This window comes from Zoogloea sp., assembly GCF_041911615.1.
Classification (GTDB): domain Bacteria; phylum Pseudomonadota; class Gammaproteobacteria; order Burkholderiales; family Rhodocyclaceae; genus Zoogloea.
Genome location: NZ_JAYROR010000082.1, coordinates 1 through 52,475, shown reverse-complemented (window position 1 = coordinate 52,475; position 52,475 = coordinate 1). Strand labels below are relative to the sequence as shown.

The window sequence follows — 52,475 nt, the reverse complement described above, 5'->3', positions numbered from 1 at the left end:
TCTACCTGCTGATGGTGCTGGTGCCCCTGTCGGGCTGGCTGATGAGCTCGGCCAAGGGCTTCCAGGTGGTGTATTTCGGCGTGCTGCCGCTGCCCGACCTGGTGGCCAAGAACGAAGGCCTCGGCGATCTGCTGAAGGAAGTCCACGAAGCGCTCAACTTCGGCCTGCTGCTGCTCGTCGGCCTGCACGTGGCCGGCGCCCTCAAGCACCAGATCATCGACAAGGACGCCACCCTGCGCCGGATGCTGCCCTTCGGCAAATAACCCCCCGAATTCCCAGGAGAGAACCATGCAAACCCGTCATCTCGCCCTCACCGCCGCCGCCCTCCTGCTGGCCGGTGCCGCCCACGCCGTCGAATTCAAGCAGGTGGACACCGCCCGCAGCAGTCTCGCCTTCACCTCCAAGCAGATGGGCGTGCCGGTGCCGGGCAGCTTCAAGAAGTTCACCAGCCAGATCAGCTTCGACCCGGCCAAGCCGACCGCCGCGAGCACCACCCTCGAGATCGACCTCGCCAGCATCGACGCCGGCTCGAAGGACGCCAACGACGAAGTGGTGGGCAAGCAGTGGTTCAACGTCAAGGCCTTCCCGACCGCGAAGTTCGTGTCCACCGGCGTCAAGGCGCTGGGCGGCAACAAGTACGAGGCCGTCGGCAAGATGACCATCAAGGGTCAGACCCGCGACGTGGTGGCCCCCTTCACCTTCAAGCAGGACGGGGCGAACGGCGTCTTCGACGGCGCCTTCGTGCTCAAACGCATGGACTACGGCATCGGCGAAGGCCCGTGGGCCGACGTTTCCGCCGTCGCCAACGAGATCGAGATCAAGTTCCACGTGGTGGCCGCGCCGGTCGCCGCGCCCAAGAAGTAAGCCCGCTCCCAACCCCCAAACCCCATCCCCAATCGAGAGGAAAACAGCATGAAGAAGCTCACCGTCCTGGCCATCGCCGCCACCCTGTCCAGCGCCGCCTTTGCCGCCCCCGAGACCTACACCCTCGACGGCACCCACACCCTGCCGCGCTTCGAGTACAACCACATGGGCTACTCCCAGCAGCTGTCGCGCTTCGACAAGGCCACCGGCACCATCACCCTCGACCGCGCCGCCAAGACCGGCTCGGTGGACGTGACCATCGACACCACCTCGGTGAACACCGGCTACGGCCTGTTCAACCAGCACATCCAGGGCGAGGACTTCCTCGACACCGCCAAGTACCCGACCGCCACCTACAAGTCCACCAAGGTGAACTTCGACGGCGACAAGGTCGCGTCGGTGGAAGGCAACCTGACCCTCAAGGGCGTCACCAAGCCGGTCACCCTCACCGTCAAGTCGTTCCAGTGCATGCCGCATCCGATGCTGAAGAAGGACGCCTGCGGCGCCACGGCCACCGCCATCGTCAAGCGCACCGACTTCAACATGGGCAAGTACGCCCCCTACGTCGGCGACGAAGTGACCATCACCCTGCCGGTCGAAGCGATCAAGCAGTAAGCCGCGCGACCCGCCCCGCGCGGGGTGCGTCAGCCACGGGGGCCTGGCCGCAAGCCGGCCCCCGTGGTCTTTCCGGCGGCGCGGGCACGCGGCGCCGGCCCCGCCGCCCGGCGCAGTGCCGCATCGAGCACCGCGTCCTGACCGTAGATGTCCTGGAAGAAATAGACCTTGCCGTCACCCTTCGCCAGCGCGGTGGCGTAGGCGATCACCACCGGCAGCGGCTCGCGCAGACGCAAGGTCGCCGAGCTGCCCTTCTCCATCGCGTCACGGATGCGCTGCTCGGTCCACTCGGGCTGATCCTTCAGCACGAACTTCGCCAGTTCCACCGGTGACGCCACGCGGATGCAGCCGTGGCTGAAATCGCGCCGGGTCCGCGCGAACAGCTGCGGCGCCGGGGTGTGGTGCAGGTAGATGTTGTCGTTGTTCGGAAACACGAACTTGATGTCGCCCAGCGCGTTCTTCGGCCCCGGCCGCTGGCGGATGCGCAGCTGGCCGCGCATCACCGCATCCAGATTCTCGTCGCTCAGCGTGCCGACCACCCGCCCGTCGCCGCCCACGAACTCGAAGCCCTGGGCCGCGAAGTAGCCCGGCTCGCGACGCAGGCGAGGCACCAGTTCGGCCTGGGCGATGGACGGCGGCACGTTCCAGTTGGGGCTGAACTCGATGAAGCGCATGTCCTCGGCGAACAGCGGCGTACGCGTATCGAGCGCCTTGCCGACGATCACCTTCATCTGCTGCCTCACCGTCACCGTGCTGCCCTCGACCGAATAGGCCCGCAGCACGAACTCCGGCACATTCACGAAGATCATCCGCGACGCCTGCAGCAGCGGCGTCCAGCGCAGGCGCTCAAGGTTGAGGCCGATCTGGCGCACCCGCGCCGCCGGCGGCACCTCCAGCCGCGCCAGCGTGTCCTGCCCCAGCACGCCGTCCGGGGCGATGCCGTGGCGCACCTGAAAGGCCTTCACGCCCTCGACCACCGCGCCGTCGTAGCGCGACGACGGGCTCGCCTGCGGCGCCATGTCGCCCAGCGCCGCCAGCCGCGCCGCCAGCGCCGGCACGCCCGACCAGCTCTGACCCGGTTCGAGCTTGCGCGGCGCGGTCGGCAAGGGCGCGCGCCACAGCCGGCTCACCGCCGGATCGTCGGCCATCGCCCGATAGCGGATCAACGCGCGGCGCAGGCCGGTGTAGAACGGGTTGGCCGGCACGGCGCCAGCGACGGCATCGGGCACCCGGCCATTGGCCAGCGCCTCGCGCAGCACCGCGGCGGCGTCGAAACGGTCAGCAGCGGTGGACGGAAAGTTGGCCTGGATCGCCCGTGGCGAAATCCGCCCGCCGTGCAGATCGGCGAGGAAGCGCTGCATCGCCGACGACAACGCCCCGTCGAGGGCCGCCAGATCGGCGTCGGGCAGGCTGGTGCCGCCTTCGAGAGCGGTGAGCACGCTGCGCAGGCTGGCGGCGTCGTAATCGTCCGGGTCCAGCCCGTCGTCGGGCGCCTTCTGCAGGGCATCGACCGCCTGCCAGGCCACGTTACGCGGGCGGCCGGACTCGAACCATTGCAGCGCGGCCGACGCCTCGCCGTTGCCGGCGCCGGCCCAGCCGGAGGCCGTCAGCAAGGCGGCCAGGGAGAAGCTTCGGAAAGCAGAGGCCAGCGGCGAGAAGGGCCGCCGGCCGGCGGTGAAACAGGACAAGATCATGACGTGCAGGACAGTTCGGACGCTCGGGGCGGCATAGCCTACCCCGAGCGCGCCCGCGATGCACGAGGCGCGCGGTTCAGGCGACGCGCGGCTGCGGCATCCGCGTCGCGCCGCCGCGCCTTTCGACCAGCCGCAACAGCCCGAACAGCGCGGCGCCGACCGCCATCACGCCCGACGCCAGGAAGAAACCCGCCGCGTAGCTGCCGCTCGGCCCCGCCAGCAGCCCGGTGATCGCCGGCGCCGCGATCTGCGCCACCCCGTAGGCCGCGGTGAGCTTGCTCATCATCTTGGCCGGCCGGGTCGGGTAGAAGCGCCCCGCCATCGCCATCACCAGGCTGACGATGCCGGCAAAGGTGCCGCCGAACAGCACCGCCCCGGCCATCGCCGCGAGCAGCCCGTCGCCGATCACCGGCAGCAGGATGCCGAAGGCCTGCAGCCCGCTCGCCAGCATCAAGGCCTGCAACTGGCCGGTGCGACGGGCGATCAGATCCCACACGACGCACGCCGGCGCCGCCGCGATGCCCGCCACCAGGAACACCCACGCCCCCTTGCCCGCCATGCCCGGCAGGCCGTTGACAATGGCCACCATGAACGTCGCGCTCACCACGAAGCCCGCGCCGGCACAAAAGTAGGCGCCCATCAGCAACGACAGGAACAGGCGGCTCGGCGGCCGATCCTCCATGTGCGCGCCGGCGCCCGCCAACGGCGTCACCACTGGCCGCGGCAGCCAGCGCCACGCCGGCACCGCCACCAGCGCCCCCAGCGCCGCCAGGGCGAACCACTGCGCACGCCAGTCGAGCCACAGGCTCAGCAGCGCCACCGCCACCGACACCCCGGCAATGCCCAGCCCGATGCCCGAAAAATGGATCCCCAGCTCCGCACGATGCCGGTTGCGCATCAGCCAGTTCATGATCAGCCCCGAGCCCAGCAACATGCCGCCGGCCGTGGCCAGCCCGGCCAGGAAGCGCGACACCGCCCACACCCCCTCGCCGCCGCCGAGCCCCATCAGCACCGTGCTCGCCACCGCCAGCACCATGCTGGCGCGGTACAGACGGTCCTTGAGCGCCAGATCGGAGATCGTCGCGGCGAGCAACGCGCCCGACAGGTAACCGGCGTAATTCACCGCCGCCAGCCAGCCACCGGCACTCACCCCGAGTCCAGCCTGCTCGCGCATCAGCGGCAACAGCGGCGTGTATGAAAAGCGGGCGATCCCCAGGAACAGCAGCAGCCCGAGGATGCCGGCGCCCAGCACCTTCAGACGCTGACGGTCTTCGTCGTTCATGAACAGTCTCCAGATCGTTCTTGTCATGCGGCGCATGCATTCGACAGCCCATGTCGCGCGCGACGCCACCCGCGAGCGGATGCCGTCCACTTGATTATTGACGGCACAAGGCTTACAAGCAAACGCTCAATCCTCATCCGTCGAATGCGAAAAACGCATGCAGAACACGCTCCGCCAACTGGCTTTCCTGGCGCCGCTGCAGGGCTTCGAAGCCACCGCCCGCCACCTCAGCTTCACCCTCGCCGCCAGCGAGCTGTGCCTCACCCAGTCGGCGATCAGCCGCCAGGTGCAGGGCCTCGAGGCACAGCTCGGCGTCGCCCTCTTCGCGCGCCACCACCGCCGCCTCGAACTCACGCCGGCCGGCGAGCGCCTGCTGGCCACGGTGCAGGACGTGTTCCGCCAGCTCTCGGCCACCGTGGCGGCGATCCGCGTCGACCAGCGGCGGCCGGTCACGCTGTCCACCACCATCGGCGTCGCCGCCATGTGGCTGGTGCCGCGCCTGTCCCGCTTCCTTGCCGAGCACCCCGAGGTGGACGTGCGCATCTCGGCCAACAACCGGCTGGTGGACATCGAGCGCGAAGGCATCGACCTCGCCCTGCGCTACGTGCCGCCCGAGCAGCAGCCCGCCACCAGCCACTTCCTGTTCGGCGAGGACATCTTTCCGGTGGGCGCACCATCCCTGGTCGGCGAACTCGCCACGCGGGTGCCCGACGCCGACGACTTCGCTCGCCTGATCTTGCTCAACTACGACGACCCCAGCCCCGACCCCTGGCTCGACTGGACGATCTGGCTCAAGCAGCTCGGCGTACCCGACGCCAAGCCCAAGGCCGTGCTCCACTTCAACCACTACGACCAGCTCATCGCCGCCGCAGTCGCCGGCCAGGGCGTCGCCCTCGGACGCAGCGTGCTGATCACCGAGCACCTGGCGAGCGGCCGCCTGCAGCCCCTCGCCAGCCCCTACCGCCACGCCTCGCTGCGCGCCTACCACCTGATCGAGGCCGCCACCGAGCCGCGCCCCGAGGTCCGCCTGCTGGCCGACTGGCTGCGCGCCGAAGCCCTCGCCTGCCGGGGCGCGACAGGTGCCTGAAGCCCCCCGCCTACGCGTTTTCCCGGGGCTGCATGGCCCGGGCCGGAAATGTCATCATTCGCCGCCACCCGGGCTCCGCCCAGCCGCGGTCGATAAAAAACACTTCAGGAAGAACAGGATGAGACACCTCTTGCCCCGCGCGTGCCGTCTTGCCGCGCTCCCCCTCCTGCTGGCGCACGCCGGCCTCGCCTCGGCCCAGAGCGCCGACCCGGCGCTGCTCGACAGCCTGACCCCGCGCTTCGACGCCATCCAGCCGCGCATGGTCGCGTGGCGCCGCGACATCCACCAGCACCCCGAGCTCTCCGGCCAGGAAGTGCGCACTGCCAGGCTGGTCGCCGATCACCTGAAGCAGCTCGGCCTCGAGGTGAAGACCGGCGTCGGCGGCACCGGCGTGGTCGCGCTGCTCAAGGGTGGCAAGCCGGGCAAGGTCGTCGCCCTGCGCGCCGACATGGACGCCCTGCCGGTGGCCGAGCAATCCGGCGTGCCCTTCGCCTCCACGGCCAAGCAGATCAACATGGGCGTCGAATCGCCGGTGATGCACGCCTGCGGCCACGATGGCCACACCGCCATGCTGATGGGCGTGGCCGAAGTGCTGGCCGGCCTGCGCGCGCAGATCCCCGGCACCGTCAAGTTCATCTTCCAGCCCGCCGAGGAAGGCCGCTCCCGCCACGAGGACATCGGCAAGCCGGTCGGCGCCAAGGCGATGGTAGACGCCGGTGCCCTCGAGAACCCGAAACCCGACGCCGCCTTCGCCGTGCACATCATTCCCAACCTGCCCTCCGGCATGATCGGCTACCGCAGCGGTCCGCTGTTCGCCAGCGGCGACACCGTGCGCATCACCGTCACCGGCAAGCAGACCCACGGCGGCTTCCCGTGGAACGGGGTCGACCCCATCGTCGCCTCGGCCCAGGTCATCACTGCCCTGCAGACGGTGGTGAGCCGCCAGCTCAACATCACCAAAGAACCCGCGGTGGTGTCCATCGGCCAGATCAACGGCGGCAACCGGGACAACATCATTCCCGCCACCGTCGAGATGGCCGGCACCCTGCGCACCTTCGACGAAGGCATGCGCGCCGACGCCCGGAAGCGCATCGTCCAGGCCGCCGAATCGGCCGCCGCCGCCAATGGCGCCAGCGCCAAGGTGAGCTTCGACCCCTTCGGCTATCCGGTGACGATCAACGACGCGGCCCTCACCCAGTCGATGATTCCAGTGCTGGCGCGGGTCAGTGGCGGCACCGCCCGCGAGGCCTCCAAGTTCATGGCCTCGGAGGACTTCGCCGAGTTCGCCAACACCGTGCCCGGGATGTACGTCGTGCTCGGCGCGGCCCCCGACGGCAAGACGCCGGCCACCGCCGCGCCCAACCACAGCCCCTACTTCGACTTCGACGAGAAGGCGATGCCAGTCGGCGCCCGCGCGCTCGCCGCCCTGGCGCTCGACTTCCTGGCCCGCCCCTGAGCGGATCGCCAAGGTAAAAAAGCCGGCGCGGACGGGTCTCCCCGTGCGCGCCGGCCTGTCGGTGCAGCCTGAACCGTCGCGGCCGATCCGCGCCGGGATCAGGCGATCAGATTCACCGCCGCCCGCAACCCGAGCAGGTAGCTGTCGGGCCCGAATCCACAGATCTGCCCCTTGGCGATCTCGGCCAGCACCGACTGGTGGCGAAACGCCTCGCGGGCGTGGATGTTCGACATGTGCACCTCGACGACGGGCGCCTTGAGGATCGCCAGCGCGTCACGCAGGCCATAGCTGTAGTGGGTCCACGCTCCGGCGTTGATGACCACCGCGTCCACCCCCTCGTTGTGGGCGGCATGAATGCGCTCGACCATCTCGCCCTCGTGGTTGGTCTGGAAGCACTCGACCTTCACACCGAGCTGTTCGCCCAGCGCCACCACGCTGGCGTCGATCTCGGCCAGCGTCGCCGTGCCGTACTGGGCCGGATCGCGCTTGCCGAACATGTTGAGATTGATGCCGTTGAGCACCAGGATGGTCTTCACGGAAGGTCCTTTCGGGCCAGCACGGCCGGATTCGTTATTTGATGAGGGTCACCGGCACGTCGGCCAGGCGAACCACCTCGCGGGCCACCGAGCCGAGCAGCAGGCCGACGACGGCGCCATGACCATGGCTGCCCATGACGATCTCGTCCACCGCCTGTTCGCGGGCAAAACGGACGATGGCCTGGGCCGGCTGGTCGTCGATCACCACGTGGGGCACCGGCGCGAAGCCCGCGGCCTCGAGGTGCGCGCGCGCCGCCGCGAGGGCTTCGAGGCCCTGCTGACGGTGAAAATCCTGCAACGCCGGCTTGTCCACGAACTGTCCCACGTCGTGGCTGACCGGGCGCTGGACGTTGAGGAGGTGAATCTCCGGCGTCCGGGGATATCCCGCCAGGCGATGGGGCAGCGCCTCCGCCATGCGGAGCGACACGGCGGAGCCGTCGACGGGCAACAAGAGCTTGGGCATGGTCATCCTTTGCGCATCCGCTCAGCGCGGCGTGTCGGCGCCGGGCTGAGCCGTCTCGCCGAGATCGATTTCGAGGGAAGCCCGCGCAGCTTCCCGGGCCCGGACGCGGCTGGCGAGCAGCTTGCCCACCGCCACCACGAATATCGCCCCGGCAACCGGCAGCGCGGTGTGCAGCCACGGCGCATGGGCATCCACCCACGGCCCCAGGTAAAGGTCGGAAACCAACATCTCGCCAGCCACGTAGCCGAGTAGCGCGGCGCCCGCGGTGACGACGACGGGAAAACGCTCCATCACCTTCATCAGGAAAGTGCTCGAAAACACCACCAGCGGAATCGACAACCCGAGACCGAAGATCAGCAACAGCAGGCTGCCCTTCGACGCGCCGGCAATCGCCACCACGTTGTCCATGCTCATCACCAGGTCGGCCAGCATGATCGTCTTGATCGCCGCCGCCATGCCCGACACCGCCACGCCGCCCTCGCCTTCGCCCTCGTCCTCGGGCACCAGCAGTTGAATGGCGATCCACAGCAGCAGCAGCGCCCCTGCCGCCTTCAGGAGCGGCAGGCGCAGCAGTTCGGCCGCCACGACGGTCAGCGTCACCCGCATCGCCACCGCCGCCGTGCTGCCCCACATCACCGCCCGCCGGCGATCCTCGGGCGCGAGGCCGCGGGCCGCCAGCGCGATCACCACCGCGTTGTCGCCGGAGAGCACGATATCGATGCCGACGATCTGGACGAGCGCAATCCAGAACGCCTGACTGGACAACATTTCCTGCATTTTCTTTCCTCGGGCCGGTCACCGGCGCAAAGACGGATTCTGACATGAAAGCCCGCCTTTCCGCCGCCACGCCCCCGTCACGAATGTGTCACACGCCCGTCGTAGCCTCGTGGGCATGTGGATCCTCAGCCTGCTGAAGCCCGATCGCGCCCCCCAGCCCGCACCACCCCAGGCGCGGCCATCCCAACCGCCCGAAGCGCCCTCCGCCATGCTCTTCTTCGAACTGTTCTCCCACGCCCCGGACGTCCTCCGCGTGCCGGCCGGGCAGCCGCTGTTCGCCGAGGGCGACAACGGCCGCGAAATGTACGTACTGATCCTGGGCAGGGCCGACGTCACGGTCGGCCAGCGCCTGGTGGAAGTCCTGCTACCCGGCAACGTCGTCGGGGAGATGTCGCTCGTCGCGCCCGGCCCACGCGCCACGACGGTCACCGCGAGCGTCGACTGCGAGTTCATCGCCGTGGATGCGCGCCGCTTCAGCGCACTGGTGCGTCAGGCGCCGGATTTCGCGCTGCTGGTAATGCGCGCGCTCGCCGATCGGCTGCGCCGGGCCGACGGCGGCATGTAGTTCAGGTCAGTCGCACGGGGCGTGCCGCGAGCGCTTCGTCGAGGGTCGCAAAAATCCGCTGCGGGTCCGCACTGAGGCGGAAATAGCGCCGATCGTGCTCGGGCCGGCCGCTGTAACTGCGCACGGTCACACGCTGGATACCGGGAAAACCCGGGTTGGCCTCGACGGTCCGGATGGAGCCTGCGCCGGTGTCGTACACGCCGGGCCGGTCGTGGAGCCAGTCGGGGATCAGGGACGCGTTCTTGTTCATGGGCGCCTCACGAAGGGGAAATGGGAACGGCGCACACCGCATCGCGCACTTCCGTCAGTCAGGCCGCGACGACCGAAAGTTCCACCGCCAGGATACGAAAAAGGCGCCCCGCAGGACGCCTTGTTTAGATCCCCGCACACGCCTGCGGAACGCTACTCCGCCACCGCCTCGCTGCGCGTTTTGGTCACGAAGCGCGCCAGGAAAATGCCCAGTTCGTAGAGCAGGCACATGGGAATCGCCAGCATCAGCTGCGACACCACATCCGGCGGCGTCACCACCGCCGCTACCACGAAGGCGCCGACGATCACGTAAGGCCGCGCCTCCTTGAGCTTGGCGACGTCCACGACGCCCATCTTGACCAGCACGATCACGAACACCGGCACCTCGAAGGTGATCCCGAAGGCCAGGAACATCGACATCACGAAAGACAGGTACTGCTCGATGTCCGGGGCCGGCGTGATGCTCTTCGGGGCAAACTGGGCGATGAACTTGAACACCGTGCCGAACACGAAAAAGTAGCAGAACGCCATGCCGGCGAGGAACAGCACCGTGCTGCCGATCACCAGCGGCAGGCCCAGGCGCTTTTCGTGGGCGTAGAGGCCAGGGGCGATGAAGCACCAGGCCTGGTAGAGGACGAAGGGCAGCGCGATCACGAAGGCCACCAGCAGGGTGACCTTCATCGGCACGAAGAACGGCGTCACCACGCCGGTGGCGATCATCCGGGTGCCGTCGGGCAGCGCCTGCATCATCGGATGCGCGAGGATGTCGTAGATGTCGCCGGCCCACGGCATCAGGCACGCGAACACCACCACGATCGCCACCACCGAACGCAGCAGGCGATCGCGAAGCTCGACCAGGTGGGAGATGAAGGTATCTTCCTGGGCACTCATGACTGGGTTTTCTTGGGTTCGGGCGGCGGGTGGCCGAAATCGAAGCCGAGCTGGTTCTCAGGAACCTCGGGCGCGGCGGCGGAGCCGTCGGCGACCGGCGCGGCTGACGACGGGCTGTCGGCGGCCGCCAGTTGGCGATCGAGTTCGGCCGACGCGTCGGTCACCGACGGCTCCGCGGCTTCCGGCGCGGGCTTGAGGCTGCTCTCGAGTTCGGCGACGGCAGCCGAGGCCGACTGCAGCGACGAGGTCACGCCGCTCTCGACGCTCGCCATCTCGCTGCGCACCGAGGATTCGAAGGCCATCGCGGACTTGCGGGCCTCTTCCTGCAGCTTCTTGAGCTCGTCGAGCTGCATCTCGCGATTGATGTCCGACTTCACGTCGGAGACGTAGCGCTGCAGCCGTCCCAGCAGATGCCCGGTGGTGCGCGCCACCTTGGGCAACCGCTCCGGGCCGAGCACCAGCAAGGCCACGATGCCGATGACTATGAGTTCGGAAAAACCGATATCGAACATCCGGATCGCCTAACTATGCAAAATGTCGAAACGGGCGACACCACAAACGAAAAAGGGGCGACACGATGCGCCCCTTCCGCGCCGGCAGCGGCACCGGAATCAGGACTTGTTCTTTTCCCGCGCTTCTGCGTCGATGGTCTGCTTGCCACCCTCGGCGATCTTCTGGCTGGACTCGCCCTCGGCCTCGCGCATGCCCTCCTTGAAGCCTTTGACCGCACCGCCCAGATCCTGGCCGATGTTGCGCAGCTTTTTCGTGCCGAACACGAGCATCACGATGACCAGAACGATCAGCCAGTGCCAAATGCTGAAGGAACCCATTGAAACTCTCCTGGAAAACTACCGTTTAAGCATCGGCCCGACCGGCTCCTGCCCACCTACGATGTGCATGTGCACATGCATGACTTCCTGCCCGCCTACGCGGCCAGTGTTGATGATGGACCGAAAGCCGTCGGGACTTCCTTGATCGACGGCAATCTGATTCGCCACGGCGAGCATCCGCCCCAGCACCGGCGCATCGGCCTCGCCGACGTGGGCCAGCGACGTGATGTGCTTCTTGGGAATCACCAGCACATGAACCGGACGCTGCGGCTGGATGTCCTTGAAGGCCAGCACGTCGTCGTCCTCGAAAACCTTGGCGGCGGGAATCTCGCCGCGCACGATACGGCAGAACAGACAATCCTGCATGGATGAGCGTCCCGTTTATCCTTAGTTTGCGCTGCGCGACTTCTTCTCGTCGATGCCCGACACGCCTTCGCGACGACGGAACTCGGCAAGAACATCATCGACCGACAGGCCGAAATGGGCCAGCAACACCATGGTGTGGAACCACACGTCGGTGACTTCCCAGACCACATGCAACAAATCCTTGTCCTTGGCGGCCATGATCGTCTCGGCGGCCTCTTCGGCGACCTTCTTGCAGATGGCGTCGGTGCCCTTGTGGAACAGGCTGGACACGTAGGACGAATCCGGGCTGGCTTCCTTGCGCGCGGCGAGGGTCTCGGACACCCGGTGCAGCACTTCGATGTCGATCATTTGTAAATCTCCTTCGGGTCTTTCAGAACCGGATCGACGGCCTCCCAGCGGCCGTCCGCGAGGTATTTCTGGAAGAAGCAGCTACGCCGCCCGGTGTGACAGGCAATCCCGCCCACCTGTTCGATCTTCAGAAGCACCACGTCGTTGTCGCAGTCGATGCGGATCTCGCGGATCTTCTGGGTGTGGCCGGACTCCTCGCCCTTGTGCCACAGCTTGCCGCGGGAACGTGAAAAATAAACGGCTTCGCCGAGTTCGGCGGTGCGGGCGAGTGCTTCGCGGTTCATCCACGCGAACATCAGCACGTCGCCGGTGTCGGCATCCTGGGCGATGGCGGGGATGAGCCCGTCCTTGTCCCAGGCGAGTGCGTCGAGCCAAGCGCTGGAAACGGGCGTGTTCATAGGCGTACCTCGATCCCGCGGGCACGCATCAAGGCCTTGGCCTCGCGCACCGTGTGATCGCCGAAGTGGAAAATGCTGGCGGCCAGCACGGCGTCGGCGCGGCCCTGGGTCACCCCGTCGGCCAGGTGCTCGAGGCTGCCGACACCACCGCTGGCGATGACCGGAATCGTGATCGCGTCGGACACCGCGCGGGTCAGGCCGAGGTCGAAGCCGTTCTTGGTGCCGTCGCGGTCCATGCTGGTGAGGAGGATCTCGCCCGCGCCCAGCTCGGCCACCTTCTGGGCCCACTCGACGGCGTCCAGCCCGGTTCGGTTACGCCCGCCGTGGGTGAAGACTTCCCACTTGCCCGGCGCGACCTGCTTGGCGTCGATGGCGACGACGATGCACTGGCTGCCGACCTTGTGGGCGGCGTCGGCCACCACTTGCGGGTTATTGACGGCCGCCGTGTTGATGCTGACCTTGTCGGCCCCGGCGTTGAGCAGGCGCCGCACGTCGTCGACGGTGCGCACGCCACCGCCGACGGTGAGGGGAATGAAGACCTGCTCGGCGACCTGCTCGACCACGTGCAGGATGATGTTGCGCGCGTCCGAGCTGGCGGTGATGTCGAGGAAGGTGATTTCGTCGGCGCCCTGCTCGTCGTAGCGGCGGGCGACTTCGACTGGATCACCGGCATCCCGAAGTTCGACGAAATTGACGCCCTTGACCACGCGGCCGGCGTTCACGTCGAGGCAGGGGATGATGCGTTTGGCGAGCATGGATCAGGCGGCCCCGTTGAGCGCGTCGGCGCGGGCCTGGGCGGCGGCGAAATCGAGGGTACCTTCGTAGATCGCACGGCCGGTGATGGCGCCGGTGATGCCTTCGGATTCGACCGCGCAGAGCGCTTCCACATCGGCCAGCGCCGCGATGCCACCGCTGGCGATGACGGGAATGCGCAGCGCCTGGGCGAGCTTGACGGTGGCTTCGATATTGACGCCGGAGAGCATGCCGTCACGACCGATGTCGGTGTAGATGACGCCCTCGACACCGTAGTCCTCGAACTTCTTGGCGAGGTCGATGACGTCGTGACCAGTGAGCTTGGACCAGCCATCCACGGCCACCTTGCCGTCCTTGGCGTCGAGACCGACGATGATGTGGCCGGGGAAGGCGCCGCAAGCATCGTGCAGGAAACCGGGGTTCTTGACCGCGGCGGTGCCGATGATGACGTAGCTGAGACCGGCGTCGAGATAGCGCTCGATGGTGTCGAGATCGCGGATGCCGCCGCCCAGCTGGACCGGAATTTCGTCGCCGACTTCGGCGAGGATCGACTTGATCGCCGCCTCGTTCTTGGGCTTGCCGGCAAAGGCGCCGTTCAGATCCACCAGATGCAGACGGCGGGCACCCTGCTCGACCCAGTGACGGGCCATCGCCCTGGGGTCTTCGGAGAAGACCGTGGCAGCATCCATTTCGCCTTGTTTCAGGCGCACGCAGTGACCGTCCTTGAGGTCGATGGCGGGAATGAGCAGCATATGAAGAAGTGCAGTAAGGAGGAGGACAGGGAACGTCGGACGAAAAAGGATACGCAGGCAGCGCGGATCAGGGCTTCCAAGACATGAAATTGGACAGCATCTGCAGGCCGGCCTGGGCGCTCTTTTCCGGGTGGAATTGGACGGCGAAGATATTAGCCTGCGCTACCGCCCCGGTAAAGGGGATGCCGTAGTCGGTACTGGCCGCGACGAGCGCGGGATCGGCCGGGTCCACGTAGTAGCTGTGCACGTAGTAGAAGCGCGCGCCGTCGGGGATGCCGGCCCACAGCGGATGGGCCTGCTTCTGCCAGACCTCGTTCCAGCCCATGTGGGGCACCTTGAGGCGGGCGCCGTCGGCGGCCACCATCCGTTCGGCCGGGAAACGCCGCACCTCGCCCTTGAAGACGCCGAGGCCGGGCACGTTGCCCTCCTCGCTGTGCTCGAACAGCATCTGCTGACCGATGCAGATGCCCAGGAAGGGCTTGCTGCGCGCCGCTTCGAGCACCGCCGGACGCAGGCCGCGGGCATCGAGCTCGCGCATGCAGTCGGGCATCGCCCCCTGGCCGGGGAAGACCACCCGTTCGGCCGACAGCACTTCGGCCGGATCGGCGGTGACGACGACGGTGGCACCGGTCGCGACGTGCTCGATGGCCTTGGCCACCGAACGCAGGTTGCCCATGCCGTAATCGATGATGGCGACCTTGCTCACAGGGCCCCCTTCGTGGACGGAATCACGCCGGCCTGGCGCGGGTCGGGCGTGACGGCCATGCGCAGCGCGCGACCGAAGGCCTTGAAGACGGTCTCGCACTGATGGTGCGCGTTGCGGCCCTTCAGGTTGTCGATGTGCAGGCTCACGCCGGCGTGATTGACGAAGCCCTGGAAGAATTCGTAGACGAGCTGGGTGTCGAGCGCGCCGATCATGCCGGCCGTGAAGGGCACATCGAACTCCAGCCCCGGCCGGCCCGACAGATCAACCACCACGCGGGACAGCGCCTCGTCGAGGGGCACGTAGGCGTGGCCGTAGCGGGTCAGACCCTTCTTGTCGCCGACCGCCTTCGCGAAGGCCTGGCCGACGCTGATGCCCACGTCTTCCACCGTATGGTGCCCGTCGATGTGCAGGTCGCCGACCGCTTCGATCTCGAGATCGAATGCACCGTGACGGGCGATCTGGTCGAGCATGTGGTCGAAGAAACCGATACCGGTGTTGAGCTGGCGCTTGCCCGAGCCGTCCAGGTCGATCCTGACCCGGATCTTGGTCTCGAGGGTATCGCGGGTGATTTCAGCTTGCCGCATGGGGTGATTTTCCAGGAAAAACAGTCGAAACGAGGTAATCGGAACGGCCATGATAGCATTTCACGTTTTCACCGTCCCTTGCGGCACGTGCTGCCGCGGAGCCGATCTGCCATGAGCCGTTTCTGGAGCCCCGTCGTCCACGGCCTGACCCCGTATGTGCCGGGCGAGCAGCCCAAGCTCGCCAACCTGGTCAAGCTCAACACCAACGAGAACCCCTATCCGCCCAGCCCCCGCGTGCTGGCCGCGATCCAGGCCGAACTCGGCGCCGACGCCGACCACCTCAAGCTCTACCCCGACCCCCTCGGGAGTGAGCTCAAGGTCGCCGTCGCCCGCCATTTCGACGTGCCGGCCGAATGGGTGTTTGTCGGCAACAGCTCCGACGAGGTGCTGGCGCACACCTTCCAGGCCCTGCTCAAGCACGACAAGCCGCTGCTCTTCCCGGATATCACCTACAGCTTCTACCCGGTTTACTGCGGCCTGTACGGCATCGACTACCGGGCCGTGCCGCTGGCCGACGACTTCTCGATCCGCATCGATGATTACCTCGCCAAGGGCGCCGGCGCGGTGATCTTCCCGAACCCCAACGCCCCGACCGGCCGCCTGCTGCCGCTGGCCGAGGTCGAACGCCTCGCCGCCGCGCTGCCGGACGCGCCCATCGTGATCGACGAAGCCTACGTGGATTTCGGCGGTCTCGACGCGATCCCCACGGCGGTGGCACTGATCCGCAAGCATCCGAACATTCTGGTCACCCAGACGTTGTCCAAGTCGCGTTCGCTGGCCGGGCTGCGAGTCGGCTTCGCGATCGGCCAGCCGGAGCTGATCGAGGCCCTCACCCGCGTCAAGGACAGCTTCAACTCATACCCGCTCGACCGCCTCGCCCTGGCGGGCGCCAGCGCCGCGATGGACGATGCGGCGTGGTTCGACGCGACCCGCCGCAAGGTGATCGCCAGCCGCGAACGCCTCAGCGCCGACCTGACTGCGCTCGGCTTCGAGGTGCTGCCGTCGGCCGCCAACTTCGTGTTCGCCCGCCATCCGGGCCACGACGCCGCCACGCTGTCGGCCCGCCTGCGCGAGCGCAGCATCATCGTGCGCCACTTCAAGGCGGCGCGGATCGACCAGTTCCTGCGTATCACCGTGGGCACCGACGCCCAGTGCGCGCTGCTGGTGGCGGCGCTGAAGGCCATCCTCGGCTGACCTGTCGGACCCCGCCAGCAAAAAGCCGCGTTCGAGGACGCGGCTTTTTGTTGATCGCCCCCACCGATCATTCGGATTTTTTGAATGACCGGGGGGATGGCAGCAGGGCTGCTCACGCCTTCAGGCGCATCTCCGCCGAGCGCGCATGCGCCTGCAGCCCTTCGCCGTGGGCAAGGACGGACGCGATCCGGCCGAGCGTCTGGGCGCCCGCCTCGGAGACGTCGATCAGGCTGGTGCGCTTCTGGAAATCGTAGACACCCAGCGGGCTCGAGAAACGGGCGCTGCGCATCGTCGGCAACACGTGGTTGGGGCCGGCACAGTAGTCGCCGAGCGCCTCGACCGAGTAGTGACCGATGAAGATCGCGCCGGCGTGGCGGATCTCGTCGACCCACTGGTAGGGATCGGCCAGGGACAACTCGAGGTGCTCGGGGGCGATCCGGTTGGCGATCTCGCAGGCTTCGGCGAGGTCGCGCACATGGATCAGCGCCCCCCGGTTCTTGAGCGAGGTGGCGATGGTGTCGCGGCGCGGCATCTCGGGCAGCAGGCGGGCGATGCTGGCTTCGACGCGGGCGATGAAGGCTTCGTCGGTGCACAGCAGGATCGACTGGGCGAGCTCGTCGTGTTCGGCCTGGGCGAAGAGGTCCATCGCCACCCAGTCGGGTTCGCCGGAGCCGTCGGAGATGACCAGCACCTCGGAGGGGCCGGCCACCATGTCGATGCCGACGGTGCCGAACACGCGGCGCTTGGCGCTCGCCACGTAGGCGTTGCCGGGACCGACGATCTTGTCCACCTGGGGAATGCTCGCGGTGCCGTAGGCCAGCGCGGCCACGGCCTGGGCGCCACCGATGGTGAACACCCGATCGACGCCGGTGATCGCCGCGGCGGCCAGGACCAGCGGGTTCTTCTCGCCGCGGGGCGTCGGCACAACCATGATCAGCTCGCCGACGCCGGCCACCTTGGCGGGAATGGCGTTCATCAGCACCGAGCTAGGGTAGGAGGCGCGGCCGCCGGGCACGTAGAGGCCGACCCGATCCAGCGGCGTGACCTTCTGGCCGAGACGGGTGCCCTCCATGCCGGGTGCGGTGTCGCTGTAGCGCCAGGATTCCTGCACCTGACGCTCGTGGTAGCTACGCACGCGCGCCGCGGCAGCCTCGAGGGCGGCGCGCTGCTCGGCGGACAAGCCGGCGAGGGCCGCGTCAAGCTCGGCCCGCGGGAGTTCGAGCGCGGCCATGTCGGCCACGTCGAGGTGGTCGAAGCGACGGGTGAATTCGACCACCGCCGCGTCGCCGTCGCGACGCACGGCCTGCAGGATGTCGGCAACGGCCTGCTCGATGGCGGCGTCGGCGCTGCCCTCGAAGGCCAGCAGGGCGTCGAGGGTGGCGGTGAAGTCGGGCGCGGCCGACGACAGGCGGCGGATCTGTTCGCTCATGGCTTGATGGCTCCGGCAAAGGCATCCAGCACCGGCTGGATGAGGTCGCGTTTGAGCTTGAGGGAGGCCTGGTTGACGACCAGGCGCGAGCTGATCGGCATGATGTCCTCGACCTCGACCAGGTTGTTGGCCTTGAGGGTGCCGCCGGTGGAGACGAGGTCGACGATGGCGTCGGCCAGGCCGACCAGCGGCGCGAGCTCCATCGAGCCGTAGAGCTTGATGAGGTCCACGTGCACGCCCTTGGCGGCGAAATGCTCCTTGGCGGCCTTGACGTACTTGGTGGCGACGCGGATGCGCGCGCCGCGCTTGACCGCCGCGGCGTAGTCGAAATCCTTGCGCACCGCCACGCACAGCCGGCATTTGGCGATGTTGAGGTCGAGCGGCTGGTAGAGCCCGCTACCGCCGTGCTCGATGAGGGTGTCCTTGCCGGCGATGCCCATGTCGGCGGCGCCGTACTGCACGTAAGTCGGCGTGTCGGTGGCGCGCACGATGACCAGACGCACGTCGGGCCGGTTGGTGCCGATGATGAGCTTGCGCGACGACTCGGGGTTGTCGGTCGGCGTGATCCCCGCGGCAGCGAGCAGCGGCAGGGTTTCCTCGAAGATTCGGCCCTTCGAGAGGGCGAGCGTGATGCCGTTCAAGATGATGATCTGTCTGAGCAAAAAGTGATTTTAGCCGATCGGAGGGCCGCCCGTCAGGGGGCCGAGCCAGCCGGCGGCGGCAGGTCGAAGCAGGCGAAGGCTTCGGCGGGGGTGCGCGCCTTGAGCAGGCGCTCCTGCACCGTCGCGGGCGAGAGGGTGACGTCGGGCAGCGCCGCTGCGAAGGCCTCGGCAAGGACGGGATCGTCGTGGAACTTGCGGAACATGCCGGCGAGCTGGTGCCGATCGCACAGGCCGAGTTCCATCCGGAAATCCACCCGGCCGGAACGGATCAGCGCCTCGTCGAGGGTTTCCGGGTGATTGGTGGTCATGAAGACCACCGAGCCTTCGTGGGCGGCAACGCCGTCGAGGGCGTTGAGAAAACCCGAGAACGACAGGCGCACCTGCTGGCTCTGCTGTTCGCGCTGGCGGAAGAAGGCGTCCACATCCTCGATCAGGATGATCGAGCGCGGCGGCACGCTGGCGAGCAGGCTGCCGATCTTGTCGTCGGTGATGCCGGAGGCGGCGAGCGACAGGCTGCATACGTTGAGGCGCATCTCGGAAGCGAGCGCGGTGACCAGGGACGTCTTGCCGGTGCCCGGCGCGCCGTACAGCAGGTAGCCGCGCCGCCACGGAATGCCCAGGTCGTCGTAGCGCGCCTTGTCGGCGAAGAAGCGCCCCAGGTCGGCCAGGATCTGCTCGGTCTGCCCGGCCTTGAGGACGATGGAAGCGAGCCGACGGTTGTTGCCCAGCCGCGCCCGCGACCAGTCGCCGTGGGTGTAGGGGTTGGGAATGTAGATGGCGATCTTGTCGAGTTCGCGGGCCACCCGGGCGTCGATCGCGGCGTGAATGAAGGCTTCGAGCACCGATTTGTCGCGCCCGAAGGTGGACAGCGCGATCTTCTCGAAGATGGTCTGCCCGACGCTGATCTCGCGGCGCATCCACATCAGCCGGCCGTCGAGCCAGAAGAGGTGGAAGCCCTCGGCCGGCGACAGGAAGGCGCGGGGCCGAATGCCCTGGCGCAGATCGTCGGCGAGGCTCTGGTACGCGTCGGACTCCTTCACCGCGCGCACGGTGAACTGGTTGATCCGCCGCAGCACGTCGCGGGCGTGCATGTACTCGACGACGGTGGGAAAGAGGATTTCGTCGCGGTTGTCGATGGTGACCGTCGAGACGACGTAGCGGCTGAGAAAGGCCAGCGCGGCCGGCACCGCCTCCTTCAACCAGTAGGCCAGCGCCCCCAGCAAGCCCAGGGCGAGCCCGCCGGAGAACACCGGATTGCCGCCCGCCAGCGAAACGATCCACGCTTCCATGGCGGGCCGCGGGTCAGCTCAGGCGGCGGACGTTGGCGCCCAGTGCCGCGAGCTTGGCTTCGAGCTTCTCGTAGCCGCGGTCGAGGTGGTAGATGCGTTCGACGGTGGTCTCGCCCTCGGCCACCAGGCCGGCGATGATGAGGCTGGCCGACGCACGCAGGTCGGTGGCCATCACGGTGGCGCCCTGCAGGCGGGCGACGCCCTTCACGAAGGCGGTGTTACCGTCGATCTTGATGTCGGCGCCCAGACGCTGCAGCTCAACGGCGTGCATGAAGCGGTTCTCGAAGATCGTCTCGCGGATCACGGCCGTGCCGTCGGCCACCGCGTTGAGCGCCATGAACTGCGCCTGCATGTCGGTCGGGAAGGCCGGGTACGGGGCGGTGCGCAGGCTCACGGCGGCAAGCCGCGCCGGCGCCTTCAGGTGGATCGCGTCGCGCTCGCCGGTGATCTCGCAGCCGGCATCCATCAGCTTGTCGATGACGGCGTCGAGGTAACAGGCCGACGTGCCGGTCAGGCGCACTTCGCCGCCGGTGACAGCCGCGGCACACAGGTAGGTGCCGGTCTCGATGCGGTCGGGCATGACACGGTGGGTCGCGCCATGGAGGGCCGGCACGCCCTTGATGCGGATCACGTCGCCACCGGCGCCGGAGATCTGGGCGCCCATCGCCACCAGGCAGTTGGCCAGGTCGACGACCTCGGGTTCGCGGGCGGCGTTTTCGATGACGGTCTCGCCGTCGGCCAGACAGGCGGCCATCATCAGGTTTTCGGTGCCGGTCACCGTGACCATGTCGGTGAAGATGCGGGCGCCCTTGAGGCGCGGCACCTTGGCATTGACGTAGCCGTGCTCGACCTTCACGTCGGCGCCCATCGCCTGCAGACCCTTGATGTGCTGATCCACCGGGCGGGCGCCGATCGCGCAGCCGCCGGGCAGGCTCACGCGGGCCTCGCCGAAGCGCGCCACCAGCGGCCCGAGCACGAGGATCGAGGCGCGCATGGTCTTGACCATCTCGTAGGAGGCGACCGGGTTGTTCACGCCACCGGCATCCAGGGTGACGGTATCACCGTCGCGGGTGACCTTGACGCCCATCTGTTCGAGCAGGCGCAGCAGCGTGCCGATGTCGTTGAGGCGCGGCACGTTGGTGAAGGTGACCGCTTCCTTGGTGAGCAGCGCAGCGCACAGGATGGGCAGGGCGGCGTTCTTGGCGCCGGAAATGGCGATCTCGCCCGACAGGCGGGTGCCGCCGGCAATCAGCAGTTTATCCATCGACAATCCGGGCGGTCAGCCCAGTTCCTTCTGAAATTCAGCCCACTGGGCGGGGGTGTAGGTGGTGAGCTGGAGGGCGTGGATCTCGTTGCCCATCAGCTTGCCGAGGGTGGCGTAGACGGCCTGATGCTGGCGGACCTTGGGCTTGCCCTCGAAGGCGCCGCTCACGACGATGCCGGAGAAGTGCACGCCGTCGTCGCCTTCGATCCGCAGGAAGTCGCAGTCGAGGCCGGCGGCGATCAGGCGTTCGATTTCGGTTGCTTGGAACATGGTTTTCGATCCTCAGGCACGCAGCTTGTAACCCCGCGCAAGCATCTGCAGGGTGACCGCCGCGAGCACGACAAAACAGGCCGTCACGACGCCGATGCTGGTCCACGGGGACACGTCGGAGACGCCGAAAAAGCCGAAACGGAATCCGTCGATCATGAAGAAGAACGGGTTGAAATGCGACACGCCCTGCCAGAAGGCAGGCAGGGAATGTATCGAATAGAAGACGCCCGACAGCATCGTGAGCGGCATGATCAGGAAGTTCTGGAACGCGGCGAGCTGGTCGAACTTGTCGGCCCAGATGCCCGCGATCACCCCGAGACTCGCCAGGAAGGCGCCACCGAGCAGCGTGAAGGCGACGATCCAGGCGGGCTGGGCGACGTTGAACGACACGAAGGGCAGCGACACCAGCAGCACGCCGAGTCCGCAGGCGGCGCCGCGCAGCACCGCGGCGATCACGTAGGCGGCGTAGAACTCCCGGTACGAGATCGGCGGCAGCAGCACGAACACGATGTTGCCGGTGATCTTGCTCTGGATGAGCGACGACGAGCTGTTGGCGAAGGCGTTCTGCAGCACCGTCATCATCACCAGCCCGGGCACCAGGAAGGCGGTGTAGCTGACGCCCGGATACGGCTGGACGTGGTCTTCGAGCACGTGGCCGAAGATCAGCAGGTACAGCACCGCGGTGAGCACCGGCGACAGCACGGTCTGGAAGCCGACCTTCCAGAAGCGCAGGCACTCCTTGTAGAGCAGGGTCTTGAAGCCTTCCATGGGTCTCTCAGTTCTGGTTCATGATGCCGACGAAGACCTGCTCCATGTCCGGCGTACCGAGTGCGATGTCGGCGATGGCGCCTCCCGCCGACTGGACGCCCGCGAGCAGTTCGGCCACTTCCTCGAAGCGCTCGAAACCGAACTCCAGCACCGCGCCCTCGGACCGCGTGAGCTTCTGCGCCAGCGCCGGGGGCAACACCACCGGGGCCGCGACGGTCACCTTGAGGGCGTGGCTGGCGAAACGCTGCAGCAGGTTGGCAGTGGTGTCGAGGGCGACGATGCGACCGCTCTTGAGCATCGCGATGCGCCCGCACAGGGTTTCGGCCTCTTCGAGGTAATGGGTGGTGAGGACGATGGTGTGGCCGTCCTGGTTGAGCTTGCGGATGAACTGCCACAAGCCCTGGCGCAATTCGACGTCGACCCCGGCGGTGGGCTCGTCGAGGACGATCACCGGCGGCCGGTGCACCAGCGCCTGAGCCACCAGCGCACGGCGCTTCATGCCCCCCGAGAGCATCCGCATGTTGGCGCCGGCCTTGGGGGTGAGGTCGAGGTGGTGGAGGATCTCGTCGATCCAGTCGTCGTTGTGCTTGAGCCCGAAGTAGCCGGACTGGATGCGCAACATCTCGCGCACCGAGAAGAACGGGTCGAAAACGAGTTCCTGAGGCACCACGCCCAGCGCCATGCGAGCGGCGCGGTAATCGCGCACCACGTCGTGGCCCATGACTTCGAGGGTACCGGAATCGGGCCGCGCGAGGCCCGCGAGACAGGAGATGAGCGTCGTCTTGCCGGCGCCGTTTGGGCCGAGCAGACCGAAGAACTCGCCCTGGCCGATCTCCAGATCGACCCCGGCGAGCGCCTGCAGTGAACGGAAACGCTTGGTGACGCCGGCTATGCGGATCGCTGGACTCATGACGGAAACGGGAAAGCGGCGCTGGGGCTCAGCGTCCGAAAGACAGAATGGTATCGACGTCGTAGAGGGACGCCAAGCTCACCAGCGGTGCCGGCGCACCGACGATGGTGAGCCGCCGGCCGGCGCCGCGGGCGACCCGGGTCCAGCTCAGCAGCAAGGCCAGGGCGGAGGAGTCCACCTGACTGACGGCAGAGAGATCGACGCTGCGATCGGCCGCGGCGACCAGATCGCGCCCGGCCTCCGCCAATGCGGCGACGGTGGCGAGGGTGAGCGGGCCTTCGAGCGCGAGGCAGGCGCCGTCTTCGCGGATCATTTCTTGGCGGAAACCGTGGTTTCGAGCTGCTTGTTCTTGTCCTTGAGGGACTTGATCAGGCCGTCGATGCCGCCGGCGCGCACTTCCTGGCCGAAGCTGTCGCGATAATTGGTGACGAGGCTGACGCCGGCCACCATCACGTCGTACACCTTCCAGCTGTCGCCTTGCTTGTCGAGGCTGTAGTCGATCTGCACCGGCTTGGCGCCGGGCTGACGCACCTCGGTGCGAACCACCACGTCGGTGTCTTCGGGCTTGGCCTTGAGCGGCTTGAAGTCGATCTGCTGATTGCGGTACTGGGTGAGCGCGTTGGAATAGGTGCGAACCAGCAGATTCTTGAACTCCTGGGTCAGCGCGGCCTTCTGCTCGGGGGTCGCCTGGCGCCAGTCCTTGCCCACCGCGAGGCGGGTCATGTGCGCGAAGTCGAAGTACGGCAGCACCTTGCTCTCGACCAGATCGACGGCCTTGCGAGTGTCGCCGGACTGGATTGCCTTGTCCTGACGGACGATGGCGATGACGTCGTCGGTGACGCCCTTCACGAGGGTGTCGGGGGCGACGCTCTGGGCGAAGGCGGCGGCCTGGAGGCCGAGCCCGAGGACGAGGGTGGCGAGCAGCGAAGCGATCTTCTTCATTGGGCGGTCTCTTTCTTGTCGGGGGACGGCGCGACCGGATCGTCGGCGCCGGGATCGTCGTCCAGATCCTTGTCGCGCGGCGGGCGACCGTCGTAGATCTGGCTCTTCCGATACTGCATGTAGAAGCTGCGCAGGTAGTCGTACTTGTCGAGGGCTGCCTGCTCCGCGGTGGTGTCCGCGCCGAGCAGTTGGGCGCGCCGGTTGATGAAGCGCAGCGCGGTCAGCCGGTTGCGGTTGCCCATGTCCTCGACGGCCCGCACCGGATCGACGCGCAGGTCGCCGACGAGGCCGACGGTATCGCGCACGTTGCTGGCGCCGAGGAAGGGCAGCACGAGGTAAGGCCCGTCGCCCACCCCCCAGCGGCCGAGGGTCTGGCCGAGGTCTTCGTCGTGCTTCTCGAGCCCCAGCTCGGAAGCGATGTCGAAGATGCCGAACATGCCGATGGTGGTATTGACCAGCACCCGCCCGCCATCGGACAACCCGTCGAGGAACTTGCCCTGAAGCAGGTTGTTCACCCCGATCCAGATGTCCGCCAGGTTGCCGAAAACGTTGCCGACGCCGACCTTGACCGGCAGCGGCGCCAGGTCATAGACCTCGGCGGCGGGGCGCATCACGTAACGGTCGGCTTCTTCGTTGAAGCGGAAGGTGGCCCGGTTGAGCGGCTCCAGCGGATCCTTCGGATGACCGCCAGGGCCGGCACAGGCGGCGAGGCCGAGCGCCAGCAGCAGCGGGGCAACGCGGCGCAGCACGGCTTTCGAGTCGGTTTTCCTGTTGTTCATGGTGCTCTGCCGACGGCCGGTAGGCCGTCATGCGCTCTCCGTCGGAATGGGGTGGCGGCTGGGACGCCGCCTTATTTTGCCGGGGCCGCGTCGCCGTCGGCCGCCTTGCCAAACATGAATTGGCTGATCAGCTTTTCGAGGACAACGGCCGACTGGGTCTTCTTGATGACTTCGCCGGGCGCCAGGTTTTTTTCCTCGCCGCCGGGATCGAGGCCGAGATACTGCTCGCCAAGCAGACCGGAGGTGAGGATGCTGGCAAAGGTATCCACCGGGAACTTGTAGCGCCCATCCACCTTGAAGACCACCTCTGCCTGGAAGCGTTCATTGTCGTAGCGGATCTCCTCGACGCGCCCCACCAGGACGCCAGCGCTCTTGACCGGCGCACGCAGCTTGAGCCCACCGATGTTGTCGAAATGGGCGCTGAGGGTATAGGGCGACTTGATCTCCGAGCCGGAAATACTGCCGACCTTGAGCGCCAGGAACAACAGCGCGGCGATCCCCATCGCCACGAAGACTCCGACCCACAGATCGAGCGTCGTGCGATTCATCATAAACCTCGGAACATGAAAGACGTCATTACAAAATCGAGCGCCAGGATGGCCAGCGCCGAACTTACCACGGTGCGGGTGATCGCTCGTGACACGCCTTCGGCGGTGGGCACGCAGTCGTAGCCCTCGAAGACGGCGATCAGCGCCACCGCGACGCCGAAGGCGCAGCTCTTGATGACGCCGTTGAGCACGTCGTAGCGGAAGTCGACCGCCGCCTGCATCTGCCCCCAGAAAGCGCCGTCATCAACGCCGATGAAGACCACGCCGATGAGCCAGCCGCCGAAGATGCCCATCGTCGAGAACAGCGCCGCCAGCAGCGGCATCGAAATCACGCCACCCCAGAAACGCGGCGCCACGACCCGGGCGATCGGACTCACGGCCATCATGTCCATCGCCTTCAGCTGCTCGGTGACCTTCATCAAACCGATCTCGGCGGTCACCGCCGAACCGGCACGGCTGGCGAACAGCAGCCCCGCCACCACCGGCCCCAGCTCACGCAGCAGCGACAGCGCGACCATCGTGCCCATCGCCTCGGTCGAGCCGTAGCGCTGCAGGATCTCGAAGCCCTGCAACCCGAGCACCAGCCCGACGAACAACCCTGACACCAGGATGATGAGCAGCGACAGCACGCCGCTGAAATACAGCTCGCGGATCGTCAGGTGCAGGCGCGAGAACGACTGCCCCGAGTACAGCAGGATCAGCCAGAAGAAGCGGGCGATGAAGCCCAGCTGCCAGACACCATTGACCGTCACCCGGCCCAGCTTGCGGAACACGTCGCCCATCAGGCACCCCCTCCGGTGAGGGCGGTGGCGTAGTCGCCGGCCGGGTAGTGAAAGGGCACCGGGCCGTCGGCCTCGGCCTGGACGAACTGATGCACGAAGGGATCGGTGGAATTGCGGATTTCGTCCGGCGTGCCCTCGGCCACCACGCGCCCTTCGGAGATGAAGTAGATGTAATCGACGATCTGCAGCGACTCGTGGATATCGTGGGTGACGATCACCGAGCTCGCGCCGAGAGCGTCGTTGAGACGGCGGATCAGCTGACCGATCACGCCGAGAGAAATCGGATCGAGGCCGGTGAAGGGCTCGTCGTACATCAGCAGCATCGGGTCGAGGGCGATCGTGCGGGCCAGCGCCACGCGCCGCGCCATGCCGCCGGAGAGCTCGCCCGGCATCAGCCGCGCAGCACCGCGGAGGCCCACTGCATGGAGCTTCATCAACACGAGATCGTTGATGAGCTCGGGCGGCAGATCGGTGTGCTCGCGCAGCGGAAAGGCCACGTTGTCGAACACCGTCATGTCGGTGAACAGCGCGCCGAACTGGAACAACATGCCCATGCGCCGGCGCATCGCGTAGAGCGCGTCGCGCCCCAGCGTGGCCACATCCTGCCCGGCCACGACCACCCGCCCGCCAGCAGCGCGTTCCTGACCGCCGATCAGGCGCAGCAGGGTCGTCTTGCCGCTGCCGCTGCCCCCCATGATCGCCACGACCTTGCCGCGCGGGATCGACATGGAGACATCGCGCAGGATCGTCCGCGCGCCGTAGGCGAAGCGGACGTTTTCAAGGCGGACAAGGGGTTCGGACATGGAGAAATGTTGCATTGCGGGATAACAATTGTAGCAGAGGCATCGCTGCGTGACATGCGCACAAACCCGAGGCCCACTCGAAATATCTCGTGACATCAAGGCGTTGAGCATCGCAAAGCGGGCTCAGCCGGAGCGGTTTATAATACGGGGTTTGGGCTCGTCCGCGACGGCCGTGCGCGACACGGTTTTCACCGCGCCGCGCGCCATTCTCTTCGATCTCCCCCGCCGATGCAGGAAAAAATGCAGGACAAATACCTCCCCGCCGACATCGAACGTGCCGCCCAGCAACACTGGGACGACAGCGCCGCCTTCCGCGTCACCGCCGACGCCACCAAGCCCAAGTACTACTGCCTGTCGATGTTCCCGTACCCGTCGGGCAAGCTGCACATGGGCCACGTGCGCAACTACACGATCGGCGACGTGCTGTCCCGCTTCCACAAGATGAAGGGCTACAACGTCCTGCAGCCGATGGGCTGGGACGCCTTCGGCCTGCCCGCCGAGAACGCCGCGATCAAGAACCAGGTGCCGCCCGCCAAGTGGACCTACGACAACATCGCCTACATGAAGCAGCAGCTCAAGTCCCTCGGCTTTGCCATCGACTGGAGCCGCGAACTGGCCACCTGCACGCCCGAATACTACAAGTGGAACCAGTGGATCTTCCTGCGCATGCTCGAAAAGGGTATCGCCGAGCGCAAGACCCAGGTCGTCAACTGGGACCCGGTCGACCAGACCGTGCTCGCCAACGAGCAGGTCATCGACGGCCGCGGCTGGCGCACCGGCGCGCTGGTCGAGAAGCGCGAGATCCCCGGCTACTACCTCAAGATCACCGACTACGCCGACGAGCTGCTGGCCGACCTGGACACCCTCGGCGGCTGGCCCGAGCGCGTCAAGCTGATGCAGGCCAACTGGATCGGCAAGAGCACCGGCGTGCGCTTCGCCTTCAAGCACGACATCGCCGATGAAACCGGCCCGATCGGCGATGGCAAGCTGTGGGTATTCACCACCCGCGCCGACACCATCATGGGCGTCACCTTCTGCGCCGTGGCCGCCGAGCACCCGCTGGCGCTGCACGCCGCCAAGGGCAAGCCCGAGCTCGCCGCCTTCATCGAGAAGTGCAAGCACGGCTCAGTGATGGAAGCCGACATGGCCACGATGGAAAAGGAAGGTCTGCCCACCGGCCTCTACGTCACCCATCCGCTCACCGGCAAGCAGGTCGAGGTGTGGGTCGGCAACTACGTGCTGATGAGCTACGGCGACGGCGCCGTGATGGGCGTGCCCGCCCACGACGAGCGTGACTTCGCCTTCGCCAAGAAATACGGCATCGCCATCGAGCAGGTCGTGGCGGTGGGCGACAAGCCCTACTCGCTGGACGCCTGGGAAGAGTGGTACGGCAGCAAGGACGGCGTCTGCATCAACTCCGGCAAGTACGACGGCCTCGGCTACCAGGCCGCCGTCGATGCCATCGCGGCCGACCTCGCCGCCCAGGAAGTCGGCGAAAAAAAGGTGCAGTGGCGCCTGCGCGACTGGGGCATCTCGCGCCAGCGCTACTGGGGCTGCCCGATCCCCATCATCCACTGCGACAGCTGCGGCTCGGTGCCCGTGCCCGACGACCAGTTGCCGGTGGTGCTGCCCGAAGACTGCGTCCCGGACGGCGCCGGCAACCCGCTGCACAAGCGCGAGGACTTCCTCGCCTGCACCTGCCCGAGCTGCGGCAAGCCGGCCCGCCGCGAGACCGACACCATGGACACCTTCGTGGATTCGTCCTGGTACTACGCCCGCTACGCCACGAAGTTCGGCGCCGACAGGATGGTCGACGACGAGACCAACTACTGGATGACCGTCGACCAGTACATCGGCGGCATCGAGCACGCGATCCTGCACCTGCTGTACTCGCGCTTCTGGACCAAGGTGATGCGCGACCTGGGCCTCGTCGAATACCGCGAGCCCTTCGCCCACCTGCTCACGCAGGGCATGGTGCTCAACAACGCCTTCTTCCACAAACCCGAAGGCGGCGGCAAGAACTACTTCTGGGAAAGCGAGATCGACATCCAGAAGGACGCCAAGGGCCAGATCACCGGCGCGACGCTCAAGAAGGACGGCACGGTGCTCGAGCACGAGCTCACCACCATGTCCAAGTCCAAGAACAACGGCGTGGACCCGCAGGCCCTGATCGAGCAATACGGTGCCGACACCGCGCGCTTCTTCATGATGTTCGCCGCCCCGCCCGAGCAGACCCTCGAGTGGTCCGACGCCGGCGTCGAAGGTGCCTACCGCTTCCTGCGCCGGGTCTGGAGCTTCGGCCACACCTTCGGCACCGAGATCCGCCCGCAGATCGGTGCCGAACGCCAGCTCGCCGGCACCAAGCTGCCGGAAGCCCTGGCCGCCTTCCGCCGCGAGATCCACCTGCTCCTCAAGCAGGCCAACTACGACCTGGGCAAGCAGCAGTTCAACACCGTGGCCTCGGCCACCATGAAGATGCTCAACGCCCTCGAGAAGGCCCCGCGCGAAGGCGCCCTCGCCGCCGAGGTCATCGAGGAATGCTTCGGCATCCTGCTGCGCGTGCTCTCGCCGCTCACCCCGCACATCAGCCACGCCCTGTGGCGCGATCTGGGCTACGGCGACGACATCCTGGCCGCAGCCTGGCCCGAGCCGCTGGAGGCCGCGCTGGAGCAGGACGAGGTCGAACTGATGCTCCAGGTGAACGGCAAGCTGCGCGGCTCGGTCCGCGTCGCCGCCGACGCGCCGAAGGACGTGATCGAAGCCGCCGCCCTCGCCAACGAGGCCGCGGTCAAGTTCCTCGAAGGCCGCCCGGCGAAGAAGGTCATCGTCGTGCCCGGCCGTCTCGTCAACATCGTCGGCTGAACAACCGGAGGCGCCCCATGCTTCGCACCCTCGCCTGCCTGAGTCTCGTCGCCCTCGCCGCCGGCTGCGCTGCGCCGGGCGACCGGACCTGGTACGAAAGCCTGCGCCAGGAAAACGCCCGCCGGCAGCACGAACCGGGCCGCGACATCAACCGGGAGCCGCCGCCGCCCAGCTACGACGCCTACGAGCAGGAACGTCAGCGCCTCAACCAAGGAGCGCCCCGATGAGCGCCACCTCCCGGATCGGCCGCCGCCGCGTCCTCGGCCTGCTCGGCGCCGCGCCGCTGCTGCTGGTGGGCTGCGGCTTCCAGTTGCGCGGTGCGCGGCCGCTGCCGTTCGAGTCGATCTACCTGGGCATGTACCAGTATTCCGAACTCGCCGCCGCCATCCGCCGTCAGATCCGCGCCAACGGCGACACCGTGCTGGCCGAACGGGCCGAGGACGCCCAGGTGCGCCTCGAAGTCCAGGCCGACATCAAGGACAAGGTGATCCTCGCCCTCAACACCCAGGGCCGGGTGCGCGAATACCAGCTGCGCCAGCGCTTCATCTATCGGCTGGTCGGCAAGGGCGGACAGGAAATCCTCCCGTCCACCGAAATCTTCCTGCGGCGCGACCTCGCCTTCGACGACACCCAGCTACTCGCCAAGCAGCAGGAAGAAACTCTGCTCTACCGCGACATGCAGAACGACCTCGTCCAGCAGCTGATGCGCCGCCTCGCCGCCGTCAAGATGCCGGAGGCGCCACCGGCCGACGCCCCCGCGCCCAAGCCGTGAACCTGCGTCCCGAGCAGCTCGCCGCCCATCTCGACAAGCCCCTCGCCCCGCTCTACGTCCTGCACGGCAACGAACCGCTGCTGGTACTCGAAGCAGGCGACGCGGTACGCGCGGCCGCCCGTCGCCAGGGCTACGTCGAGCGCGAGGTACTGGTGGCCGGCCAGGGGTTCAAGTGGACCGAGCTGCAGTCGGCCGCCGGCAACCTGTCGCTGTTCGGCGCCAGCAAGCTGGTGGACCTGCGCATCCCCAACGGCAAGCCCGGTCGCGAAGGCGGCGAGGTCCTGCAGCGCTACGCCCGGAGCCTCGACGACGGCGTCGTGACCCTCGTCACCCTTCCCGAACTCGACTGGGCGACCCGCAAGGCCGCCTGGTTCGGTGCGCTGGCCGAGGCCGGCATCGTCGTCGAGACCAACGCCCCCGAGCGCGACCGCTTGCCCGACTGGATCGCGCAGCGCCTGGCCCGCCAGCAACAAAAGGCCGGTCCCGACGCCCTCGCCTTCATCGCCGACCACGTGGAAGGCAATCTCCTCGCCGCACACCAGGAAATCCTCAAGCTCGGCCTCCTCCACCCGCCGGGCGAACTCACCCTCGACGCGGTGCGCGACGCCATCCTCAACGTCGCACGCTACAACGTGGACACCTTGCGCCAGTCTCTCCTCGACGGCGACGCAGCCCGCTGCGCGCGCCTGCTCGAAGGCCTCAAGGGCGAAGGCGAGGCGCCGCTGCTGGTGCTATGGGCCCTCACCAACGAGATCCGCACCCTTGCCAACCTGCGCCAGGGCCTGGACGAGGGCCAGCCGCTGCAGGGGCTCCTCAAGGCCGAGCGGGTCTTCGACGAGCGGCGCAAACACGCCATCCAGCGTGCCCTGCCCCGTCTCGAGGGCGGCGTGTTACGCACGGCCATCTTGCACGCCGCGAAGATTGACCGGATGATCAAGGGTCTTGCCGGCGGCGACGTCTGGGACGAATGCCTCCAGCTCTGCCTGCGTCTCGCGCGCGACGCCACACCGGCCCGGCGCTGACGCGCCGACAATCGATTCAAAGCGAGAAAAGATGGACATCAAGACCTACATGCAGACCGTCGGCCGCCAGGCCCGCGCCGCCAGCCGCGCCGTGGCTGCCGCCTCCACCGACGCCAAGAACACCGCCCTGCTCGCCATGGCCGCCGAAATCCGCGCCCGCAAGACCCAGCTCCTCGAAGCCAATGCCCGGGATCTCGCCGAAGCCCGCGAGAGCGGCCTCGAGCCGGCCATGATCGATCGCCTCACGCTTTCCGAAAAAGGCATCGAATCGATGGCCCTCGGCCTCGAGCAGGTCGCCGCCCTGCCCGACCCGGTCGGCGAGATGACTGATCTCAAGCGCCGTCCGTCCGGCATCACCGTCGGCAAGATGCGCGTGCCGCTGGGTGTCATCGGCATCATCTACGAAGCCCGCCCCAACGTCACCGCCGACGCCGCCGCCCTGTGCCTCAAGTCCGGCAACGCGGCGATCCTGCGTGGCGGCAAAGAGGCCCTGCACTCCAACCAGGCCGTCGCCGCCTGCGTGCGCGCCGGCCTGGCTGCCGCGGGCCTGCCCGAAATGTCGATCCAGGTGGTCGAGACCACCGACCGCGCCGCCGTCGGTGAGCTCATCACCATGCCCCAGTTCGTGGACGTGATCGTCCCCCGCGGCGGCAAGGGCCTCATCGAGCGCATTTCCAACGACGCCCGCGTACCCGTCATCAAGCACCTGGACGGCAACTGCCATGTGTACGTAGACGAGCGCGCCGATCCGGCCAAGGCCCTCGCCATCGTCGAAAACTCGAAAACCCAGCGCTACGGCACCTGCAACACCACCGAATCGCTGCTGGTCGATGCCGCCATCGCGAAGGCCCAGCTGCCCGCCATCGGCACCATGCTGGCTGGCAAGGGCGTCGAGCTGCGCGCCTGTCCGGTGTCCCTGACGATCCTGCGCGAAGCCGGCATCCCCGAGGCCCAGCTCAAGGCCGCGGTCGAATCCGACTGGACCGAGGAATTCCTCGCCCCGATCATCGCCATCAAGGTCGTCGCCGGGCTCGACGAGGCGATTGAGCACATCAACACCTGCTCGTCCCAGCACACCGAATCCATCGTCACCGAGGACTACACCCGGGCGATGCGCTTCCTGCGCGAGGTCGATTCCGCCTCGGTGATGATCAACGCCTCCACGCGCTTCGCCGACGGCTTCGAATACGGCCTCGGCGCCGAGATCGGGATTTCCACCGACAAGATCCACGCCCGCGGCCCGGTCGGCCTCGAAGGCCTCACCAGCCAGAAGTGGATCGTCTTCGGAGACGGCAACGTGCGCGCCTGACACCCATCGACGCAGGCTGCACTTCCCCTGCCGGAAGTCTTCCGGTTAAGATTAAAACGCCCGTTCGAAATCGAATAAAAATTCGATGAACGGGCGTTTGAGCATCCACACCCAGGAGACAGCCATGCCCACCGCCCTGCGCGCCGCCATCCTCGCCGGCGTCCTCGCCAACCTCAGCCTTCCCGCCCTCGCCACCGACATCGCCGGCATCCACTTCGACGATCGCACCGCCGTCGCCGGCAGCGACCTCGCCCTCAACGGCGCCGGCCTGCGCACCCGCTTCATGGTCAAGGTTTACGCCATGGGTCTCTACCTGCCCCGCCGCGCTGACACCGCCGACGCCGTCGCCAGCCAGCCCGGCCCGAAGCGCATCCAGATCGTCACCCTGCGCGAACTCAGCGCCGAACAGTTTGCCGACGCCCTTCTCGACGGCCTCAAGAAAAACCACAGCGAGGCCGAATTCGCCAAACTGCAGGCCCGCAGCGACGAATTCCGCACGGCCCTGCTCGGCCTCAAATCCGCCCCCAGCGGCACCCAGATCCGCCTCGAATGGCTCCCCGCCTACGGCACCCGCCTCTACGTCGGCAATGAAATCCGCGGCAAGGACATTCCCGGCGAGGATTTCTACCGCGCCTTGCTGCGCATCTGGCTGGGCGAAAAGCCCGCCGATGGCGATCTCAAGAGCGTGCTGCTCGGGAAAGGCTGACCCCCTTGCCGGGGCCGGGGCAGGCGCGCAGAATTCGACCATGACGCAATTGCCCCGCCCCCTGCAGAACCCTGGCCCAGCTAATCGACCGACCTTTTGCGCGGTGATGCCGGCGCCATTTGGCGCAATCGGCATTGCAGCCCCTGGCAAATTGGTCGAGCGGATCGAATTCCTGCCCCCCGCCCACGTCCTCGTCGCGCCGGTCAACGCGCTGGCCGAAAAGACGGCCAACCAGATCACGCGCTATCTCGCCGACCCCGACTTCGTTTTCGAATTGCCACTGGCTCGCCAGGGCACGGCGTTCCGGCGCCGGATCTGGGCCGCGATTGCCGCGATTCCCCGCGGCCAGACCCGCACCTACGGCGCGCTGGCGCGCGACGCCGGCAGTATTGCCCGGGCCGTGGGCCAGGCCTGCGGAGACAATCCCCTTCCCATCGTCGTTCCCTGCCATCGGGTCGTCGCCGCAAGCGGAATCGGCGGCTTCGCGCACGACACCCGCGGCTTCCTGATCGACACAAAACGCTGGCTATTAGGCCACGAAGGCGTCATCTGAATTCCCCGCCGCCAACGGCAATTGACTTCCTATTCGAGCCACCCATGACCCGCCCAGACCCGCACCCCCCCGAAACACCGGCTACCCGTTTCCTGCGGCAACACCAGCTCGCTTTCTCTACCCATCTTTACACCTACGAAGATCACGGCGGCACGAAAGTTTCATCCCGTGAATTGAATGTGCCCGAACATGCCGTCGTCAAAACCCTGGTGATGGAGGACGAAAGCCGACATCCCCTGATCGTGCTGATGCACGGCGACCGCAAGGTCTCCACCAAGGAACTCGCACGCCAGACCAGCCACAAGCAGATCAGCCCTTGCGACCCTGCAGTGGCCCAGCGCCACACCGGCTATCTGGTGGGCGGCACATCGCCTTTCGGGACTCGAAAGCAGCTCCCGATATTCATGGAGCGCAGCATCCTCGACCTGTCACTCATTTACATCAACGGGGGCAAGCGCGGTTTTCTGGTCGGCGTTCATCCCCACGACATCCTTCGCGTGTTAAAGCCCACCCTGGTCAACGTCGCGCTCGAATGAGCGAAAAAGAATGATCACAAAAAGACTTGCCAAATCGACACACAAGAGTGGCAAAATAAGCATCGTAATAGCGGTCTGAAATATTTCATTCCAGCAATCCAGCCAGGCGCCATCAGGCCCGGCCATCACGACGCATCAACGCCCAAACGCCACGCCGAAGGAAAACTGCATCATGGATATCTCCTCCCTTTCCCTGACCGAATTGCGCCGTCTCCAGACCAAGGTCGAGGCGGAAATCCGGCGCCGTTCCGACACGGCCAAGAAGGATCTCCTGAAGCGGATGCAGAAGCTCGCCGCCGAGCACGGCATGAGTCTCACCGACGTCATCGGCCAGGAGCCCGCCGAGAAACCCGCCGCTTCCCCCAAGAAAGCCGCCGCCAAGCCGGCCAAGAAAGTCGCCAAGCCGGCTTCAGTGATCAAGTTCCGCCACCCCGAAAACCCCGCCGTCGGCTGGACCGGTCACGGCCGCAAGCCGCAATGGGTCATCGACTGGCTGGCCCAGGGCAAGGCACTGGACGACCTGCGCGCCAACATGCCGTCCGGGGACGCTGCCGCCGCCTGACTCTGCAGCCGAATAACGCGGAAATGCGCCGGGCGGATCAGCCCGGCAAGCCCGCGCTCGGTGCGTGGGCGGGCGGTTCGGCGCCGTTGCGACCGCGCTGAATGAATACCCCCACCCGCCGCACGTCTTTCATGACGCCCATCTTGGCAATCGCCAGCTTCACCCAAGGGGCGCCAAATTCGTCGAACAACAATTTGACGATGAATTCCCCGAGCGTTTCGATCAGATTGAATTGATGCATGGCCAGCTCGTCGCGAATGCGCGCAATCACCTTGGCGTAATCGATCGTATCGTCAATGTCGTCGTGTTCCGCGGCGGCATCGGGCACGCCAAATGTCAGATTAAGCTCGAGCGTCTGCTCGGCCACCCGCTCCCGCGGATAGATGCCCACCTTGGCCTTGACGCGCAGCGCCTCGATAAAAATGAAATCCATCGTCTGTCCCGGCTAAAATCCCGCACATTCTAGCCCGCGCGCCCACAGAAAGCGTCCCCGATAAAATGCAGCTCGCCCTTTTGCTCGTCGTTGCCTACCTGATCGGTTCCGTCCCCTTCGCCGTCGTGATCAGCCGCCTGTTCGGTATGGCCGACCCGCGCTCCTACGGTTCAGGCAATCCCGGCGCCACAAACGTGCTGCGCAGCGGCAACAAGCTCGCCGCGGCCCTCACCCTGATCGGCGACGGCTTCAAGGGCTGGGTTGCCGTGTGGCTGGCGGACACCTACGGCCCCGCGCTCGGGCTTGGCCCCATTGCCACGCCGGTGGCCGGTCTGGCCGCCTTCCTGGGCCATCTGTTCCCGCTGTTCCTGGGCTTCAAAGGGGGAAAGGGCGTCGCGACCGCGGCCGGGGTGCTGATCGGCGCCAACGGCACGCTCGGGCTGGCGGTGCTGGGCGTCTGGATCGCGATCGCCTTCACCCTGCGCTACTCGTCCCTCGCCGCCTTGTGCGCCGCCGTGGCCGCACCGCTACTGGCATACGGGCTCGACCTCGCCCCCGACTGGATTGCCGCCATCGCAGCCATGTCGGCGCTGCTGCTGTGGCGCCACAAGGACAACATCAAGCGCCTGCTAGCCGGCCAGGAGAGCCGGATCGGCAGCAAGAAAAAAACCGGTTGACGCCGCGCCCCCCCCTCAGGCGCCGCGCGGCGGTGTGATCTCCTGCAAGCTCCAGCGCGGCCGCACGGCGAAACAGCCTTCCGTCCCCGCGACACCCCGCTCCCCCGCCTTGAAACGCATTGCCCCGGCGAAGGCGATCATCGCACCGTTGTCGGTGCACAATTCCAGCTCCGGATAAAAGACCCGCGCCTTGCGTCGGGCCGCAGCGGCATCGAGCGCAGCGCGCAGCGCCAGGTTGGCGCCGACACCCCCCGCCACCACCAGTTGTCGGAGGCCGGTGTGCTTGAGTGCCGCCATCGACTTGGCGACGAGCACCTCGACCACTGCCGCCTGAAACTCCGCCGCCAGATCGGCCCGATCCGCAGACTGGAAACGCTCGGCCGATGCGGCGGTCAGCACCGCTGTCTTGAGCCCGCTGAAGCTGAAGTCAAAATCCTTACTATGCAACATCGGCCTCGGCAACTTGAAGCGCCCGGGCGTACCAGCCTCCGCCAGCCGCGCCAGGGCCGGCCCCCCCGGATAACCCAGACCGATCAGCTTGGCGGTCTTGTCGAAAGCCTCGCCCGCCGCATCGTCCACCGTCTCTCCCAGCAAGGTGTAGTCGCCGACCCCCGCCACCCGCATCAACTGCGTATGACCACCGGACACCAGCAGCGCCACGAACGGAAACGTCGGCGGCGTTGCGGACAGCAAGGGCGACAGCAGATGGCCCTCGAGGTGATGCACGGGCAAAACCGGCACGCCCAGTGCCACACCGAGCGCCTCGGCGACACTGGAGCCGACCAGCAGCGCGCCCGCCAGCCCCGGCCCTGCGGTGTACGCCACGGCATCCACGTCGCCCATCGCCAGCCCGGTGACACCCAGCGTCTCCCGCAGCAACAGGGGCAGCCGGCGGATGTGGTCGCGTGACGCCAGTTCGGGCACCACGCCGCCGTACGCCGCGTGAAGGTCGATCTGGGAATGCAGGCGGTGGCCCAGCAGGCCGCGCTCCGTGTCGTAGATGGCTACGCCGGTTTCGTCGCAGGAGGTTTCGATACCCAGAACGCGCATGGTTCAGCCCAAGCAAAAAACGCGATTTTACCCTTCCATGGCAAGCCCGACGAAAACGCGCAAAAAATGAGCTTGGTAGACCGCGACGACTTGGTTATACTCTTCGTTTTTCCGTCAAAAGAATTTTCGAGGAAGCACGCAATGCCGGGTATTCGCGTCAAAGAAAACGAGCCGTTTGAAGTTGCCATCCGCCGCTTCAAGCGCACCATCGAAAAAGTGGGCCTGCTGCCCGAACTCCGTTCCCGCGAGTTCTACGAAAAGCCGACCGCCGAGCGCAAGCGCAAGCTCGCCGCCGCCGTCAAGCGCCACCACAAGCGCCTGCGCAGCCAGACCCTGCCGCCGAAGATGTACTAAGCAACACCCGAGTACACGCTTCCCGCTCGCCACGCGATACGCGCTCATGCGCGGGCGCGTGGCGTTTGCGTTTCCGCACGGCCGCTGCGCGACACCGACACCCTGACGCCGCTCGCCGATCTGGCGCCCAGTCAGGCAGGCTCAACAACGCACCGCGTGCAACTTCGCTGACGCGGCGTTCCGTCGCGCCCATCCACCTCACCCGGGAAACTCGCCCATGTCCCTGAAGACCCAGATCAACGAAGACATGAAGGCCGCGATGCGCGCCAAGGACTCCGCCCGCCTGTCGGCGCTGCGCCTGCTGCTCGCCGCCATAAAGCAAAAGGAAGTGGATGAGCGCATCGAACTGGACGACCCCGCCGTCGTTGCGGTTGTGGACAAGATGCTCAAGCAGCGCCGCGACTCCGTCGCCCAGTACGAAGCCGCCCAACGCTTTGATCTGGCCAGCGCCGAGCGCTTCGAGATCGACGTCTTGACCGCCTACAAGCCCGCCGGACTGAGCGCCGAACAGGTCGCCGCCGAAGTCGACGCAGCCATCGCCGAGACCGGCGCCACGGGCGCGGCCGACATGGGCAAGCTGATGGCCGTGCTCAAGCCGAAGCTCGCCGGCAAGGCCGACATGGCCGAAGTCTCCAAACTGGTGAAATCGCGCCTCAGCAACTAGGATTCATGAAGATGACGCCCCGCCGCCGGGGCGTCGATGGTCAATCATGATTCCGCAATCCTTCATCCAGGATCTGCTCGCCCGCGTCGACATCGTCGAGGTGATCGAACGCTACCTGCCGCTCAAGAAGGGCGGCGCGAACTATTTCGCCTGCTGCCCGTTTCACGGCGAAAAATCCGCGTCATTCTCGGTCAGCCCCACCAAGCAGTTCTACCACTGCTTTGGCTGCGGCGTGCACGGCAGCGCCATCAGCTTCCTGATGGAATACAGCGGCCTCGGCTTCGTCGACGCCGTCAAGGAACTGGCGAGCTCGGTTGGCATGGAAGTACCCAACGACGACTTCACCCCGAGCCACGACCGCGCCCGCGAGCACTCCCTCACCGAACTCATGGCCCAGGCCGCGCGCTTCTACAAGGAGCAGCTCAAGCGCAGCCCGGTCGCCATCGACTACCTCAAGCGCCGGGGCCTGACCGGCGAAATCGCCGCCCGCTACGGGCTCGGCTACGCGCCGGAGGGCTGGCAAGCGCTGCAAGCCGCCTTCGCCGACTACTCGGCCGCCGGCCTGCTCGAATGCGGCCTGGTCCTCGAGAATGAACAAGGCCGCCGCTACGACCGCTTTCGCGACCGCATCATGTTCCCGATCCAGGATCAGCGCGGCAACGTGATCGGCTTCGGCGGCCGCGTGCTCGACAAGGGCGAACCCAAGTACCTCAATTCGCCCGAGACACCGATCTTCGAAAAAGGACGCGAACTCTACGGCCTCGTCCAGGCCCGCCAGGCCATTCGCGAGCACGGCTGCGTACTGGTCGTCGAGGGCTACATGGACGTCGTCGGCCTCGCTCAGTTCGGCGTCGCCAACGCCGTGGCCACCCTCGGCACCGCCGCGACTCCCAACCACATCCAGAAACTGCTCAAACTCACCGACCGTGTCGTGTTCTGCTTCGACGGCGACGCGGCCGGCCGTCGCGCAGCCGGCCGCGCCCTCGAAGTCAGCCTCGAACACCTGGCCGACAACAAGACCCTCAGCTTCCTGTTCCTGCCCGAGGAGCACGACCCGGACAGCTTCGTTCGCGCCGAGGGCCCCGACGCCTTTCGCGCGGCGATGAACCGCGCCCTGCCCCTGGCCGAGTTCCTGCTCGCCGAACTCAAGAAGGACATCGATCTCGCCACCGCCGAAGGCTGCGCCAAGCTGGTGCACGAAGCCAAGCCGCTGGTCACCCGCATCGGCGCGCCGCTACTGCGCCTGCAGGTCATCAAGATGCTCGCCGAGACGGCCGGTTTCACCCAGGCCGAGGTCGAACAAGCCTTCGGGCTCAAGAATGCCGGCGCGAGCACTCCACCCCGGCGCTTTGACGACACACCGCCCTTCGACGACTTCGGGCGTAATTTCGGCGAGCGCGGCGGCAATCGCAACTTCCGCGGCGGACGCCGCGCAAACGCGGGCTTCCCCCGAATTCCGCCACGCCAGGCACCGCAAAGCGCTGTCGAAACCTTGCTCAAGCTGGTCGTCCAGCACCCGGTCTGGGCCGCCCGCCTGCCCATCGACCTGCTGCCCGCCGACACCCCGGAAGGCCTCGCGCTGATCGCCATCGTCGACGCGATGAGCGTCGGCGACCTGCCCACCCACGGCATCGGCGCCCTGCTCGAACACTACCGCGAAAGCCCCCATGCCGCAGCCATCGCGCGCTGCGCCGGCCAGCTCGCCGACAGCGCCTTCGACGAGGCGGCGATAGAACATTTGTTCAACGACACACTCAAAAAGCTCGAAGCCGACGCGGTCAGCCGCGAGATCGAAATCCTGACCGCCCGAGAGCGCGAAAACGGACTCAATCCCACCGAGCGACGTCAGCTCGCGGAGCTACTACTGCACAAACAGAAGCTCCGCACCCGCCCCAAAGCATCGGATTCGTAATATAATTTTCGGTTTCGCGTAAAACGCACCGCCGAGATAATCGAGGACCGCCATGACCACGGACAAGCCCAAAACACCGCGCAAAGCGCCTGCCAAGCCGCGAGCAGCGAAGGTCAAGGACAAACTTGCCCCGATGATCGCCGAGGCTCCCTCGGCGGAAGAGGCGGAAGTCCGCCGCACGCGACTGAAGACCCTGATCGCTCTCGGCAAGGAACGAGGCTACCTCACCTACGCCGAAATCAACGACCACCTGCCCGACGACCTCGTGGACGCCGAGCAGATCGAGTCGATCATCAGCACCTTCAACGACATGGGCATCCAGGTATTCGACGTGGCGCCCGCCGCCGAAGACCTGCTGATGTCCGAAGTCGCGCCCACCGTCGTCGATGACGAGCAGGCCGAGGCCGAGGCCGAGCAGACGCTCTCTGCCGTGGATTCCGAATTTGGCCGCACCACCGACCCCGTCCGCATGTACATGCGCGAGATGGGCACCGTCGAACTCCTCACCCGCGAAGGCGAAATCGAGATCGCCAAGCGCATCGAGGAAGGCCTCAAGCACATGATCCAGGCGATTTCCGCCTGCCCCACCACCATCGCCGACATCCTCGACGCCGCCGACAAGATCGGCCGCGACGAAATGCGCATCGACGAACTCATCGACGGGCTCATCGACCCGAACGCCGTCGAGGACATCGAGGAGCTCGCCGACAGCGACGATCTCGACGTGGACGACGCCGAGGAAGAAGACGAGGAGAGCGACGGTGAAGGCAGCGGCGGAGCCCAGTCGGCCTCGCTGATCAAGATGAAGGCCGAAGCCCTCGAGCGCTTCGCCAACCTGCGCAGCCTCTACGACAAGATGGCCGCCGCCCTCCAGAAGAAGGGCTATCAGGACAAGAACTACCTCAAGCTCCAGGAGCAGGTCTCCAGCGAGCTGATGAACATCCGCTTCACCGCCCGCACCACCGAACGCCTGTGCGATGCCGTGCGCCACATGGTCGATCAAGCCCGCGCCCACGAACGCAAGATCCTGCATCTCTGCGTCGACAAGGCCGGCATGCCGCGTCCGCACTTCATCAAGAGCTTCCCGGGCAACGAGACCAATCTCGACTGGCTCAAGGACGAAATCGCCGCCGGCCCGAACAACGCGCCGGTGCTGATGCGCATGCAGCCCGCCGTGCTCGAGGAGCAGCAGAAGCTGATCGACCTGCAGGAACGCATCGGCATCCCGCTGAAGGAGCTCAAGGACATCAACAAGCAGATGTCCACCGGCGAAGCCAAGGCCCGCCGCGCCAAGCGCGAGATGACCGAGGCCAACCTGCGTCTGGTGATCTCCATCGCCAAGAAGTACACCAACCGCGGCCTGCAGTTCCTCGACCTGATCCAGGAAGGCAACATCGGCCTGATGAAGGCGGTGGACAAGTTCGAATACCGTCGCGGCTACAAGTTCTCCACGTACGCCACGTGGTGGATCCGCCAGGCCATCACCCGCTCGATCGCCGACCAGGCACGCACCATCCGCATCCCGGTGCACATGATCGAGACGATCAACAAGATGAACCGCATCTCCCGTCAGATCCTGCAGGAAACCGGCAACGAGCCCGACCCGCAGACCCTGGCCGAGAAGATGGAAATGCCCGAGGAGAAGATCCGCAAGATCCTCAAGATCTCCAAGGAGCCCATCTCGATGGAAACCCCCATCGGCGACGACGACGACTCCCACCTGGGCGACTTCATCGAGGACAACGCCACCCTGGCTCCGGCGGAAGCGGCGCTGTACTCCAGCCTGCGCGATGCCACCAAGGAAGTGCTGGACTCCCTCACTCCGAGGGAAGCCAAGGTGCTGCGCATGCGCTTCGGCATCGAGATGAACACCGACCACACCCTGGAAGAAGTCGGCAAGCAGTTCGACGTGACCCGCGAGCGCATCCGCCAGATCGAAGCCAAGGCCCTGCGCAAGCTGCGCCACCCGAGCCGCTCGGAGCGCCTGCGCAGCTTCCTCGACAACGAAGCCTGACATGTCGGGCGGCCCCGGCAGCCCACACCCGTTCCGTCGGGCCCATAGCTCAGTTGGTTAGAGCAGGCGACTCATAATCGCTTGGTCACAGGTTCAAGTCCTGTTGGGCCCACCAGCAACATCAAGCACTTAGGCCAGCCTCACGAGGGCTGGCCTTTTGCTTTTGGGAGCGGCGACGGCTTTTCGGCTAGCGCCCCGGCAGGCACTCGAAGGTCACCTCGACCCGCGGCGACGTCCCTGCCACGTAAGGGGGCCGGCTTTCGGTGAGGCCGGTGATATGCAGGTCGCGCCGCAGCGACGAGCAATACAGGCTGGCCTCGATCAGGACGGCCCGCCGTAATTCGCCCGGGTCCGATGCGCCGGTCAAGCCTTGCTTGGTGACGACGAAACCGCCCCTGCCATCGGCGACGACGCTCGCACAAGACGCGCACACGAGAAGCACGCCGATTCCCGCCAACGCCCGACGCCCCATCGCGCCAGGGCTACTCGCCATCCGGGGCCGCGCCTTGCGCGCACAGCCGGTCGATCGACCGGAGCGGCGCCAACGGGGCATCACGCCCGTCGGCCTCACCGCCCGGCACACCGCTTTCGGCGGCATCCCAGCCCCGCACGACCTGCACGCCCGGGATCAGGTCGCCAGCCGTCAGCTGCGCCGCGCTCAAGTCCTGCCGGCAGACGAAGATCACCCCGCCGCGCCGCTGCACCTCCGCCAGGTCGGCGGCAAGCCCGGCCTCGTCGGCGCCGGACGTCAGGCGCTGAATCTCGGCCCCTTTCACCAGCAGCCAGAAGACATCGCCCGACCCCGCCCGATGTTCGCGCTTGGCGTCGGCGAGCGCTTGCGCCAGCGAAAAACCATCCCCCGCGATGTAGCCGCCCCCGACGACACCGGCCACCAAGGGGCTCGCCACGATGGCGGCCCACAGCGCTAAAAGCGTCAATCGATTGAGTTTCATGTTCGCATCCGATCCGGAAAGACCGTACGACCATAGCACTGCCGCCAGCAGGCCGCCAGACATCGCCCACCACGCCGTCGGGCACCGCCCTCCCAAAGCGGGCATCGCCCCTTTAAATATTAGAATATTCTGATATATAATTTCGGATTCGCCGTTCTCGTCTCTGCAAAACGGCTCGAAACACGAGGATCGATCGACCCCATGACCATCGACTGGCCGCACTTTTCGCCTTTCACCGCCCTTGTCGGAGGCGCCATGCTGGCGCTTTCGGCCGGGCTCTTGTTGTTCTTCAATGGCCGCATCGCCGGCGTGAGCGGGATCATCGGCGGCCTGCTGCGTGGTCCGCAGACCGAATTGCGGTGGCGCCTGGCCTTCGTCGCGGGCCTGCTGGCGGCCCCCCTGGTTTTCCGACTGTTCGCCGATCTGCCGGCGGGGCGGGTCGACGTCGGCCAGGCCGGTCTGATCGCGGCCGGGCTGCTGGTCGGTTACGGTTCGCGCCTGGGGGCCGGCTGCACCTCCGGCCACGGGGTGTGCGGCCTGTCACGGCTGTCGCTGCGGTCGCTGGTCGCGACGCTGACCTTCATGGGCGCCGGTTTCATCACGGTGTTCGTCACCCGTCATCTCCTGGGCTGAGGCGCAACGATGCAATTGATCACCGCACTCCTGGCCGGCTTCGTCTTCGGGCTTGGCCTGATCGTCTCCGGCATGAGCAATCCCGCCAAGGTGGTGGGCTTCCTCGATCTGGCCGGCCCCTGGGATCCGTCCCTGGCCTTCGTGATGGCCGGCGCCATCGCGCTGGGCCTGGGCATCTTCGCCTACGCCCGACGGCGTGATCGTTCGGTGCTGGGCCTGCCGATGCAATTGCCCGCACCCCGACGCCCCGATATGCGCCTGGTCGTCGGGAGCGCACTGTTCGGCGTCGGCTGGGGCACGGCCGGCATCTGCCCGGGACCGGCCGTGGTGCTGCTCGGCAGCGGCGCCGGCGAAGGCGCAGTTTTTGTCGCGGCCATGCTCGCCGGCATGGCCTTGTTTGAACTCCAGCAGCTGCGCGAACGGCGCGTGGCGGCCGGGCTGGGCGCGGCAAGCGCCAAGTGATTCGAGAACTTTGAAAAGAGGGAAAACCGATGTATTCCGTGAATGTCGATCGCGCGCCCACGATTACCGTCAGCAGCGCCAAACACCAGGTCGTCTATGCCGTCGACGGCTCTGAAATGAACCCCCTTGAAGGCTTCTACGCCACCCTCGCCGGCTGCGCCGCGGTCTTCGCCAAGAAGGCCTGCAAGGAGCTGGGCATCTCGCCGGAGGGCATCCACATTTCGTGCAAGCCGTTTGCCGGCCCGGGCGGCCCGCTCACGCTGGCCAAGTTCAAGACCGAGGTGCGCTTTCCGGAAGCCTTTTCCGCCGAGCAGAAGACCAAGGTGCTCGACGCGATCACCCACTGCGCGGTGAAGAACATCGTCGAAGTCGGCAACGGGATCGAATTCAGCGTCACCGAAGCCTGACCCCCGGCGGCGGATCGCCGCAGGTCGCCCAAGGCGCCTCACCCGTTTCGGGGAGGCGCCTTTTTTCATGGTGACGCCTGCCAGAATTCCGCCACGACACTGCCACGACAGCACCTCCGGCGGCACACGCCCCTCCTCCCGCCCACGCGCGCGAGGCAACCCCCTGATTTACAAGCACTACGCGACCGTCGCCGGCGTGGCACGGTTGTTGATAAGGCCTGAAGGTGCATCCGCACGACTCCGCGTGTCCCCGGAGTCCCCCAACGGAGAAACCAACATGTCCAACACTACGCTGCCCGAACCCTGCGATCCGTCCCGTCGGACCCTGCTGCTCGCCACGGCCTGCGCCGGCGGCGCCATGGCCGTGGGCGCCGCCGTGCCCTTCGTCGCCAGCCTCACCCCCTCCGAGCGCGCTCGCGCCGCCGGTGCACCGGTGGAGGTGGATATCGACAAACTGGCGCCGGGCGAGATGAGCGTCGTCGAGTGGCGCGGCAAGCCGGTGTGGATCCTGCGCCGCACGCCCGAGATGCTGGCTGCGCTGGTCAAAGCGGAGCCCAACCTCGCCGACCCGGGCTCGGGGGTCGAAGCCCAGCAGCCTGACTATGCCCGCAACGCCCATCGCTCGATCAAGCCCGAATACCTCGTCGTCGTCGGTATCTGCACTCACCTGGGCTGTTCGCCGTCCAGCGTCTTCCAGCCCGGCAATCCGGCCCTCGGCGCCGATTGGCCCGGCGGTTTCCTGTGCCCCTGTCACGGCTCCACCTTCGACCTGGCCGGCCGCGTCTACAAGAACAAGCCGGCGCCCACCAACCTCGAAGTGCCGCCGCACAAATATCTGTCCGACACCCGCCTGGTGATCGGCGCCGACGACAACGGCACCGCCTGAACGGAGCGCCGGTCATGCACAGGCACGATCTCGACCACCTGCCGACCGGGCACGACCCGGTGGCCCGGGCGCTCTCGCTGCTGACCGGCCTGCTGGTCGCGGCGCTGCTGATCTTTCAGCCCCGCGTCGCCCTCGATCGCTGGGGCGTGGCCGATCCGACGGCCGCCGCGCTGCTGGTGTGGGCCATGCTCGCCGGCCTGGCGAGCGGCACCGGCTGGCGCCCCGGGCGGACACTGCCCCGCCGGCTGCTGTGCAGCGAGTCCTGCCTGGTGGCGCTCACCCTGTCGCTTCTTCGCATCGCCGGACATTGAGGAGGCACGCATGTACTTCCGCCAGTTCTTCGACCCCACCCGCGCCGCCATGAGCTACCTGCTCGCCGATTCAGCGAGCGGCGCCGCAGTGATCGTCGACCCGGTGGTCGATCCCTGCCAGGCGCTGATCTTCAACGCGCTGCTCGCCGAACGGCGCCTCGACCTGCGCCTCGTGCTGCTCACCCACCTGCACCACAGCCTGCACGACGGCATCGAAGCCTTGTATCCGGGGGCAGGGATCGTCGCCGGCATGGCTCCGGGCGCCCGGCCGGGCTGGCGTGCCGCCGCCGACCTGGACGTGCTGCCCTTCGGCGAGGAGGCGCTGCGCGTGATCGCGACGCCGGGGCACACGCCCCACAGCGTCAGCTACCTGTGGCGCGACCGGCTGTTCTGCGGCGACGCCCTCGAGCTGGGCGGCTGCGCCGTGTCGCAGGACGACGAGGCCGAGCCCGGCCGGATCTACGACTCGGTCACCCGGCGCCTGTTCACCTTGTCGGACGAGGTGCTGGTCTTTCCCGGGCACGACTTTCACGGGCGCACCGTCTCCACCATCGGCGAGGAGCGCCGTCACAACCCGTTTTTCCAATCCCTCGGGCGCGACGCCTTCCTCACCGCCTTCCACGCGCGCCAGCAAGGGCGGACGCCGGTCTGGCCGGCGCTTTCCACGTGAAGGCGCGGCCCATGCCAGGCAGCCCGGACATCGATTCACCGACGCGGGGAGAAACCATGCACATCGCCGTCTGCATCAAACAGGTGCCCGACAGCGCCCAGATCCGGGTGCACCCGGTCACCAACACCATCATGCGCCAAGGGGTGCCCACCATCATCAACCCCTACGACCTCTTCGCCCTGGAAGAGGCGCTGCGCATCAAGGATCGCACCGGCGCCCACGTCACGGTGCTGACGATGGGGCCGCCCCAGGCCGAAGACGCGCTGCGCAAGTGCCTCTCCTTCGGCGCCGACGAGGCCATCCTGATCACTGACAAGGTCTTCTCCGGCGCCGACACCCTGGCCACCTCCTACGTGCTCGCCGCCGCCCTGAAGACGCTCGACGCCGCAGCCCCCCTCGACCTGATCTTCACCGGCAAGCAGACCATCGACGGCGACACCGCGCAGGTCGGCCCCGGCATCGCGATCCGCCTCGGCCACCAGCTCCTCACCTACGTCTCGGCGATCCGCAGCCTCGACCCTTCGACCCGCGCCATCATCGTCGAACGGCGCGCCGAAGGCGGCGTGCAGGTGCTGCAGTCGCGCCTGCCGGCGGTGGTCACGATGCTCGAAGGCACCAACACCATCCGCTTCGCCGACATGCCCGGCATGTTCCGCGCCGCGCGTCAGGACGTCCGGCGCTGGAACCGTGACGACATCGGCGCCGACCTCACCCAGGTCGGACTCAAAGGCTCGCCCACCGTCGTCGCCCAGGTTTTCGGTCCCAAGCCCAAGGCCATCAAGGCACTGCGCATCGAAGGCGACACTCCCCAGGCCATGGCCGACGCCTTCGTCGAACGGCTGTTCGCCGATTTTCCCCAACTGGAGGCGGCGTTGCTCGCACACCTCGACCAACTCGAAGCCCAGGGAGCCCGCACATGAGCGACGCACTCGATACGGCCGCCAAGCCCATCAAGAAGCCCAAGCGCGTCCTCCCCGAGCGCTACAAGGCCTACCGTGGCGTGTGGGTGTTCATCGAACACGAGCACGGCCAGGTTCACCCGGTGTCGTGGGAACTGCTCGGCAAGGGCCGCGAGCTGGCCGACAAACTCGGCGTCGAACTGGCCGGCGTGCTGCTCGGCGGTGACGACGACGGCGTGCGGGCGCTGGCCCACGAGGCCGGAGCCCACGGTGCCGATCTGTGCTACCTGGCCCGCCACCCGGTGCTTCACGACTACCGCAACCAGCCCTACACCGCCGGCATGACTGCGCTGGTGAACACCTACCAGCCCGAGATTCTGCTGCTCGGCGCCACCACCCAGGGGCGCGACCTGGCCGGCTCGGTGGCCACCACGCTGCTCACCGGCCTCACCGCCGACTGCACGGGGCTCGACATCGACCCGAGCGATCGCGCGCTGCTGTCGAGCCGCCCCACCTTCGGCGGCAGCCTGATGTGCACCATCGTGAACCTCGCCACCCGGCCGCAGATGGCCACGGTTCGGCCGCGGGTCATGCCGCTGCCGGCCCGCGACGGGGCCCGTACGGCACGCATCGTCGAACACGCCCTGAGCCTCGACGAAGACGCGGTGGTGACCAAGGTGCTCGACTTCATCCCCGACGCGCGCGCCGACAAGCCACAGCTTCCCTTCGCCGATTTCATCGTGTCGGGCGGGCGCGGGCTCGGCAAACCCGAGAATTTCGAACTCGTCGGCCGCCTGGCTCGGACCCTCGGCGCCGAGGTGGGCGCCTCGCGCCCCGCGGTGCACGCCGGCTGGGCCGAGGCCGAGCGTCAGGTAGGGCAGTCGGGCAAGACCGTGCGCCCCAAGCTCTACCTCGCCGCCGGCATTTCGGGTGCCGTCCAGCATCGGGTGGGCATGGAAGGTGCCGACGTGATCGCCGGCATCAACCTCGATCCCGCCGCGCCCTTGTTCGACTTCGCCAACTACGCGCTGATCGGCAACGCCACCGCGCTGCTGCCCGCTCTCGACGTGGCTTTCGCCCGTCGGCTGGCCGCCGCCCGGGCGCGCCTCGCCACCCCGACGGAGGAGGCCGTCTGATGGAAAAGTTCGATGTGATCGTGGTCGGCGCCGGGCCCTCGGGCAATGCCGCCGCCTACACCCTGGCCCGCGCCGGACTGCGCGTGCTGCAACTGGAGCGGGGCGAATCGCCGGGCACGAAGAACGTTCAGGGGGCAATCCTCTACAGCGATGCCCTCGAGCGGATCATCCCCGACTTTCGCGACACGGCACCGCTGGAGCGCCACGTCATCGAGCAGCGCATGTGGCTGCTCGACGAGAACCAGTCGTGCACCGGCGCCACCTACCGCGACGCCCGCTTCGCCCAGCCGCCGTACAACCGCTACACCATCATCCGGGCCCGCTTCGACCGCTGGTTCTCGGAGCAGGTGAAGGCGGCCGGCGCACTGGTGATCTGCGAAACCACGGTGACGGCACTGCTCAAGAACGACGCTGGCCGGGTCATCGGCGTGCGCACCGAGCGCGCCCAGGGCGACATCCTGGCCGACTGCGTGATCCTCGCCGACGGCGCCAACGCGCTCCTTGGCGAACGCGCGGGCTTGCGGCCGCGGGTCAGCGTCGAGCACATGGCCCTGGCCGTCAAGGAAGTGCTGTTCCTGCCCAAGGAAACGATCGAGGCGCGCTTCAACATCGCTGGCAGTCAGGGCGTGGTGATCGAGATCGCCGGCAACATCACCCACGGGATGGTGGGAACCGGCTTCCTCTACACCAACAAGGATTCCATCGCCGTGGGCATCGGCTGCATGCTCGCCGACATGAAGCGCCAGCGCCTGACGCCGGCGCAGCTGCTCGAAGGGCTCAAGCAACACCCGTCGGTGCGTCCGCTGCTCGACGGTGCCGAAATGAAGGAATACGCCGCCCATCTGATCCCCGAAGGCGGCTACACCGCGCTGCCACGGCTCTACGGCGACGGCTGGCTGGTGGTCGGCGATTCGGCGGGCTTCGTGAATGGCGTGCATCGCGAGGGCTCGAACCTCGCGATGACCTCGGGCCGCTTCGCCGCCGAAACCCTGATCGCGCTGCGCGAGGCAGGCCGGGACTTCAGCGCCGACAACCTGGCCGGCTACAAGCGCCGCCTGGACGACAGCTTCGTGATGGCCGATCTGAAGAAATACGCCAATGTGCCGCATCTGCTCGATCACAACCCGCACCTGCTCGGCGTTTATCCTCGGGTCGTCGGCGAAGCCGCCCGCGAGATGCTCACCGTCGATGGCGTGGCCAAGCGCGACAAGCAGAAGCGGATCCTCGCTCGACTCACCCAACGCCGCTCGCTGCTCGGCCTGCTCGGCGACGCCTACAAAATGTGGAGGGCTTTCAGATGAGCACGGCCATCGATTTCGTGGCGCCCAAGGTGAATGTCGAGGAGAAGCTCTTCCAGGATCGCTATCGCGTCGATGTCGGCCTTGCGCACATCAAGGTTTTCGACGCCGCGGTATGTGCATCATGCACGGCCCAGCCGTGCACCGTGTGCTGCCCGGCAGGCTGCTGGCGCGCGGCGGAGCACGGCGGGATCGAACTCGTCGTGGATGGCTGCCTCGAATGCGGCACCTGCCGCCTGGTATGCGACAAGAACAACGTGGACTGGAACTACCCGCGGGGCGGTTTCGGCATCCTTTTCAAGTTCGGGTAAGCCGATGAACAGTATTCGCACTTTCCTCGCCCACGCGGTGCGCCTCGAAGCCGAGGCCGCACGGAGGTTCGACGAGCTGGCCGAGCACATGGCGACCCACGGCAACCAGGAGGTCGAACAGGCGTTTCGCCAGTTTGCCGACTTCTCGCGCCTGCATCTGGCCGACGCCATGGCCCGTGCGGGCTTTCGCCACATTTCCGATCTGCCCGCGGACGGCTACGATTGGCCCGACGGCGAACCGCCCGAATCGGCCGCCTGGTGGGGCGTGGACGCGCTGATGGACGTGGAGGCCGCATTGCACCTCGCCCTCGAAAGCGAGCGGAGCGGCTTGGCGTTCTACCAGACGATCGCGAACGATTCCACCGATCCACGGGTCAAGGGCATGGCACAGACCTTCGCCGAGGAAGAAGCGGGCCACGTCGCCCTGCTGGAAGCCATGCTGGCGCGCCGGCCCATTCCCCCGGCCGCGGGCAAAGCCGGCAACACATTTTGAAGAGAGGCTCCAACAATCATGAGTGAAGCAGACAACAAGGCCACCCGGGGGCCCACAACCCCGGCTGGCACGGACAACCCGCAGGGCGACACCCTGTATGCCGTCCGCCAGAAGGTGTATCCCCGCGCCGTCACCGGGCGTTTCGCCACATGGCGCTGGATTCTTGTCTGGGCGACCCAGCTCCTCTTCTACGGCCTGTGCTGGCTACCCTGGAACGGCCGCCAGGCAGTGCTGCTGCATGTGGTGGAACGCAAGTTCTACATCTTCGGCTGGGTGTTCTGGCCGCAGGACGTGTTCTTCCTGGCAGTGCTACTCATCATCTCGGCGTATTCGCTCTTCTTCTTCACCGCGGTGGCGGGGCGACTGTGGTGCGGCTATGCCTGTCCGCAGACGGTCTACACCGAGATCTTCATGTGGATCGAGGAAAAGATCGAAGGCAACCGCAGCCAGCGCATGAAGCTCGATCAGGCGCCCATGTCGCCGCGCAAATTCGCGATCAAGGCGGCCAAGTTCGGCGCCTGGGGCCTGCTCTCGGTTTGGACCGGCTTCACGCTGGTGGGCTACTTCACCCCGATGCACGAACTGCTGCAGGAGGCGATCAGTTTCAGCTTCGGGCCCTGGGAGCTGTTCTGGATCCTGTTCTACGGCGGCTTTACCTACTTGTTCGCCGGCGTCATGCGGGAGCAGGTCTGCAAGTATATGTGCCCGTACGCCCGCTTCCAGGGCGTGATGTTCGACCCCGACACCCTGGTCATCACCTACGACACCGAGCGGGGCGAGCCGCGCGGCACCCGGAAGAAAGGCGTCGATCCCAAAACGGTGAGCAAGGGCGATTGCGTCGATTGCGGCATCTGCGTGCAAGTCTGCCCCACGGGCATCGACATCCGTAACGGCATGCAGTACGAGTGCATCGGCTGCGCCGCCTGTATCGATGCCTGCGACCAGGTGATGGAAAAGATGGATTACCCGAAAGGCCTGATCCGCTACACCACCGAAAACGCCATGAAGCGCCATTGGGGTCGCAAGGAAATCATCGGACACGTGATGCGTCCGCGCATCCTGATCTACGCCGGTGTACTGGTGGCGATCTGCATCGCTTTCGTCTGGGGCCTTGCAACCCGCTCGACACTGCGGGTCGACGTCATCAAGGACCGCTCGACCCTGAGCCGCGAAATCGAAGGCGGGCTCATCGCCAACGTGTACAACCTGCACGTGATGAACATGACCGAGAAGCCTCGCACCTTCACGCTCAGTGCAAGTGGGCTGGACGGTGTCAAGGTAACCCCGGATACGCCGATCAACGTCGACGCGGCAGAAATGAAGGCCGTGACGATCGAAGTAGCGGCCCCACCGGAATCCGGCAAGCCCGGTTCCAACACCGTTTACATCGAAGTGAAGGCCACCGACGATGCGAGCGTCGCCGTCCGCGAAAAATCGGTATTCCTGATTCCACGCTGATTGCCACTGGGGCGCCAACACCGCTTGCGCGCCCCAGCAGGACAGCCAGTCTGAACCGCCCCGGAAGTGCGCGCGCGTTCGGTGCGGATGGTGTTCGAGCGGCGCAGCGAGCACCCGTCGCAATGGGCAGCGATTCAGTCGATTGCGGCGAAGATCGGCTGCACGGCCCAGACACTGCATACCTGGGTTCGGCAGCACGAGCGGGACACCGGACAGCGGGACGGGGTCAGCAGTGCCGAGACGGCCCGGATCAAGGAACTGGAGCGGGAGGTTCGG

General features: G+C 66.8%; 67 protein-coding genes and 1 tRNA gene (1 of these 68 running past the window's edge). 35 read left to right on the top strand and 33 right to left on the bottom strand.

The window, feature by feature from the left end; genetic code table 11:
- The 3 genes in view from ACE3P2_RS09935 to ACE3P2_RS09925 are tightly spaced (at most 48 nt apart) and all read left to right on the top strand, a layout consistent with a single transcriptional unit that may run on beyond the window.
- A protein-coding gene (locus ACE3P2_RS09935; RefSeq protein WP_374263945.1) for a cytochrome b crosses the window boundary here: on the top strand, positions 1–263 show its 3' end. Its footprint begins 274 nt before the window's first position; the window shows 263 of its 537 coding nt (coding positions 275–537); the start codon falls outside the window, past its left edge; the stop codon is at positions 261–263.
- 25 nt (positions 264–288) lie between these two features.
- On the top strand, positions 289–864 hold the full coding sequence (locus tag ACE3P2_RS09930; protein WP_374263944.1) for a YceI family protein: 576 nt from the start codon (positions 289–291) through the stop codon (positions 862–864).
- A gap of 48 nt (positions 865–912) precedes the next feature.
- Positions 913–1,479 (top strand): YceI family protein, encoded by a 567-nt coding sequence (locus ACE3P2_RS09925; RefSeq protein WP_374263942.1) that lies wholly within the window; start codon positions 913–915, stop codon positions 1,477–1,479.
- A 29-nt stretch (positions 1,480–1,508) separates the two neighbouring features.
- Here the strand turns inward: ACE3P2_RS09925 and ACE3P2_RS09920 are convergent, their stop codons facing one another.
- Both ACE3P2_RS09920 and ACE3P2_RS09915 read right to left on the bottom strand, forming a co-directional pair.
- Positions 1,509–3,173, bottom strand: coding sequence for a murein L,D-transpeptidase (locus ACE3P2_RS09920; RefSeq protein ID WP_374263940.1), 1,665 nt, complete (start codon positions 3,171–3,173; stop codon positions 1,509–1,511).
- 76 nt (positions 3,174–3,249) lie between these two features.
- A complete protein-coding gene (locus ACE3P2_RS09915) occupies positions 3,250–4,455 on the bottom strand; it encodes a YbfB/YjiJ family MFS transporter (protein ID WP_374263938.1) in 1,206 nt (401 codons plus the stop codon).
- Between the two features lie 157 nt (positions 4,456–4,612).
- Between ACE3P2_RS09915 and ACE3P2_RS09910 the strand changes: the two genes are divergently transcribed.
- Both ACE3P2_RS09910 and ACE3P2_RS09905 read left to right on the top strand, forming a co-directional pair.
- Positions 4,613–5,542 (top strand): LysR substrate-binding domain-containing protein, encoded by a 930-nt coding sequence (locus ACE3P2_RS09910; protein ID WP_374263936.1) that lies wholly within the window; start codon positions 4,613–4,615, stop codon positions 5,540–5,542.
- 118 nt (positions 5,543–5,660) lie between these two features.
- Complete coding sequence (locus tag ACE3P2_RS09905) at positions 5,661–6,998, top strand: amidohydrolase (protein ID WP_374263934.1); 1,338 nt, start codon at positions 5,661–5,663, stop codon at positions 6,996–6,998.
- 98 nt (positions 6,999–7,096) lie between these two features.
- Here the strand turns inward: ACE3P2_RS09905 and aroQ are convergent, their stop codons facing one another.
- The 3 genes from aroQ to ACE3P2_RS09890 are packed head-to-tail and all read right to left on the bottom strand — an operon-like array spanning position 7,097 to position 8,774.
- Complete coding sequence (gene aroQ, locus ACE3P2_RS09900) at positions 7,097–7,534, bottom strand: type II 3-dehydroquinate dehydratase (RefSeq protein WP_374263933.1); 438 nt, start codon at positions 7,532–7,534, stop codon at positions 7,097–7,099.
- Between the two features lie 34 nt (positions 7,535–7,568).
- Entirely contained in the window at positions 7,569–8,003 is a 435-nt protein-coding gene (locus ACE3P2_RS09895) for a universal stress protein (RefSeq protein WP_374263931.1), read from the bottom strand.
- 15 nt (positions 8,004–8,018) lie between these two features.
- The gene (locus ACE3P2_RS09890; protein WP_374263929.1) at positions 8,019–8,774 is read right to left on the bottom strand and encodes a YjbE family putative metal transport protein; all 756 of its coding nucleotides are present in this window, start codon (positions 8,772–8,774) and stop codon (positions 8,019–8,021) included.
- 208 nt (positions 8,775–8,982) lie between these two features.
- Between ACE3P2_RS09890 and ACE3P2_RS09885 the strand changes: the two genes are divergently transcribed.
- Entirely contained in the window at positions 8,983–9,339 is a 357-nt protein-coding gene (locus tag ACE3P2_RS09885; protein WP_374263927.1) for a Crp/Fnr family transcriptional regulator, read from the top strand.
- 1 nt (position 9,340) lies between these two features.
- Here the strand turns inward: ACE3P2_RS09885 and ACE3P2_RS09880 are convergent, their stop codons facing one another.
- The 11 genes from ACE3P2_RS09880 to hisB all read right to left on the bottom strand — a co-directional run bounded on the left by ACE3P2_RS09880 (position 9,341) and on the right by hisB (position 15,216).
- Entirely contained in the window at positions 9,341–9,589 is a 249-nt protein-coding gene (locus ACE3P2_RS09880) for a hypothetical protein (protein ID WP_374263926.1), read from the bottom strand.
- A gap of 152 nt (positions 9,590–9,741) precedes the next feature.
- Positions 9,742–10,479: a twin-arginine translocase subunit TatC gene (gene tatC / locus ACE3P2_RS09875; protein ID WP_374263924.1), complete on the bottom strand. Its 738-nt coding sequence runs from the start codon at positions 10,477–10,479 to the stop codon at positions 9,742–9,744.
- Positions 10,476–10,991 carry a Sec-independent protein translocase protein TatB gene (gene tatB, locus ACE3P2_RS09870; protein WP_374263922.1) on the bottom strand — a complete coding sequence of 172 codons (516 nt, stop codon included), beginning with the start codon at positions 10,989–10,991 and terminating at the stop codon, positions 10,476–10,478. The genes tatC and tatB overlap by 4 nt, the downstream gene beginning before the upstream one ends.
- Before the next feature lie 99 nt (positions 10,992–11,090).
- Complete coding sequence (gene tatA / locus ACE3P2_RS09865) at positions 11,091–11,309, bottom strand: Sec-independent protein translocase subunit TatA (RefSeq protein ID WP_374263920.1); 219 nt, start codon at positions 11,307–11,309, stop codon at positions 11,091–11,093.
- An 18-nt stretch (positions 11,310–11,327) separates the two neighbouring features.
- The gene (locus tag ACE3P2_RS09860) at positions 11,328–11,675 is read right to left on the bottom strand and encodes a histidine triad nucleotide-binding protein (protein WP_374263918.1); all 348 of its coding nucleotides are present in this window, start codon (positions 11,673–11,675) and stop codon (positions 11,328–11,330) included.
- Positions 11,676–11,696: 21 nt separating this feature from the next.
- Positions 11,697–12,023, bottom strand: coding sequence for a phosphoribosyl-ATP diphosphatase (locus tag ACE3P2_RS09855; RefSeq protein ID WP_374263916.1), 327 nt, complete (start codon positions 12,021–12,023; stop codon positions 11,697–11,699).
- On the bottom strand, positions 12,020–12,421 hold the full coding sequence (gene hisI / locus ACE3P2_RS09850) for a phosphoribosyl-AMP cyclohydrolase (protein ID WP_374263914.1): 402 nt from the start codon (positions 12,419–12,421) through the stop codon (positions 12,020–12,022). Before hisI ends, ACE3P2_RS09855 begins: the two co-directional genes overlap by 4 nt.
- Positions 12,418–13,176 (bottom strand): imidazole glycerol phosphate synthase subunit HisF, encoded by a 759-nt coding sequence (gene hisF / locus ACE3P2_RS09845; protein WP_374263912.1) that lies wholly within the window; start codon positions 13,174–13,176, stop codon positions 12,418–12,420. Before hisF ends, hisI begins: the two co-directional genes overlap by 4 nt.
- Before the next feature lie 3 nt (positions 13,177–13,179).
- Positions 13,180–13,926: a 1-(5-phosphoribosyl)-5-[(5-phosphoribosylamino)methylideneamino]imidazole-4-carboxamide isomerase gene (gene hisA / locus ACE3P2_RS09840; RefSeq protein ID WP_374263910.1), complete on the bottom strand. Its 747-nt coding sequence runs from the start codon at positions 13,924–13,926 to the stop codon at positions 13,180–13,182.
- A gap of 67 nt (positions 13,927–13,993) precedes the next feature.
- Positions 13,994–14,632 carry an imidazole glycerol phosphate synthase subunit HisH gene (gene hisH / locus ACE3P2_RS09835; RefSeq protein ID WP_374263908.1) on the bottom strand — a complete coding sequence of 213 codons (639 nt, stop codon included), beginning with the start codon at positions 14,630–14,632 and terminating at the stop codon, positions 13,994–13,996.
- On the bottom strand, positions 14,629–15,216 hold the full coding sequence (gene hisB / locus ACE3P2_RS09830) for an imidazoleglycerol-phosphate dehydratase HisB (RefSeq protein WP_374263906.1): 588 nt from the start codon (positions 15,214–15,216) through the stop codon (positions 14,629–14,631). Before hisB ends, hisH begins: the two co-directional genes overlap by 4 nt.
- A gap of 111 nt (positions 15,217–15,327) precedes the next feature.
- Here hisB and hisC point away from each other — a divergent pair, with 111 nt between their 5' ends.
- Positions 15,328–16,410, top strand: coding sequence for a histidinol-phosphate transaminase (gene hisC, locus ACE3P2_RS09825; RefSeq protein WP_374263904.1), 1,083 nt, complete (start codon positions 15,328–15,330; stop codon positions 16,408–16,410).
- A 112-nt stretch (positions 16,411–16,522) separates the two neighbouring features.
- Here hisC and hisD read toward each other — a convergent pair whose 3' ends face one another.
- The 13 genes from hisD to ACE3P2_RS09760 all read right to left on the bottom strand — a co-directional run bounded on the left by hisD (position 16,523) and on the right by ACE3P2_RS09760 (position 26,856).
- On the bottom strand, positions 16,523–17,839 hold the full coding sequence (hisD, locus tag ACE3P2_RS09820) for a histidinol dehydrogenase (protein WP_374263902.1): 1,317 nt from the start codon (positions 17,837–17,839) through the stop codon (positions 16,523–16,525).
- Positions 17,836–18,480: an ATP phosphoribosyltransferase gene (gene hisG / locus ACE3P2_RS09815; RefSeq protein ID WP_374263900.1), complete on the bottom strand. Its 645-nt coding sequence runs from the start codon at positions 18,478–18,480 to the stop codon at positions 17,836–17,838. The genes hisD and hisG overlap by 4 nt, the downstream gene beginning before the upstream one ends.
- Before the next feature lie 53 nt (positions 18,481–18,533).
- Positions 18,534–19,790, bottom strand: a complete 1,257-nt coding sequence (locus tag ACE3P2_RS09810) for an AAA family ATPase (RefSeq protein WP_374263898.1) — start codon at positions 19,788–19,790, stop codon at positions 18,534–18,536.
- Between the two features lie 13 nt (positions 19,791–19,803).
- The gene (murA, locus tag ACE3P2_RS09805; RefSeq protein WP_374263896.1) at positions 19,804–21,054 is read right to left on the bottom strand and encodes a UDP-N-acetylglucosamine 1-carboxyvinyltransferase; all 1,251 of its coding nucleotides are present in this window, start codon (positions 21,052–21,054) and stop codon (positions 19,804–19,806) included.
- 15 nt (positions 21,055–21,069) lie between these two features.
- On the bottom strand, positions 21,070–21,324 hold the full coding sequence (locus ACE3P2_RS09800) for a BolA family protein (RefSeq protein WP_374263894.1): 255 nt from the start codon (positions 21,322–21,324) through the stop codon (positions 21,070–21,072).
- 12 nt (positions 21,325–21,336) lie between these two features.
- Positions 21,337–22,092 (bottom strand): ABC transporter permease, encoded by a 756-nt coding sequence (locus ACE3P2_RS09795; RefSeq protein ID WP_374263892.1) that lies wholly within the window; start codon positions 22,090–22,092, stop codon positions 21,337–21,339.
- A 7-nt stretch (positions 22,093–22,099) separates the two neighbouring features.
- Positions 22,100–23,002, bottom strand: a complete 903-nt coding sequence (locus tag ACE3P2_RS09790; protein ID WP_374263890.1) for an ABC transporter ATP-binding protein — start codon at positions 23,000–23,002, stop codon at positions 22,100–22,102.
- 28 nt (positions 23,003–23,030) lie between these two features.
- Positions 23,031–23,315 carry a lipid asymmetry maintenance protein MlaB gene (locus ACE3P2_RS09785; protein ID WP_374263888.1) on the bottom strand — a complete coding sequence of 95 codons (285 nt, stop codon included), beginning with the start codon at positions 23,313–23,315 and terminating at the stop codon, positions 23,031–23,033.
- Positions 23,312–23,944: a phospholipid-binding protein MlaC gene (locus ACE3P2_RS09780; protein WP_374263886.1), complete on the bottom strand. Its 633-nt coding sequence runs from the start codon at positions 23,942–23,944 to the stop codon at positions 23,312–23,314. The genes ACE3P2_RS09785 and ACE3P2_RS09780 overlap by 4 nt, the downstream gene beginning before the upstream one ends.
- Complete coding sequence (locus ACE3P2_RS09775) at positions 23,941–24,723, bottom strand: VacJ family lipoprotein (protein ID WP_374263884.1); 783 nt, start codon at positions 24,721–24,723, stop codon at positions 23,941–23,943. The genes ACE3P2_RS09780 and ACE3P2_RS09775 overlap by 4 nt, the downstream gene beginning before the upstream one ends.
- A 71-nt stretch (positions 24,724–24,794) precedes the next feature.
- The gene (gene mlaD / locus ACE3P2_RS09770; RefSeq protein ID WP_374263883.1) at positions 24,795–25,271 is read right to left on the bottom strand and encodes an outer membrane lipid asymmetry maintenance protein MlaD; all 477 of its coding nucleotides are present in this window, start codon (positions 25,269–25,271) and stop codon (positions 24,795–24,797) included.
- Positions 25,271–26,053, bottom strand: coding sequence for a lipid asymmetry maintenance ABC transporter permease subunit MlaE (gene mlaE / locus ACE3P2_RS09765; RefSeq protein WP_374263881.1), 783 nt, complete (start codon positions 26,051–26,053; stop codon positions 25,271–25,273). The genes mlaD and mlaE overlap by 1 nt, the downstream gene beginning before the upstream one ends.
- Positions 26,053–26,856: an ABC transporter ATP-binding protein gene (locus ACE3P2_RS09760; RefSeq protein WP_374263879.1), complete on the bottom strand. Its 804-nt coding sequence runs from the start codon at positions 26,854–26,856 to the stop codon at positions 26,053–26,055. Before ACE3P2_RS09760 ends, mlaE begins: the two co-directional genes overlap by 1 nt.
- Positions 26,857–27,096: 240 nt before the next feature.
- Here ACE3P2_RS09760 and leuS point away from each other — a divergent pair, with 240 nt between their 5' ends.
- From leuS to ACE3P2_RS09715, 9 genes are all read left to right on the top strand, one after another.
- Positions 27,097–29,718: a leucine--tRNA ligase gene (leuS, locus tag ACE3P2_RS09755; protein ID WP_374263877.1), complete on the top strand. Its 2,622-nt coding sequence runs from the start codon at positions 27,097–27,099 to the stop codon at positions 29,716–29,718.
- Positions 29,719–29,735: 17 nt separating this feature from the next.
- The gene (locus ACE3P2_RS09750) at positions 29,736–29,945 is read left to right on the top strand and encodes a hypothetical protein (RefSeq protein ID WP_374263876.1); all 210 of its coding nucleotides are present in this window, start codon (positions 29,736–29,738) and stop codon (positions 29,943–29,945) included.
- The gene (lptE, locus tag ACE3P2_RS09745) at positions 29,942–30,490 is read left to right on the top strand and encodes an LPS assembly lipoprotein LptE (protein ID WP_374263874.1); all 549 of its coding nucleotides are present in this window, start codon (positions 29,942–29,944) and stop codon (positions 30,488–30,490) included. The genes ACE3P2_RS09750 and lptE overlap by 4 nt, the downstream gene beginning before the upstream one ends.
- On the top strand, positions 30,487–31,512 hold the full coding sequence (gene holA / locus ACE3P2_RS09740) for a DNA polymerase III subunit delta (RefSeq protein WP_374263872.1): 1,026 nt from the start codon (positions 30,487–30,489) through the stop codon (positions 31,510–31,512). Before lptE ends, holA begins: the two co-directional genes overlap by 4 nt.
- A gap of 31 nt (positions 31,513–31,543) precedes the next feature.
- Positions 31,544–32,821, top strand: coding sequence for a glutamate-5-semialdehyde dehydrogenase (locus ACE3P2_RS09735; protein WP_374263870.1), 1,278 nt, complete (start codon positions 31,544–31,546; stop codon positions 32,819–32,821).
- 124 nt (positions 32,822–32,945) lie between these two features.
- Positions 32,946–33,527 carry a chalcone isomerase family protein gene (locus ACE3P2_RS09730; protein WP_374263868.1) on the top strand — a complete coding sequence of 194 codons (582 nt, stop codon included), beginning with the start codon at positions 32,946–32,948 and terminating at the stop codon, positions 33,525–33,527.
- Between the two features lie 40 nt (positions 33,528–33,567).
- Positions 33,568–34,080, top strand: a complete 513-nt coding sequence (locus tag ACE3P2_RS09725) for a methylated-DNA--[protein]-cysteine S-methyltransferase (RefSeq protein WP_374263866.1) — start codon at positions 33,568–33,570, stop codon at positions 34,078–34,080.
- Between the two features lie 44 nt (positions 34,081–34,124).
- Positions 34,125–34,616, top strand: coding sequence for a Cys-tRNA(Pro) deacylase (ybaK, locus tag ACE3P2_RS09720; protein WP_374263864.1), 492 nt, complete (start codon positions 34,125–34,127; stop codon positions 34,614–34,616).
- Between the two features lie 172 nt (positions 34,617–34,788).
- Complete coding sequence (locus ACE3P2_RS09715; RefSeq protein ID WP_374263862.1) at positions 34,789–35,178, top strand: H-NS family nucleoid-associated regulatory protein; 390 nt, start codon at positions 34,789–34,791, stop codon at positions 35,176–35,178.
- Positions 35,179–35,215: 37 nt separating this feature from the next.
- Here ACE3P2_RS09715 and ACE3P2_RS09710 read toward each other — a convergent pair whose 3' ends face one another.
- Positions 35,216–35,611: a dihydroneopterin aldolase gene (locus ACE3P2_RS09710; RefSeq protein WP_374263860.1), complete on the bottom strand. Its 396-nt coding sequence runs from the start codon at positions 35,609–35,611 to the stop codon at positions 35,216–35,218.
- A gap of 65 nt (positions 35,612–35,676) precedes the next feature.
- Between ACE3P2_RS09710 and plsY the strand changes: the two genes are divergently transcribed.
- Complete coding sequence (plsY, locus tag ACE3P2_RS09705) at positions 35,677–36,288, top strand: glycerol-3-phosphate 1-O-acyltransferase PlsY (protein ID WP_374263858.1); 612 nt, start codon at positions 35,677–35,679, stop codon at positions 36,286–36,288.
- Between the two features lie 15 nt (positions 36,289–36,303).
- Here plsY and tsaD read toward each other — a convergent pair whose 3' ends face one another.
- Positions 36,304–37,338, bottom strand: coding sequence for a tRNA (adenosine(37)-N6)-threonylcarbamoyltransferase complex transferase subunit TsaD (gene tsaD / locus ACE3P2_RS09700; protein ID WP_374263856.1), 1,035 nt, complete (start codon positions 37,336–37,338; stop codon positions 36,304–36,306).
- Positions 37,339–37,479: 141 nt separating this feature from the next.
- On the opposite strand from tsaD, the gene rpsU reads away from it, so the two are divergent.
- The 5 genes from rpsU to ACE3P2_RS09675 all read left to right on the top strand — a co-directional run bounded on the left by rpsU (position 37,480) and on the right by ACE3P2_RS09675 (position 42,397).
- The gene (gene rpsU, locus ACE3P2_RS09695) at positions 37,480–37,692 is read left to right on the top strand and encodes a 30S ribosomal protein S21 (RefSeq protein WP_079432811.1); all 213 of its coding nucleotides are present in this window, start codon (positions 37,480–37,482) and stop codon (positions 37,690–37,692) included.
- 217 nt (positions 37,693–37,909) lie between these two features.
- Complete coding sequence (locus ACE3P2_RS09690) at positions 37,910–38,356, top strand: GatB/YqeY domain-containing protein (protein WP_374263854.1); 447 nt, start codon at positions 37,910–37,912, stop codon at positions 38,354–38,356.
- 46 nt (positions 38,357–38,402) lie between these two features.
- Positions 38,403–40,268: a DNA primase gene (gene dnaG / locus ACE3P2_RS09685; protein WP_374263852.1), complete on the top strand. Its 1,866-nt coding sequence runs from the start codon at positions 38,403–38,405 to the stop codon at positions 40,266–40,268.
- Positions 40,269–40,320: 52 nt separating this feature from the next.
- Positions 40,321–42,282 carry an RNA polymerase sigma factor RpoD gene (rpoD, locus tag ACE3P2_RS09680; protein WP_374263850.1) on the top strand — a complete coding sequence of 654 codons (1,962 nt, stop codon included), beginning with the start codon at positions 40,321–40,323 and terminating at the stop codon, positions 42,280–42,282.
- A gap of 38 nt (positions 42,283–42,320) precedes the next feature.
- Positions 42,321–42,397: transfer RNA gene (locus ACE3P2_RS09675), tRNA-Ile, on the top strand.
- A gap of 72 nt (positions 42,398–42,469) precedes the next feature.
- Here the strand turns inward: ACE3P2_RS09675 and ACE3P2_RS09670 are convergent.
- Together ACE3P2_RS09670 and ACE3P2_RS09665 are read right to left on the bottom strand one after the other, a co-directional pair.
- The gene (locus ACE3P2_RS09670; RefSeq protein WP_374263848.1) at positions 42,470–42,724 is read right to left on the bottom strand and encodes a hypothetical protein; all 255 of its coding nucleotides are present in this window, start codon (positions 42,722–42,724) and stop codon (positions 42,470–42,472) included.
- Positions 42,725–42,764: 40 nt separating this feature from the next.
- Complete coding sequence (locus ACE3P2_RS09665) at positions 42,765–43,235, bottom strand: hypothetical protein (RefSeq protein ID WP_374263846.1); 471 nt, start codon at positions 43,233–43,235, stop codon at positions 42,765–42,767.
- Positions 43,236–43,436: 201 nt separating this feature from the next.
- Between ACE3P2_RS09665 and ACE3P2_RS09660 the strand changes: the two genes are divergently transcribed.
- From ACE3P2_RS09660 to ACE3P2_RS09600, 13 genes are all read left to right on the top strand, one after another.
- The gene (locus tag ACE3P2_RS09660; RefSeq protein WP_374263844.1) at positions 43,437–43,868 is read left to right on the top strand and encodes a YeeE/YedE family protein; all 432 of its coding nucleotides are present in this window, start codon (positions 43,437–43,439) and stop codon (positions 43,866–43,868) included.
- A 9-nt stretch (positions 43,869–43,877) separates the two neighbouring features.
- Positions 43,878–44,330 (top strand): DUF6691 family protein, encoded by a 453-nt coding sequence (locus tag ACE3P2_RS09655; protein WP_374263842.1) that lies wholly within the window; start codon positions 43,878–43,880, stop codon positions 44,328–44,330.
- Between the two features lie 38 nt (positions 44,331–44,368).
- Positions 44,369–44,737 (top strand): OsmC family protein, encoded by a 369-nt coding sequence (locus tag ACE3P2_RS09650; RefSeq protein ID WP_374263840.1) that lies wholly within the window; start codon positions 44,369–44,371, stop codon positions 44,735–44,737.
- A gap of 277 nt (positions 44,738–45,014) precedes the next feature.
- Positions 45,015–45,623, top strand: a complete 609-nt coding sequence (gene petA / locus ACE3P2_RS09645) for a ubiquinol-cytochrome c reductase iron-sulfur subunit (protein ID WP_374263838.1) — start codon at positions 45,015–45,017, stop codon at positions 45,621–45,623.
- 14 nt (positions 45,624–45,637) lie between these two features.
- Entirely contained in the window at positions 45,638–45,934 is a 297-nt protein-coding gene (locus ACE3P2_RS09640; protein WP_374263836.1) for a cyd operon YbgE family protein, read from the top strand.
- Between the two features lie 10 nt (positions 45,935–45,944).
- The gene (locus ACE3P2_RS09635) at positions 45,945–46,604 is read left to right on the top strand and encodes an MBL fold metallo-hydrolase (protein ID WP_374263834.1); all 660 of its coding nucleotides are present in this window, start codon (positions 45,945–45,947) and stop codon (positions 46,602–46,604) included.
- A gap of 56 nt (positions 46,605–46,660) precedes the next feature.
- Positions 46,661–47,524: a nitrogen fixation protein FixA gene (locus ACE3P2_RS09630; RefSeq protein WP_374263832.1), complete on the top strand. Its 864-nt coding sequence runs from the start codon at positions 46,661–46,663 to the stop codon at positions 47,522–47,524.
- Positions 47,521–48,639: an electron transfer flavoprotein subunit alpha/FixB family protein gene (locus ACE3P2_RS09625; protein WP_374263830.1), complete on the top strand. Its 1,119-nt coding sequence runs from the start codon at positions 47,521–47,523 to the stop codon at positions 48,637–48,639. Before ACE3P2_RS09630 ends, ACE3P2_RS09625 begins: the two co-directional genes overlap by 4 nt.
- Positions 48,639–49,940, top strand: coding sequence for an FAD-dependent oxidoreductase (locus ACE3P2_RS09620; RefSeq protein ID WP_374263828.1), 1,302 nt, complete (start codon positions 48,639–48,641; stop codon positions 49,938–49,940). The genes ACE3P2_RS09625 and ACE3P2_RS09620 overlap by 1 nt, the downstream gene beginning before the upstream one ends.
- The gene (locus ACE3P2_RS09615) at positions 49,937–50,248 is read left to right on the top strand and encodes a ferredoxin family protein (RefSeq protein ID WP_374263826.1); all 312 of its coding nucleotides are present in this window, start codon (positions 49,937–49,939) and stop codon (positions 50,246–50,248) included. Before ACE3P2_RS09620 ends, ACE3P2_RS09615 begins: the two co-directional genes overlap by 4 nt.
- A gap of 4 nt (positions 50,249–50,252) precedes the next feature.
- The gene (locus ACE3P2_RS09610; RefSeq protein ID WP_374263824.1) at positions 50,253–50,741 is read left to right on the top strand and encodes a ferritin family protein; all 489 of its coding nucleotides are present in this window, start codon (positions 50,253–50,255) and stop codon (positions 50,739–50,741) included.
- A gap of 18 nt (positions 50,742–50,759) precedes the next feature.
- A complete protein-coding gene (gene ccoG / locus ACE3P2_RS09605; protein ID WP_374263822.1) occupies positions 50,760–52,199 on the top strand; it encodes a cytochrome c oxidase accessory protein CcoG in 1,440 nt (479 codons plus the stop codon).
- 87 nt (positions 52,200–52,286) lie between these two features.
- Positions 52,287–52,475 (top strand): transposase (locus ACE3P2_RS09600; RefSeq protein WP_374263961.1); only part of this gene is annotated, 189 nt, incomplete at its 3' end.

Bases quoted from the DNA above. Each gene is read 5' to 3' on its own strand.
- hisA (WP_374263910.1), bottom strand. From the start codon at position 13,926: ATGCTGCTCATTCCCGCCATCGACCTCAAGGACGGTCACTGCGTGCGC.
- ACE3P2_RS09895 (WP_374263931.1), bottom strand. From the start codon at position 8,003: ATGACCATGCCCAAGCTCTTGTTGCCCGTCGACGGCTCCGCCGTGTCG.
- leuS (WP_374263877.1), top strand. From the start codon at position 27,097: ATGCAGGACAAATACCTCCCCGCCGACATCGAACGTGCCGCCCAGCAA.
- ACE3P2_RS09630 (WP_374263832.1), top strand. From the start codon at position 46,661: ATGCACATCGCCGTCTGCATCAAACAGGTGCCCGACAGCGCCCAGATC.
- hisD (WP_374263902.1), bottom strand. From the start codon at position 17,839: ATGAGCGAACAGATCCGCCGCCTGTCGTCGGCCGCGCCCGACTTCACC.
- ACE3P2_RS09690 (WP_374263854.1), top strand. From the start codon at position 37,910: ATGTCCCTGAAGACCCAGATCAACGAAGACATGAAGGCCGCGATGCGC.
- ACE3P2_RS09885 (WP_374263927.1), top strand. From the start codon at position 8,983: ATGCTCTTCTTCGAACTGTTCTCCCACGCCCCGGACGTCCTCCGCGTG.
- ACE3P2_RS09920 (WP_374263940.1), bottom strand. From the start codon at position 3,173: ATGATCTTGTCCTGTTTCACCGCCGGCCGGCGGCCCTTCTCGCCGCTG.
- ACE3P2_RS09635 (WP_374263834.1), top strand. From the start codon at position 45,945: ATGTACTTCCGCCAGTTCTTCGACCCCACCCGCGCCGCCATGAGCTAC.
- hisI (WP_374263914.1), bottom strand. From the start codon at position 12,421: ATGAACACGCCCGTTTCCAGCGCTTGGCTCGACGCACTCGCCTGGGAC.
- hisB (WP_374263906.1), bottom strand. From the start codon at position 15,216: ATGCGGCAAGCTGAAATCACCCGCGATACCCTCGAGACCAAGATCCGG.
- murA (WP_374263896.1), bottom strand. From the start codon at position 21,054: ATGGATAAACTGCTGATTGCCGGCGGCACCCGCCTGTCGGGCGAGATC.
- ACE3P2_RS09800 (WP_374263894.1), bottom strand. From the start codon at position 21,324: ATGTTCCAAGCAACCGAAATCGAACGCCTGATCGCCGCCGGCCTCGAC.
- ACE3P2_RS09620 (WP_374263828.1), top strand. From the start codon at position 48,639: ATGGAAAAGTTCGATGTGATCGTGGTCGGCGCCGGGCCCTCGGGCAAT.
- ACE3P2_RS09725 (WP_374263866.1), top strand. From the start codon at position 33,568: ATGACGCAATTGCCCCGCCCCCTGCAGAACCCTGGCCCAGCTAATCGA.
- ACE3P2_RS09905 (WP_374263934.1), top strand. From the start codon at position 5,661: ATGAGACACCTCTTGCCCCGCGCGTGCCGTCTTGCCGCGCTCCCCCTC.
- ACE3P2_RS09930 (WP_374263944.1), top strand. From the start codon at position 289: ATGCAAACCCGTCATCTCGCCCTCACCGCCGCCGCCCTCCTGCTGGCC.
- ACE3P2_RS09760 (WP_374263879.1), bottom strand. From the start codon at position 26,856: ATGTCCGAACCCCTTGTCCGCCTTGAAAACGTCCGCTTCGCCTACGGC.
- ACE3P2_RS09860 (WP_374263918.1), bottom strand. From the start codon at position 11,675: ATGCAGGATTGTCTGTTCTGCCGTATCGTGCGCGGCGAGATTCCCGCC.
- ACE3P2_RS09915 (WP_374263938.1), bottom strand. From the start codon at position 4,455: ATGAACGACGAAGACCGTCAGCGTCTGAAGGTGCTGGGCGCCGGCATC.
- petA (WP_374263838.1), top strand. From the start codon at position 45,015: ATGTCCAACACTACGCTGCCCGAACCCTGCGATCCGTCCCGTCGGACC.
- ACE3P2_RS09640 (WP_374263836.1), top strand. From the start codon at position 45,638: ATGCACAGGCACGATCTCGACCACCTGCCGACCGGGCACGACCCGGTG.
- ACE3P2_RS09660 (WP_374263844.1), top strand. From the start codon at position 43,437: ATGACCATCGACTGGCCGCACTTTTCGCCTTTCACCGCCCTTGTCGGA.
- rpoD (WP_374263850.1), top strand. From the start codon at position 40,321: ATGACCACGGACAAGCCCAAAACACCGCGCAAAGCGCCTGCCAAGCCG.
- ACE3P2_RS09735 (WP_374263870.1), top strand. From the start codon at position 31,544: ATGGACATCAAGACCTACATGCAGACCGTCGGCCGCCAGGCCCGCGCC.
- ACE3P2_RS09775 (WP_374263884.1), bottom strand. From the start codon at position 24,723: ATGAACAACAGGAAAACCGACTCGAAAGCCGTGCTGCGCCGCGTTGCC.
- ccoG (WP_374263822.1), top strand. From the start codon at position 50,760: ATGAGTGAAGCAGACAACAAGGCCACCCGGGGGCCCACAACCCCGGCT.
- ACE3P2_RS09785 (WP_374263888.1), bottom strand. From the start codon at position 23,315: ATGATCCGCGAAGACGGCGCCTGCCTCGCGCTCGAAGGCCCGCTCACC.
- ACE3P2_RS09855 (WP_374263916.1), bottom strand. From the start codon at position 12,023: ATGATCGACATCGAAGTGCTGCACCGGGTGTCCGAGACCCTCGCCGCG.
- ACE3P2_RS09665 (WP_374263846.1), bottom strand. From the start codon at position 43,235: ATGAAACTCAATCGATTGACGCTTTTAGCGCTGTGGGCCGCCATCGTG.
- ACE3P2_RS09625 (WP_374263830.1), top strand. From the start codon at position 47,521: ATGAGCGACGCACTCGATACGGCCGCCAAGCCCATCAAGAAGCCCAAG.
- ACE3P2_RS09880 (WP_374263926.1), bottom strand. From the start codon at position 9,589: ATGAACAAGAACGCGTCCCTGATCCCCGACTGGCTCCACGACCGGCCC.
- lptE (WP_374263874.1), top strand. From the start codon at position 29,942: ATGAGCGCCACCTCCCGGATCGGCCGCCGCCGCGTCCTCGGCCTGCTC.
- ACE3P2_RS09615 (WP_374263826.1), top strand. From the start codon at position 49,937: ATGAGCACGGCCATCGATTTCGTGGCGCCCAAGGTGAATGTCGAGGAG.
- dnaG (WP_374263852.1), top strand. From the start codon at position 38,403: ATGATTCCGCAATCCTTCATCCAGGATCTGCTCGCCCGCGTCGACATC.
- ACE3P2_RS09655 (WP_374263842.1), top strand. From the start codon at position 43,878: ATGCAATTGATCACCGCACTCCTGGCCGGCTTCGTCTTCGGGCTTGGC.
- mlaD (WP_374263883.1), bottom strand. From the start codon at position 25,271: ATGAATCGCACGACGCTCGATCTGTGGGTCGGAGTCTTCGTGGCGATG.
- tatA (WP_374263920.1), bottom strand. From the start codon at position 11,309: ATGGGTTCCTTCAGCATTTGGCACTGGCTGATCGTTCTGGTCATCGTG.
- ACE3P2_RS09810 (WP_374263898.1), bottom strand. From the start codon at position 19,790: ATGGAAGCGTGGATCGTTTCGCTGGCGGGCGGCAATCCGGTGTTCTCC.
- plsY (WP_374263858.1), top strand. From the start codon at position 35,677: ATGCAGCTCGCCCTTTTGCTCGTCGTTGCCTACCTGATCGGTTCCGTC.
- mlaE (WP_374263881.1), bottom strand. From the start codon at position 26,053: ATGGGCGACGTGTTCCGCAAGCTGGGCCGGGTGACGGTCAATGGTGTC.
- ACE3P2_RS09795 (WP_374263892.1), bottom strand. From the start codon at position 22,092: ATGGAAGGCTTCAAGACCCTGCTCTACAAGGAGTGCCTGCGCTTCTGG.
- ACE3P2_RS09750 (WP_374263876.1), top strand. From the start codon at position 29,736: ATGCTTCGCACCCTCGCCTGCCTGAGTCTCGTCGCCCTCGCCGCCGGC.
- ACE3P2_RS09610 (WP_374263824.1), top strand. From the start codon at position 50,253: ATGAACAGTATTCGCACTTTCCTCGCCCACGCGGTGCGCCTCGAAGCC.
- ACE3P2_RS09890 (WP_374263929.1), bottom strand. From the start codon at position 8,774: ATGCAGGAAATGTTGTCCAGTCAGGCGTTCTGGATTGCGCTCGTCCAG.
- ACE3P2_RS09780 (WP_374263886.1), bottom strand. From the start codon at position 23,944: ATGAAGAAGATCGCTTCGCTGCTCGCCACCCTCGTCCTCGGGCTCGGC.
- ACE3P2_RS09710 (WP_374263860.1), bottom strand. From the start codon at position 35,611: ATGGATTTCATTTTTATCGAGGCGCTGCGCGTCAAGGCCAAGGTGGGC.
- rpsU (WP_079432811.1), top strand. From the start codon at position 37,480: ATGCCGGGTATTCGCGTCAAAGAAAACGAGCCGTTTGAAGTTGCCATC.
- ACE3P2_RS09715 (WP_374263862.1), top strand. From the start codon at position 34,789: ATGGATATCTCCTCCCTTTCCCTGACCGAATTGCGCCGTCTCCAGACC.
- ACE3P2_RS09790 (WP_374263890.1), bottom strand. From the start codon at position 23,002: ATGAGTCCAGCGATCCGCATAGCCGGCGTCACCAAGCGTTTCCGTTCA.
- ybaK (WP_374263864.1), top strand. From the start codon at position 34,125: ATGACCCGCCCAGACCCGCACCCCCCCGAAACACCGGCTACCCGTTTC.
- tsaD (WP_374263856.1), bottom strand. From the start codon at position 37,338: ATGCGCGTTCTGGGTATCGAAACCTCCTGCGACGAAACCGGCGTAGCC.
- ACE3P2_RS09925 (WP_374263942.1), top strand. From the start codon at position 913: ATGAAGAAGCTCACCGTCCTGGCCATCGCCGCCACCCTGTCCAGCGCC.
- hisF (WP_374263912.1), bottom strand. From the start codon at position 13,176: ATGCTCGCCAAACGCATCATCCCCTGCCTCGACGTGAACGCCGGCCGC.
- tatB (WP_374263922.1), bottom strand. From the start codon at position 10,991: ATGTTCGATATCGGTTTTTCCGAACTCATAGTCATCGGCATCGTGGCC.
- ACE3P2_RS09730 (WP_374263868.1), top strand. From the start codon at position 32,946: ATGCCCACCGCCCTGCGCGCCGCCATCCTCGCCGGCGTCCTCGCCAAC.
- ACE3P2_RS09910 (WP_374263936.1), top strand. From the start codon at position 4,613: ATGCAGAACACGCTCCGCCAACTGGCTTTCCTGGCGCCGCTGCAGGGC.
- tatC (WP_374263924.1), bottom strand. From the start codon at position 10,479: ATGAGTGCCCAGGAAGATACCTTCATCTCCCACCTGGTCGAGCTTCGC.
- hisC (WP_374263904.1), top strand. From the start codon at position 15,328: ATGAGCCGTTTCTGGAGCCCCGTCGTCCACGGCCTGACCCCGTATGTG.